At 67.9% G+C, this 57,671-nt stretch carries 46 protein-coding genes and 1 pseudogene (1 of these 47 running past the window's edge); 28 read left to right on the top strand and 19 right to left on the bottom strand.

The features are described 5' to 3' along the window. Positions 1–1,504, top strand: the 3' portion of a protein-coding gene (locus tag KB201_RS14905; RefSeq protein WP_211539576.1) for an HNH endonuclease signature motif containing protein. Its footprint begins 119 nt before the window's first position; 1,504 of the gene's 1,623 nt are visible here — the last part of the coding sequence; its start codon lies off the left edge, out of view; it ends in the stop codon at positions 1,502–1,504. A 24-nt stretch (positions 1,505–1,528) separates the two neighbouring features. Here KB201_RS14905 and KB201_RS14900 read toward each other — a convergent pair whose 3' ends face one another. After that, positions 1,529–2,530, bottom strand: a complete 1,002-nt coding sequence (locus KB201_RS14900) for a zinc-binding alcohol dehydrogenase family protein (RefSeq protein WP_249145637.1) — start codon at positions 2,528–2,530, stop codon at positions 1,529–1,531. Between the two features lie 77 nt (positions 2,531–2,607). On the opposite strand from KB201_RS14900, the gene KB201_RS14895 reads away from it, so the two are divergent. Continuing rightward, complete coding sequence (locus KB201_RS14895) at positions 2,608–2,955, top strand: helix-turn-helix domain-containing protein (RefSeq protein WP_058249796.1); 348 nt, start codon at positions 2,608–2,610, stop codon at positions 2,953–2,955. Positions 2,956–3,021: 66 nt separating this feature from the next. On the opposite strand, the gene clpB is transcribed toward KB201_RS14895, so the two are convergent. Then, on the bottom strand, positions 3,022–5,574 hold the full coding sequence (clpB, locus tag KB201_RS14890; protein WP_078112701.1) for an ATP-dependent chaperone ClpB: 2,553 nt from the start codon (positions 5,572–5,574) through the stop codon (positions 3,022–3,024). Positions 5,575–5,833: 259 nt separating this feature from the next. Here clpB and KB201_RS14885 point away from each other — a divergent pair, with 259 nt between their 5' ends. Together KB201_RS14885 and KB201_RS14880 are read left to right on the top strand one after the other, a co-directional pair. Beyond that, positions 5,834–6,937: a hypothetical protein gene (locus KB201_RS14885; RefSeq protein ID WP_211539573.1), complete on the top strand. Its 1,104-nt coding sequence runs from the start codon at positions 5,834–5,836 to the stop codon at positions 6,935–6,937. Positions 6,938–7,044: 107 nt separating this feature from the next. Then, positions 7,045–8,445, top strand: a complete 1,401-nt coding sequence (locus KB201_RS14880) for a glucose-6-phosphate dehydrogenase (NADP(+)) (protein WP_307848076.1) — start codon at positions 7,045–7,047, stop codon at positions 8,443–8,445. A gap of 16 nt (positions 8,446–8,461) precedes the next feature. Here the strand turns inward: KB201_RS14880 and KB201_RS14875 are convergent, their stop codons facing one another. After that, positions 8,462–10,357, bottom strand: coding sequence for a glycoside hydrolase family 15 protein (locus KB201_RS14875; protein WP_211539572.1), 1,896 nt, complete (start codon positions 10,355–10,357; stop codon positions 8,462–8,464). A gap of 136 nt (positions 10,358–10,493) precedes the next feature. Here KB201_RS14875 and KB201_RS14870 point away from each other — a divergent pair, with 136 nt between their 5' ends. Continuing rightward, positions 10,494–11,732 carry a cytochrome P450 gene (locus tag KB201_RS14870; protein WP_211539571.1) on the top strand — a complete coding sequence of 413 codons (1,239 nt, stop codon included), beginning with the start codon at positions 10,494–10,496 and terminating at the stop codon, positions 11,730–11,732. Positions 11,733–11,756: 24 nt separating this feature from the next. Here the strand turns inward: KB201_RS14870 and KB201_RS14865 are convergent, their stop codons facing one another. After that, complete coding sequence (locus KB201_RS14865; protein ID WP_211539570.1) at positions 11,757–12,533, bottom strand: DUF427 domain-containing protein; 777 nt, start codon at positions 12,531–12,533, stop codon at positions 11,757–11,759. A 359-nt stretch (positions 12,534–12,892) separates the two neighbouring features. Here KB201_RS14865 and KB201_RS14860 point away from each other — a divergent pair. From KB201_RS14860 to KB201_RS14850, 3 genes and pseudogenes are all read left to right on the top strand, one after another. Further along, positions 12,893–13,435: pseudogene (locus KB201_RS14860) on the top strand (DUF6328 family protein); the annotation flags it as partial. 31 nt (positions 13,436–13,466) lie between these two features. Beyond that, positions 13,467–14,363: an MBL fold metallo-hydrolase gene (locus tag KB201_RS14855; protein ID WP_068970182.1), complete on the top strand. Its 897-nt coding sequence runs from the start codon at positions 13,467–13,469 to the stop codon at positions 14,361–14,363. An 89-nt stretch (positions 14,364–14,452) separates the two neighbouring features. Further along, positions 14,453–15,880 (top strand): CHAD domain-containing protein, encoded by a 1,428-nt coding sequence (locus KB201_RS14850; protein WP_065631426.1) that lies wholly within the window; start codon positions 14,453–14,455, stop codon positions 15,878–15,880. A gap of 8 nt (positions 15,881–15,888) precedes the next feature. On the opposite strand, the gene KB201_RS14845 is transcribed toward KB201_RS14850, so the two are convergent. Next, a complete protein-coding gene (locus KB201_RS14845) occupies positions 15,889–16,830 on the bottom strand; it encodes a UDP-N-acetylmuramyl-tripeptide synthetase (protein WP_307848075.1) in 942 nt (313 codons plus the stop codon). Beyond that, positions 16,770–17,255: a Mur ligase domain-containing protein gene (locus KB201_RS25180; protein ID WP_307848074.1), complete on the bottom strand. Its 486-nt coding sequence runs from the start codon at positions 17,253–17,255 to the stop codon at positions 16,770–16,772. The genes KB201_RS14845 and KB201_RS25180 overlap by 61 nt, the downstream gene beginning before the upstream one ends. Before the next feature lie 328 nt (positions 17,256–17,583). On the opposite strand from KB201_RS25180, the gene KB201_RS14840 reads away from it, so the two are divergent. The 5 genes from KB201_RS14840 to KB201_RS14820 all read left to right on the top strand — a co-directional run bounded on the left by KB201_RS14840 (position 17,584) and on the right by KB201_RS14820 (position 22,769). Then, the gene (locus KB201_RS14840) at positions 17,584–18,600 is read left to right on the top strand and encodes a ferritin-like domain-containing protein (protein WP_211539569.1); all 1,017 of its coding nucleotides are present in this window, start codon (positions 17,584–17,586) and stop codon (positions 18,598–18,600) included. 130 nt (positions 18,601–18,730) lie between these two features. Further along, positions 18,731–19,162, top strand: coding sequence for a Fur family transcriptional regulator (locus KB201_RS14835; RefSeq protein WP_176455914.1), 432 nt, complete (start codon positions 18,731–18,733; stop codon positions 19,160–19,162). Between the two features lie 53 nt (positions 19,163–19,215). Further along, a complete protein-coding gene (gene katG / locus KB201_RS14830; protein ID WP_078112708.1) occupies positions 19,216–21,441 on the top strand; it encodes a catalase/peroxidase HPI in 2,226 nt (741 codons plus the stop codon). A gap of 101 nt (positions 21,442–21,542) precedes the next feature. Next, the gene (locus tag KB201_RS14825) at positions 21,543–22,022 is read left to right on the top strand and encodes a DUF2231 domain-containing protein (protein ID WP_211539568.1); all 480 of its coding nucleotides are present in this window, start codon (positions 21,543–21,545) and stop codon (positions 22,020–22,022) included. A gap of 57 nt (positions 22,023–22,079) precedes the next feature. After that, positions 22,080–22,769: a response regulator transcription factor gene (locus KB201_RS14820; RefSeq protein WP_004019147.1), complete on the top strand. Its 690-nt coding sequence runs from the start codon at positions 22,080–22,082 to the stop codon at positions 22,767–22,769. Here the strand turns inward: KB201_RS14820 and KB201_RS14815 are convergent. From KB201_RS14815 to KB201_RS14805, 3 genes are all read right to left on the bottom strand, one after another. Beyond that, the gene (locus KB201_RS14815) at positions 22,730–24,166 is read right to left on the bottom strand and encodes a HAMP domain-containing sensor histidine kinase (protein ID WP_211539567.1); all 1,437 of its coding nucleotides are present in this window, start codon (positions 24,164–24,166) and stop codon (positions 22,730–22,732) included. The genes KB201_RS14820 and KB201_RS14815 overlap by 40 nt on opposite strands. Next, positions 24,148–28,401: an AMP-binding protein gene (locus KB201_RS14810; protein ID WP_211539566.1), complete on the bottom strand. Its 4,254-nt coding sequence runs from the start codon at positions 28,399–28,401 to the stop codon at positions 24,148–24,150. Before KB201_RS14810 ends, KB201_RS14815 begins: the two co-directional genes overlap by 19 nt. Positions 28,402–28,545: 144 nt before the next feature. Beyond that, positions 28,546–29,634, bottom strand: a complete 1,089-nt coding sequence (locus KB201_RS14805) for an alpha/beta hydrolase family protein (protein WP_211539565.1) — start codon at positions 29,632–29,634, stop codon at positions 28,546–28,548. A 164-nt stretch (positions 29,635–29,798) separates the two neighbouring features. Between KB201_RS14805 and KB201_RS14800 the strand changes: the two genes are divergently transcribed. After that, the gene (locus tag KB201_RS14800) at positions 29,799–30,275 is read left to right on the top strand and encodes a cupin domain-containing protein (RefSeq protein WP_058249779.1); all 477 of its coding nucleotides are present in this window, start codon (positions 29,799–29,801) and stop codon (positions 30,273–30,275) included. Positions 30,276–30,480: 205 nt separating this feature from the next. Here KB201_RS14800 and KB201_RS14795 read toward each other — a convergent pair whose 3' ends face one another. The 3 genes from KB201_RS14795 to KB201_RS14785 are packed head-to-tail and all read right to left on the bottom strand — an operon-like array spanning position 30,481 to position 33,442. Next, entirely contained in the window at positions 30,481–31,803 is a 1,323-nt protein-coding gene (locus tag KB201_RS14795; RefSeq protein WP_211539564.1) for an amidohydrolase family protein, read from the bottom strand. Further along, positions 31,800–32,765 (bottom strand): PDR/VanB family oxidoreductase, encoded by a 966-nt coding sequence (locus tag KB201_RS14790; protein WP_211539563.1) that lies wholly within the window; start codon positions 32,763–32,765, stop codon positions 31,800–31,802. The genes KB201_RS14795 and KB201_RS14790 overlap by 4 nt, the downstream gene beginning before the upstream one ends. Positions 32,766–32,782: 17 nt before the next feature. Next, positions 32,783–33,442, bottom strand: coding sequence for a helix-turn-helix domain-containing protein (locus KB201_RS14785; RefSeq protein WP_211539562.1), 660 nt, complete (start codon positions 33,440–33,442; stop codon positions 32,783–32,785). Between the two features lie 212 nt (positions 33,443–33,654). On the opposite strand from KB201_RS14785, the gene KB201_RS14780 reads away from it, so the two are divergent. The 9 genes from KB201_RS14780 to KB201_RS14740 all read left to right on the top strand — a co-directional run bounded on the left by KB201_RS14780 (position 33,655) and on the right by KB201_RS14740 (position 43,996). Continuing rightward, positions 33,655–34,989, top strand: coding sequence for an amidohydrolase family protein (locus KB201_RS14780; protein ID WP_211539561.1), 1,335 nt, complete (start codon positions 33,655–33,657; stop codon positions 34,987–34,989). Beyond that, a complete protein-coding gene (locus tag KB201_RS14775) occupies positions 34,989–35,759 on the top strand; it encodes an ABC transporter ATP-binding protein (protein ID WP_211539560.1) in 771 nt (256 codons plus the stop codon). Before KB201_RS14780 ends, KB201_RS14775 begins: the two co-directional genes overlap by 1 nt. Beyond that, on the top strand, positions 35,756–36,661 hold the full coding sequence (locus tag KB201_RS14770; RefSeq protein WP_078112714.1) for an ABC transporter permease: 906 nt from the start codon (positions 35,756–35,758) through the stop codon (positions 36,659–36,661). Before KB201_RS14775 ends, KB201_RS14770 begins: the two co-directional genes overlap by 4 nt. Positions 36,662–37,028: 367 nt before the next feature. Then, entirely contained in the window at positions 37,029–38,207 is a 1,179-nt protein-coding gene (locus KB201_RS14765; protein WP_078112715.1) for a nitrate ABC transporter substrate-binding protein, read from the top strand. Beyond that, positions 38,204–39,535 (top strand): FAD-binding oxidoreductase, encoded by a 1,332-nt coding sequence (locus KB201_RS14760; protein WP_078112716.1) that lies wholly within the window; start codon positions 38,204–38,206, stop codon positions 39,533–39,535. Before KB201_RS14765 ends, KB201_RS14760 begins: the two co-directional genes overlap by 4 nt. After that, entirely contained in the window at positions 39,532–40,332 is an 801-nt protein-coding gene (locus tag KB201_RS14755; RefSeq protein WP_058249771.1) for a creatininase family protein, read from the top strand. The genes KB201_RS14760 and KB201_RS14755 overlap by 4 nt, the downstream gene beginning before the upstream one ends. Continuing rightward, a complete protein-coding gene (locus KB201_RS14750) occupies positions 40,329–40,940 on the top strand; it encodes a pyridoxal 5'-phosphate synthase (RefSeq protein ID WP_078112717.1) in 612 nt (203 codons plus the stop codon). Before KB201_RS14755 ends, KB201_RS14750 begins: the two co-directional genes overlap by 4 nt. After that, positions 40,937–42,322 (top strand): amidohydrolase family protein, encoded by a 1,386-nt coding sequence (locus KB201_RS14745; RefSeq protein WP_078112718.1) that lies wholly within the window; start codon positions 40,937–40,939, stop codon positions 42,320–42,322. The genes KB201_RS14750 and KB201_RS14745 overlap by 4 nt, the downstream gene beginning before the upstream one ends. A 105-nt stretch (positions 42,323–42,427) precedes the next feature. After that, a complete protein-coding gene (locus KB201_RS14740; RefSeq protein ID WP_078112719.1) occupies positions 42,428–43,996 on the top strand; it encodes an oxygenase MpaB family protein in 1,569 nt (522 codons plus the stop codon). 12 nt (positions 43,997–44,008) lie between these two features. Here the strand turns inward: KB201_RS14740 and KB201_RS14735 are convergent, their stop codons facing one another. Further along, positions 44,009–44,668: a TetR/AcrR family transcriptional regulator gene (locus tag KB201_RS14735; RefSeq protein ID WP_078112720.1), complete on the bottom strand. Its 660-nt coding sequence runs from the start codon at positions 44,666–44,668 to the stop codon at positions 44,009–44,011. 228 nt (positions 44,669–44,896) lie between these two features. Here KB201_RS14735 and KB201_RS14730 point away from each other — a divergent pair, with 228 nt between their 5' ends. Further along, positions 44,897–45,649, top strand: a complete 753-nt coding sequence (locus tag KB201_RS14730) for a hypothetical protein (protein ID WP_078112721.1) — start codon at positions 44,897–44,899, stop codon at positions 45,647–45,649. 40 nt (positions 45,650–45,689) lie between these two features. Here KB201_RS14730 and KB201_RS14725 read toward each other — a convergent pair whose 3' ends face one another. From KB201_RS14725 to KB201_RS14710, 4 genes are all read right to left on the bottom strand, one after another. Continuing rightward, positions 45,690–46,175, bottom strand: a complete 486-nt coding sequence (locus KB201_RS14725) for an NAD(P)H-dependent oxidoreductase (protein WP_078112722.1) — start codon at positions 46,173–46,175, stop codon at positions 45,690–45,692. Between the two features lie 27 nt (positions 46,176–46,202). Continuing rightward, positions 46,203–46,985, bottom strand: coding sequence for an MFS transporter (locus tag KB201_RS14720; protein WP_078112723.1), 783 nt, complete (start codon positions 46,983–46,985; stop codon positions 46,203–46,205). Positions 46,986–47,183: 198 nt separating this feature from the next. Continuing rightward, positions 47,184–48,449, bottom strand: a complete 1,266-nt coding sequence (locus KB201_RS14715; RefSeq protein WP_265966907.1) for an MFS transporter — start codon at positions 48,447–48,449, stop codon at positions 47,184–47,186. A gap of 178 nt (positions 48,450–48,627) precedes the next feature. Then, a complete protein-coding gene (locus tag KB201_RS14710; protein WP_078112725.1) occupies positions 48,628–49,743 on the bottom strand; it encodes an ADP-ribosylglycohydrolase family protein in 1,116 nt (371 codons plus the stop codon). 119 nt (positions 49,744–49,862) lie between these two features. Between KB201_RS14710 and KB201_RS14705 the strand changes: the two genes are divergently transcribed. The 3 genes from KB201_RS14705 (at position 49,863) to KB201_RS14695 (ending at position 53,262) form a co-directional block, all read left to right on the top strand. Further along, complete coding sequence (locus KB201_RS14705) at positions 49,863–50,855, top strand: TIGR00341 family protein (RefSeq protein ID WP_078112726.1); 993 nt, start codon at positions 49,863–49,865, stop codon at positions 50,853–50,855. A 111-nt stretch (positions 50,856–50,966) separates the two neighbouring features. After that, positions 50,967–52,868: an alkyl/aryl-sulfatase gene (locus KB201_RS14700; protein WP_078112727.1), complete on the top strand. Its 1,902-nt coding sequence runs from the start codon at positions 50,967–50,969 to the stop codon at positions 52,866–52,868. A gap of 76 nt (positions 52,869–52,944) precedes the next feature. Then, positions 52,945–53,262: a hypothetical protein gene (locus tag KB201_RS14695; protein ID WP_010842754.1), complete on the top strand. Its 318-nt coding sequence runs from the start codon at positions 52,945–52,947 to the stop codon at positions 53,260–53,262. A gap of 311 nt (positions 53,263–53,573) precedes the next feature. Here KB201_RS14695 and KB201_RS14690 read toward each other — a convergent pair whose 3' ends face one another. Then, positions 53,574–55,727, bottom strand: coding sequence for an acyl-CoA dehydrogenase (locus KB201_RS14690; protein ID WP_211539558.1), 2,154 nt, complete (start codon positions 55,725–55,727; stop codon positions 53,574–53,576). A 337-nt stretch (positions 55,728–56,064) separates the two neighbouring features. Here KB201_RS14690 and KB201_RS14685 point away from each other — a divergent pair, with 337 nt between their 5' ends. Continuing rightward, the gene (locus KB201_RS14685) at positions 56,065–57,048 is read left to right on the top strand and encodes a TauD/TfdA family dioxygenase (RefSeq protein WP_211539557.1); all 984 of its coding nucleotides are present in this window, start codon (positions 56,065–56,067) and stop codon (positions 57,046–57,048) included. A 56-nt stretch (positions 57,049–57,104) separates the two neighbouring features. Here the strand turns inward: KB201_RS14685 and KB201_RS14680 are convergent. After that, on the bottom strand, positions 57,105–57,671 hold a 567-nt coding region (locus tag KB201_RS14680), incomplete at its 5' end, for a transposase (RefSeq protein WP_211539556.1).

Genomic DNA, 57,671 nt, shown 5'->3' with positions numbered 1-57,671 from the left:
TACCGATGCCGAACTCGCTGAAGTGGCCGCGGAGACCGAACGCGCCATCGCACGTCTGACCGTTGCCGGTGACCGGCAGATCGATCAGGTCGAGGCTCGCGACCTGCCCCGAAAAGCCGGCTGCCGCACCCTCATGCAGTACATGACACACCGGCTACGAGTCTCGAACCCGATGCGCCGCCGTAAGCAGATGGACGCCACCGCCCACCGGACCAGCCTCGGCGGCGAGGTCCTCCCACCCGAATACCCCTGCCTCGCCGAAGCTTTCGCACAAGGCGCGGTCGGCACCGCGCACGTGCAGGCCACCCTCGACGTCCTCGACCGCATCCCGGGCACCATCGACCACGACATCAAGGTCGCCGCCGAACGGCAGATGGCCGAGATCGCCGAAGCCCACACCCCCGCCGACATCACCCAACTCGGCTCGCGGCTGCTTGCCCACCTCGACCCCGACGGCACACTGGCCGACGATTCGGAACGCAAGAGGCGCCGCGGCCTGTGGATCGGTCGGCAACGAGCTGACGGGACCGCAAAGATCTCGGGCACGCTGACTCCCGAACTCCACGCCCGGTTGTCGATGATGTTCGCGGTCTGGGGCAAACCCGGACTCAACAACCCCGACGACCCCGCCTCACCGTCCGGGCCGGCCGGCACCGCCGACCCCGACGCCCTGACCGCCGCCGCCGACCGCGACGGTCGCACCCTCGCCCAAACGAATCACGACGCGCTCGACGCCGCCCTGGCCGCAGGCTTCGCCGACGGCACACTGGGAACCTCGCACCGAGGCCTGCCCGTGCAACTGATCGTCAAAGCCGACCTCGGGGACCTCGTCCGCGAAGCCGGACTCGCGACCACCGCCACCGGTACCCTGCTGCCCGTCCGGGACCTGATCGCGATGGCCGGTGACGTCCAGCCGTGGTTGGCGATCTTCAAAGACGCCACCGCTGTGCCGCTGCACTTCGGGCGGGGTAAACGCTTGGCCACCCGCGAACAACGCCTCGTCTCCTTCGCCCGCCCCGATGGGGAAGTGTGTTCGGCTCCCGGCTGCGATCAGCCCGCCACCCAGGTCGAGCTTCATCACGCCCACAAAGATTGGGCCAAGGGCGGACTCACCGACATCGATGACCTCGCACCCGCCTGTCCCCGCCACAACCGCATGGTCGGCGACCAACCCGGCCAATACACCACCCGGATCGTCCGGTCCGGGCCAGACGAAGGCCGCTGCGCCTGGCGATTGAACGCCGAACCCGGCGCCCCGCCCAACCCCGAATACATCAACCGCCGACCCGACATACCCAAGCGGTTGCAGGCCCACCTGGCACAGGTGCGGCGAGAGATCCACGGACGCACCACGTCCGGCGACGAGCCACGCCCACATGACGCGCGCCGTTCATGGCTGAAAACCAGCCACGTCATCGACGTCCGACCACCCCGACCCGGACCACGCACGCCCCGGCCCTCCCTCGTCGAAGCACACCTCATGGAGTTACTCGCCACCTCGTGAAGTTCGCCGGCTCATCCGCGGTGGTCAGCGCGTGAGGACCACCTTGCCGATCGCCCCTCCGGATTCGGAGACCTGGTGCGCTGTACGAAGATTCTCGATCGTGAAACCAGCCAGTTCACGGTTGACAGTGCTGCGGATCTTGCCGGCGTCGACGAGTTCGGCGACCCGGCCGAGGATCTGGTGTTGCGAGTCGTCTTCCGGTGCGAACAACGGCTTGGAGAACATCAACTCCCAATGCCAACTCTGGCTTTTCTGCTTCAGCGGGAGGGTATCGAGGCCTTCCGGCTCGTCGATGGCGACGACCTGACCGTGTACACCCATGATGTCGGCATAGGACTCGACATTTCCGTACGAGTGGGGCGAGAAGATGTAGTCCACACCGCGCGGAGCGTATGCCCGCACGTCCTCGCGCAGGCGTCTCGGGTCGACGACGTGGTGGGCACCGAGTCCTCGCGCCCATTCCTGCGACTCAGGCCGTGACGCGGTTGCGATCACGGTGAGATCAGTCAGGGTCCGGGCCAACTGAATGACCATCGAGCCGACGCCCCCGGCACCCGCCACCACAACGATCGTTCCCGAGTCCGCGGAATCGACCCGCAGCTTCTCGAACAACGACTCCCAGGCAGTGATCGTGGTCAACGGCAGTGCGGCAGCCGCGCCGAAGTCGAGGGACGACGGTTTGCGCCCGACGATCCGCTCATCGACAAGATGGAATTCGGCATTCGTTCCCGGCCGATCGATCGAACCGGCGTAGTAGACCTCGTCCCCGACGGCAAACCTCGACACCTCGTCGCCGATCCCGACGACAATCCCCGCCGCGTCGAATCCCAGAACACGCGGCGGATCGGAGTCACGCAGGCCTGCACGCACTTTGGTGTCCACCGGGTTGACCGAGACCGCGCGGACCTCGACGAGGAGATCGTGCGGACGGGGCGCCGGCACCGGCATTGTCGCCTCGGCGAAGGCGCTCGGGTCCTCGACGGAGTTCGCGGCGACCGCGACCAGTGCTGTCATGTTTCTCGTCATGGCGCTAAGGTATCCCTGCGGCCCCAGTTACCCGCAAGGGCTCCTAGTATCCAGTAGAAAGCACCGAGGTCAGCGCCATGTCACTGCCGTCCCATCGCGGAGACGCCTACTCTGCGTCGTGTCCCTGCCGAGGGATGCTCGACCTCCTCGCCGACAAGTGGAGCGCCCTGGTCATCGGCGCCCTACGCGATCGACCGATGCGGTTCGGAGAGCTCCGCGTGCGGCTGGACGGGATCAGCCCCAAAGTCCTCACGGCGACTCTGCGTCGGTTGGAGACAGCCGGGATGCTGACCCGTACCGTCTATCCGGCGGTCCCGCTGCACGTCGAATACCAACTGACGGAACTCGGGGTGGACGCCGCCGGGCCGCTGGACGCACTGCGCCTGTGGGTAGAGGACAACCTCGACCGCTTCCCACATCCGTAGCCGGCGCAGACAAAGGGACCCATCCCGAAGGATGGGTCCCTTGTCATTCACTTGTCATTCACGAACTCAGCCGAGTACCAACGATTCTCCGTCGGCACTGACATTGACCGGCACCACGTCGCCGTCCCGGATGTCCCCGGCGAGCAGCTGCTTGGCGAGCTGGTCACCGATGGCTTGCTGCACCAGGCGGCGCAGCGGGCGGGCACCGTACAGCGGGTCGAATCCGCGAGCGCCCAGCCATTCCTTGGCCTTGAGCGACACCTCGAGGTCGAGGCGACGCTGTGCGAGGCGCTTCTTGAGCTGGCCGAGCTGGATGTCGACGATCGACACCAGTTCCTCCGGGCTCAGGGCGTCGAAGATCACCACGTCGTCGAGACGGTTGATGAACTCCGGCTTGAACGCCGACCGCACCGCCATCATGACGTGATCCTTGTCGCCACCCGCACCGAGGTTCGAGGTGAGGATCAGGATGGTGTTGCGGAAGTCCACCGTCCGGCCCTGGCCGTCGGTCAGGCGACCTTCGTCCAGCACCTGCAGCAGCACGTCGAACACGTCCGGGTGGGCCTTCTCGATCTCGTCGAACAGGACCACCGTGTACGGACGACGCCGCACCGCCTCGGTCAGCTGACCGCCGGCCTCGTACCCGACGTAGCCGGGCGGAGCACCGACGAGCCGTGCCACGCTGTGCTTCTCGCCGTACTCGCTCATGTCGATGCGGACCATTGCCCGCTCGTCGTCGAACAGGAACTCGGCGAGCGCCTTGGCCAGCTCGGTCTTACCGACACCGGTGGGGCCGAGGAACATGAACGAGCCGAGCGGCCGGTTCGGGTCCGCGACACCGGCGCGGGCACGACGCACCGCGTCGGACACCGCCTGCACCGCATCCTTCTGACCGATGACCCGGTGTCCCAGTTCCTCTTCCATGCGCAGCAGCTTGGCGGTCTCGCCTTCGAGCATGCGTCCGGCCGGGATTCCGGTCCACGCCGACACGACCTGGGCCACGTCGTCGGGTCCGACCTCCTCCTGCAGCATCACGTCCTGAGAAGGATCCGTGCCGGTCTTCTCGATCGCGGCCTCGAGCTCCTTCTCCAGTCCGGGGACGCGACCGTACCGCAGCTCGGCGGCGCGTCCGAGATCACCGTCGCGCTCCGCGCGATCAGCCTCGCCGCGAAGCCTTTCCAGCTCCTCTTTGAGGTCTCGGACCGCGTCGATCGCGGTCTTCTCCGACTGCCACCGGGCGGAGAGCTCGTTGAGCTTCTCCTTCTGGTCGGCCAGTTCGGCGCGGAGCTTCTCGAGCCGCTCCTTCGACGCCGCGTCGGTCTCCTTCTGCAAGGCGACCTCCTCGACTTCGAGACGGCGGACGATCCGCTCGACCTCGTCGATCTCGACGGGGCGCGAGTCGATCTCCATCCGCAACCGCGACGCGGCCTCGTCGACGAGGTCGATGGCCTTGTCGGGCAGGAACCGCGAGGTGATGTAGCGATCGGAAAGCGATGCGGCAGCGACCAATGCGGAGTCGGTGATGCGCACGCCGTGGTGCACCTCGTACCGGTCCTTCAGGCCGCGGAGGATGCCGATGGCGTCTTCGACCGACGGCTCGCCGACGTACACCTGCTGGAAGCGACGCTCTAGTGCGGCGTCCTTCTCGATGTACTTGCGGTACTCCTCGAGGGTGGTGGCACCGACCAGCCGCAGCTCACCACGGGCGAGCATCGGCTTGATCATGTTGCCGGCGTCCATCGCGGAATCGCCTGTCGCACCGGCTCCGACGATCGTGTGCAGCTCGTCGATGAAGGTGATGACCTGTCCGGCCGAACCCTTGATCTCGTCGAGCACGGCCTTGAGCCGCTCCTCGAACTCGCCACGGTACTTCGCGCCGGCGACCATCGAACCCATGTCGAGGGAGATGACGGTCTTGTTGCGCAACGACTCCGGCACGTCGCCGGCGACGATGCGTTGCGCGAGACCTTCGACGATGGCGGTCTTGCCGACGCCGGGCTCACCGATGAGGACCGGGTTGTTCTTGGTCCGCCGGCTGAGCACCTGCACGACGCGCCGGATCTCGGTGTCGCGGCCGATGACCGGGTCGAGCTTGCCCTCGCGGGCGGCCGCGGTCAGGTCGGTCGAGTACTTCTCGAGAGCCTGGTAGGTCGATTCGGGATCCTCGGAGGTGACCCGTGCGCTGCCGCGCACGGCGACGAACGCCTCGCGCAGAGCCTGCGGTGTCGCACCGAGGTTGTGCAGCAGTTTGGCGACGTCGGAGTCACCGGTCGCCAGGCCGACGACGACGTGCTCGGTCGAGACATACTCGTCGTCGAGTTCACCGGCCAGCTGCTGAGCTGCGGTGACGGCCGCGATCGATTCGCGGGATAGTTGAGGCGTCGAGCTGGCGCCGGACACCGTTGGCATGCGATCGACCAGAGCCTGGGCCTGCGCACGAACGCTCGACGGGTCCACGCCCACCGCTTTGAGCAGCGGCGACGCGATGCCGTCGGACTGATCGAGCAGTGCCACGAGGATGTGGGCCGGTCGCACGTCGGGGTTGCCAGCACTGGCCGCCGCCTGCACAGCAGAACTCAATGCTTGCTGCGTCTTGGTGGTGGGGGTGAAGCTGTCCACTCGCGTGCACCTTTCTCTTAAGTCCAACAGGCTCAAGTATGAGCCATACGCGGTCTACAACGCCAACAGAGTTGAGTGCATTCCGCTCAAGCCTGAAGTTTCTGTGACATAGACCACTTGCTCCAGGATGTCGGGCTGGCGATTCGCCGCCCTCACAGCCGTCCAGGCTCGGGACCCGACGCCACAGACTCTCCGGAACGCGACAAACCGATCCGCAGTATTGAACGACGCACAAGTCGGGCGCCTATTCTTGAGCCTGATGTCACAGCTTTCACGCGACAAGAAGAAGCGCCGCGCCCAACGTAAGCGCAAACACGACTCCGGCAGTGGCAACCACTCCAACGTGGTACCGCTTTTCGGCACAGCAAGGCGACACGTTGCTCCCGAAGCATTCAAGTCGTGGCTCCGCGATGAGGTCTTCCCCGGCGACGAGGAAGCTGTCACCCACATCGGGGCGTACGCGTTCATCGTGCTCGACGCCGTCGGGCAGACGAACCCCGGTTTCGATCCGCTCTCCTGGACTACCGACGACGTCGACACCATGGTGTCGATGCTCAACCACATCGAGTCGAACCAGCAGCAGGACGCCAAACCGCTCGCCATCGCGATCGAGACGCTGCGCCGCTACCTGGTCGAGACCGGCATGTGGCTCAGCACCGAATCCGTATCGGCCTATGCCGCCGAGCAGTTTGCCCTTGCCTCCGGGCTCGAGTTACGGACCACGACAATCGAGGAAGTCGACGAGGCCACCGAACGCGCTGCCCTCCTGGACACACAGCCCGTCCGGCGGGTCACCGAGCTGTTGGACTGGCTGGGTCCGCACCGCCCCACCACGCAGAGTCGGTGGCTCAAACCGGCCGAGGCCCGCGACCTCGCCCGCCGACTCGACATCGACTTCCCCGCTCACGTCAAGAGCATGAGCGACGTCGCGTCGTTACATCACCTGTGGGGCTTTGCCCAGGCCCTCGATATCGTCGAAGCCAATACCTCGAGCGCACGTCCCGGGCGCGCCGCCCATCTGTGGCGGGAGGAGCCCCGGATCGACGTGCTGCGGGTGGGTCTCACCGCATGGGTTCGGTCCGGCTTTCCTCGGGAATACAACCCCGACATCGACTTCTCGTCGTCCTTGATCGGCGTGGTCATTAGCGGACTCGGCGATTCACCGCTGAGTATCGCCGAGATCAACGCCTGGGTCCCCAAACTCGGACTCAGCGAGTTCCTCGTCGAGGCAATCCATCGTCGGCTCGAGTTGTACATCGAAGAAGGCTGGCTGACGCTCGAGGGCGACAGGTACGTCGTTCCCGTCGCGTTACGCCCTGCCGTGGTATCTGCGCTCCCCCTGCCAGGACCTCCGCAGGACTAGACTTGGTCGGCGGCGCAGGGATCCGCTGACGTCCACAGTGCGCGATCGGTAACGGAATCCAGCACACATCCCGCACTCTGCACATCTGTTCGCGCAATATGGATTGAGTGACCACAGACAACTCCACCGGGCCGGTGATCTTCATCCTCTTCGGGTCGACGGGCGACCTCGCCAAGCGGATGGTCCTGCCGTCGCTGTACGAACTCCACCGGCGAGACCTGCTCCCCGACGGATGGCAGCTGATCGGCAACGGACGCGGCGACCGGACCGACGACGAGTTCCGGCAGCACGTGAAGGACGCCATCGAGGAGTTCGGTCCGGACGGGTCGGTGTCATCGGACGAATGGGAAGCGTTCGCCGAGACCCTCCGCTTCGCCGGCGGCGGGTTCACCGTCGACAACCCCGGCCGTCTGCCGGAGGTGATCGACGCGGCCCGTGACGCCGTCGGCGACGGTGCTCAACTGGTCCACTATCTGGCCCTCCCACCGACCACCTTCGTCGACTACACGAAAGCCATTGCCGCGCACGATCTTGCGAAGGGATCCCGAGTCGTCTACGAGAAGCCGTTCGGAACGTCCCCCGACGGCTTCCGGACTCTCGACAAGGCAGTCCACGAATCCCTGGACGAGAAGCAGATCTACCGGATCGACCACTTCCTGGGGAAGGAGAGCACCCAGAACCTGCACGTCCTCCGTTTTGCCAACGGGTTGTTCTCGGGGGTGTGGAACCGCGAACACGTGGCAGAAGTCCAGATCGACGTCCCGGAGATTCTCGACATCGCCGACCGCGCCGCCTTCTACGACGCCACCGGCGCATTCCTGGACATGATCGTCACCCACCTGTTCCAGGTGGCGGCCGAAGTCGCGATGGAACCCCCGGTCTCGCTCGGCGCCGACGACCTGCTCGACGCGCGGGAGTCGGTCATCGCGGCGTTCCGGCCGCTGGACCCCGCCGAGGTGGTCTTCGGCCAGTACGAGGGGTACCGCGGCACCGAGGGCATCCCCGCGGACTCCACCACCGAGACATTCGCGGCCGTGCGTCTGTGGGTCGACACCGACCGCTGGCACGGCGTCCCGTTCCTGCTGCGGACCGGCAAGATGCTCGACCACAGCTCCCAGCGACTCAGCCTCGTGTTCCGCTCCCCCGCCGACGGTCCGCTGACCGATAACCCGAAGGACGGCACCGTGCTGACCTTCGATCTGGCCGGCGACGGTGCCATCGATCTGGCTGTCACCGTCAAGGAACCGGGTTCGGGCACCGACCTCTCCGTCGCCCACATGACCGAACAGCTCGACCAGGTGGCCGACGGCCTCCCGCCCTACGCCCGACTCATCGTCGACGTGCTGCGCGGCGATCGGTCGCTGTTCACCCGACCCGACGGCCTCGCGCATGTGTGGGAGGTGGCCGCACCGGTGCTGGCGAATCCGCCTGCGCCGCAACCGTATGCGGCTGGATCGACCGGCCCCGCGGCCGCCGACGACCTGTGCGGCGGGTCCGGCTGGATCTGAGCGCGGCGCTTCGCGCCTAGTCGCCAAGGCGCCGGTCGAGGTTGATGGCCGCGCTGATGAGGGCGAGGTGAGTGAACGCCTGCGGCGTGTTGCCGAGCTGTTCACCGGTCAGGCCGACCTGCTCGGCGTACAGACCGAGGTGATTGGCGTGGGTGAACATCTTCTCCAGCGCCAGACGGGCGTCGGCCAGGCGGCCGACCCGGGTGAGCGCCTCGACGTACCAGAACGAGCACAGCGAGAACGTTCCCTCGGCTCCGTCGAGGCCGTCGTGGCCACCGTCGGTGTCGTACCGGAACACCAGGGAGTCGCTCACGAGTTCCTCCTCGATCCGCTCGAGGGTGCGGACGAATCGGTCGTCGGTGGGCGACAGCAACTTCACGGCGGGGATGAGCAACAGCGCGGCGTCGAGCCGATCGGAGTCGAGCGTCTGGACGAAGGCCCCCACGTCGTCGTTCCAGCCCCGCTCCATGATCTGCAGGAAGATGTCGTCGCGGGCCTTCATCCACCCGGCGACGTCGCCCGGTAGACCGCGCTGCCGACTCATCCGGATCATCCGCTCGAGGGCCACCCACGACATCACTCGCGAGTAGACGTAGTCCTGCGGCTTGCTCCGCACCTCCCAGATGCTCTGGTCCGGACGATCCCAGTTGTCGACGAGCCATCCCGCCACCGTGCACAGATGCGTCCAGGACCCGTAGGAGATCCCCGGTCCGTACTTGTTGTACAGGTACACCGAGTCGATGAGCTCGCCGTAGATGTCCAGCTGGAGCTGGTCGGCGGCGGCGTTTCCGACCAACACCGGCGAGGTCTGCCGGTAACCCTCCCAGTGGTCGAGTTCGGTCTCCTTCGGCGGCGGATCCCCATCGACGGTGTACATCAACCGCAGCGGTCCCAGATCTCCCGCTTCATCGGCGCCGTCGTCGAACCGGCAGGTCAGCCAGTCCATGAACGCGCCCGCCTCGTCGGTGAAACCCAGCCGCAGTAGCGCGTAGAGCGTGAAGGCGGCATCGCGGATCCACACGTAGCGGTAATCCCAGTTCCGTTCGCCGCCGATCTCTTCGGGAAGCGCGGCGGTCACCGCGGACACCACCGCCCCCGACGGTTCGTGCGTGAGCAGTTTGAGCGTGAGCGCCGACCGGTGCACCATCTCCCGCCACCGGCCCGTGTAGGAGGATCGCGAGACCCAGTCCTGCCAGAATGCGACCGTCGCGGCGACGACCGCGGGAGAACTGTCGTGGTCGAGCACTTCCGACCCGATGGCGTCGGGGGCGAGGACGAACGTCACGCACTGACCGGTCTCGACGGTGAAGTGGGCCTGTGCATCCCGGTCGTCGACGGTGTCGAGATCGACCGTCGACGCGAGATGCAGCACCAGATCGTCGGTCTCGAAACGGAGTCGGCGTTGGTCCTCGACGACGACGGTGTGCGCCTGGCGCCCGTAATCGAACCGCGGCGCAACCGTCACGCGGAACTCCACGGAGCCGCGCACGCAGGAGACCCGACGGATGATCCGCGTGCGATGGTCGGGATCGTGCGGGCGCGCGATCGGCATGAGGTCCTGGACCTCGGCGACGCCGTCCTCGCTCAGGAAGCGGGTGACGAGCACGTTGGAGTCGGGGAGGTAGAACTGCCGCGTGGTGACCTCTCCGTCGATGGGTTCCACGGTCCAGGCACCGCCGCGGCGGGCGTCGAGCAACGAACCGAACACACTCGGCGAGTCGAACCGCGGACAGCAGAACCAGTCGATCCGCCCGTCGACTCCCACGACGGCCGCGGTACGCAGGTCCCCGATGACACCGTGGTCGGCGATCGGCAGATAGTCACCGGTGGCGTCGGCCGTCGTCGCGCCGTCGCATCGAGCCGTCGCAGCCGCGTCCTCGCCTGATTCGGAAGGGGTGCTCATGCCGGCCATTCGGTGCCTGCCTCATCTCGGATGGGCGACCGGGTTCCCCAATACGCCGGTCTGAAACCCGCCGATACCGGACACTCGACAGCGATCGACCCTCGACGGAAGGACAACGGTGCCGACAAGCAGCGTGGACACGAGCATGACCGACGACGCCGCCAACGTCTTCGCCGACGCCAAGGCCTACGCCGACGAGCCGCGACTGCACGCCGCGATGGCCCACCTGCGGGCACACAATCCGGTACCGCGTGTCGACCACGGCCCCTACCGGCCGTTCTTCGCGATCACCAAGCACGCCGACATCATGGACATCGAGCGCGACAACAACCTGTGGCTGAGCGAACCGCGTCCGGTGTTGACCACCGCCGCCGCCGACGATGTGGCACGTGCTCAGCTGGAGTCCGGTGCCGGACTGCGCACCCTGATCCACATGGACGACCCGCACCACCGCAAGGTCCGCGCCATCGGCGCCGACTGGTTTCGTCCGAAAGCCCTGCGCGACCTACAGACCCGCGTCGATGAGCTCGCGAAGCGCTACGTCGACAAGATGCGCGACATCGGACCCGAGTGCGACTTCGTCGAGGAGATCGCGGTCGGCTTCCCGCTGTATGTGATCCTGTCGCTGTTGGGCCTCCCCGAGGAGGACTTCCCGCGGATGCACCAGCTCACACAGGAACTGTTCGGCGCCGACGACGTCGAATACCGGCGCGGCGCAACGCTCGAGGAGCGGATGACGACGCTGCTCGACTTCTTCGCGTACTTCAGCGAACTCACCGCATCACGACGCGCCCACCCCACAGACGACCTGGCGTCCGCCATCGCCAACGGCCTCATCGACGGCGAGCCCCTGTCCGACGTCGACACCGCGTCGTACTACGTGATCGTGGCCAGCGCCGGGCACGACACCACCAAGGACGCCATCTCCGGCGGCCTGCGGGCGCTCATCGAGAACCCCGGTGAACTCGAACGACTTCGGCGCGAGCCCGAACTCGTGGGGACCGCGGTCGAGGAGATGATCCGGTGGACCACACCGGTCAAGGAGTTCATGCGCACCGCTGCCGAGGACACCTCGGTGCGAGGTGTGCCCATCGCCAAGGGCGAATCCGTCTATCTCGCCTACACGTCGGGCAATCGGGACGAGGAGGTCTTCGACGACCCGTTCACCTTCGACATCGGCCGGTTCCCCAACAAGCATCTGTCGTTCGGCTACGGCGTCCACTTCTGTCTCGGCGCCGCTCTGGCCCGGATGGAGATGCGGAGCTTCTTCGCCGAACTGATCCCGCGGCTCGACTCCATCGAACTGGCCGGGACGCCAGAACTGGCCGCAACAGTGTTCGTCGGCGGTCTCAAACACCTGCCGATCCGGTATTCACTGCGCTGACGCCGCTCTAGTTCGAGGACCCCGTCAGGTCTCGACGCTCAGGCCTACCCGCTCGTCGTAGAAGCAGATGAGGTCCCGGACGGGCTCGGCGTCGGTGAGCGGATCGGTGTAGGTCCATGCCACATCAGGGATGACCTCGTCGCCGACGACCGCCGACCAGTAGGTTGCCTCGCCCTTGTACGCGCAGACCGTGACCGTGTCCGACGGCACGAGCAGATCCGTACGGACGTCCTCGCGCGGCAGATAGTGTCGGGGCGGCAGGTGGGTTTCGAGCAGCAGGGTCGGGCGTCGGCTGTCCGCCAGGACCGATCCTCCCACCGTCACCACCACATGTCTGCCGGTGTCGAGGCAGTCGATGCGCTGGAACGGATCGTGCGGATGACCGACCGCCGTCTGTTCCTCTTCGCGCCACTCGTCGAAGCCCGACCAGTCCAGCAGGACGTGGCCGGCGAGATCGGCATCGTCCGGACGGAACGCGGCGCCGGCCAGCGTCCGTCCGCCGGCCACGAGGTCGAAGGTCGTACCGGGCGTAGTGTGCACTGCGAAGGGGTCGACCGGTGTCAGGATCGGTCCGTGGTCGTCGGCGGCGTCGACTGTCTGTGCATCGCTCAGCGGCGCAACGACATCGGAGACGGGCACCGCATAGCATCCGACGACCCGGTAGGGCTCCCAGACCTGGATGGCCCTCGTCGAGTCGACGACGACTTCTCCGTCGACCAGCGCGCGCACCCGTCGCCGCATGTCCGCCCAGCGCAGTGATCCCAGCTGGGACATCGTGAACTCATCCATCGACGTGGCCATGTGACCGATGGTCCTCCGGTCACGCCGCGCGCGCCAGGCCAGATCGGGCTTTCCGCAGTTCGCCGGTGGTGCTCGGTCAACCGTTCGGTGGGTAGCGGAGATTCGTCCACCTCAGCTCCGTGGAAGGGCAATATGCCCTTCGGCCATCGTCAGCTGGACGAGAATCTCGGAGCCGACGCCCCCCGGTAGGGACCGACGTCATGGGCGGGGACAGACCGCGCACGATCGACGTGCCCGACCGTCCGTCGTGGGCGGACATCTGGTGACGACGCCGTAAACACGCCCTAGCAGTAACCGCGTCGAGACTCCGCCGCACGGCTCGGCGAGACCAACCGGTGCGACGATGAGCAGATGACCAGCCGTCGGACACCCACCGCACCGGACCCGGCGCCGACGACGCCGCGTGGAATCACGCCCAACGCGACGAGACGGAAACCCAACGGCTGGATCGCAATTGGAATTCGCTCCTGCAGGAGCTCCGGGTCGTCCAGACCGGCGTGCAGATCCTGACCGGGTTCCTGCTGACCCTGCCCTTCCATGACGGTTTCGAAGAGCTCGGCGGCACGTTGCGAGTGATCTACCTGATCACGGTGTCGTGTGCCGTGGGCGCCGCGATCTCCCTGGCGGCGCCCGTGGCGCTGCACCGGGCCATGTTCCGTCAGCACCAGCTCGCACTGATCGTCACCTACGCGCACTACCTGTCTTTCGCCGGCCTCACCCTGCTCGGCCTGGCGCTGTCCGGTGCGATCACCGTCGTCTACGGAGCGACCGCCGGGCCGATTCCGTCGGCGGTCGCGCGCATCGTCACCCTCATGGCGTTCTCCCTTGCGTGGCTGATCGTGCCGCTGTGGATCCGCGCGGTGACCGGCGCACGGGAGTCCGTCGACGAACCCTGCCGTTGACAGCATTCCCCCGCCGCGGTACGCAGACGACGTGACCCTCGCGCCGAGTTTCATCGAAGAACACTTCGACCAGGTGACCGTGCTCGCGTCGGCGCATGGCGGTGCGTTTCCTTACGGCAACACGGTCGTGGTCCGCGGCTCCGCCGGGACCCTGGTGGTCGATCCCTCCCTCGAGGTCGACCACGACCCGGTGCAACCCGACGCGGTGATGATCAGTCACGCACACGAGGACCACATCGCTGGCCTCCGGTACTTCTCCGCGGACAAGTTCGCCCATCACGCCGACGTCGATGGCGTGCGATCCCTGCAGGTCCTTCTCGACAACTACGGACTGACCGACGAGGAGAGGGCCGGCGTCGACGCCCAGATCGGCGACACCTTCCGGTTGACGTCCGGCTTCCCCGAGGCCGCCGGGGTCGAGGACGGACACGCCTTCGAACTCGGCGGGGTCACCGCGACCGTCGTCCACCTGCCCGGGCACACCGCCGGGCATTCCGGCATCCTCGTCGAACCCACGGGCTTTCTCTATCTCGCCGACATCGACCTCACCTCGTTCGGACCGATGTACGGCGACCTGGGGAGCAGCGTAGACGACTATCTCGCGTCGATTGCGCGAGTACGCGACATCGATGCCCGCTGGTACGGCACCTTCCATCAGAAGGGCGTGGTCACCGGCGCCGACGAATTCCGATCACGTCTCGCCGACTACGAGGCCGTCATCCATCGACGCGAGGAACGCCTGCTGGAGTTGCTGCGCCGCCCACTCACGGTCGAGGGGATCGCCACCGAGCGGCTGGTGTATCGCCCGCATGTCCAGCTGCCCTTCGTCGACGCGGTGGAGAAACGGACAGCCGAACTCCACCTCGAACGGCTCGTGCGCCACGGCCAGGTCACGCGTTCCGAGGACGGCGTCTACCACCGCTCGTAGGGCGGTCGTCCCGCTCCGCGACGTTTACCGAATGTCCGGTTCGGACACCCTCGGTGTGTCAGCGACACAGCGAGAGTGAGGAGCGAGTAGTGCACACCGACACCACCCGCGCAGACACCTGGGATTTCGGTCTGGACAGCGCCATCCCCGACCTCGGAGACCCCGGCGACGTCGAGATCACGTCGACGGATTTCAGCGACACGTACTACGACACCGAGGACCGGGACCTCCTCGCGCACGGCACCACGGTCGTCTACGTCGACGGGGACGAGCGTCCGGCCGGCTGGCGGGTCGTCACCCCCTCCCCCGCTGAGGCCATCACCGAACGAATCGACGCCCCCTCGACGGCCGTCCCGCCGACGATTGCCGATGCCCTCTGGGGGCTGAGCGGCGGCAAACCGCTTCGCGTCGCGGCGATCGTCCACACGCACCGAACCCGCCACCGCCATCTCGACGCGAACGGTGAGACCGACTACGAGGTGATCGACGACACCGTCTCCGCCACCGCCACCGGCCCGGTCGCCACCGCCACGTCCTGGCGCGAGGTCGCGGTGCGCTCCGCGTCGAAGGATGCGGTGCCCAAGGGTGTACGCAAACGGATGGTCGGGGCCGGCGCGCGTCCGGCGTCGGCGTCGTCGACGTACGAGCGCGCCATCGGTCACGAGGCACCGCACCGAGCCGGATCGGCGTCGCCGGCCGCTGCCGCCGCACTGGACTACGTCCACGAGCAGATCGCGACCATCTTCGCCGGCGATGTCGCGCTGCGTCGCGGTGAGAACCCGGTGCACGGCGTTCGCGTCGCCATCCGCCGTCTCCGGAGCACGCTGCGGACCGCGGCACCGCTGTTCGAGCCGAGCGGCCTCGTGAGACTCGACGACGAACTGCGGTGGTTCGCAGGGGTTCTCGGCGAGGTGCGCGACCGGGAGGTCCTGCGCGCACGATTCGCCACCGCCCTCGCCGAACTGCCCGACGAGCTCGTGCTCGGACCGGTTGCGGCGCGGATCGAGGAGGAACTCTCCGCTCAGCAGCACCACCATCGCGAGAACGTCGCCGCCGAGATGACATCGGACCGGTATCGCCGGCTGCTGTCGACCCTCACGACCTGGAACGAGGCAGTCCCGCTCGTCGATGACCAGATCTCGAAGAAGCAGGTCCGTCAGATCGCCACCCGCGCGGCGCGCAAGGCGGACAAGCGGTTGAAGCAAGCCCTCGCCTCCGGGCACGAGGAGGATCTGCATCGGGCGCGCAAGGCGGCCAAGCGCGCCCGTTACGCCGGTGAGCTGGCCACGCCCGTCGTCGGGTCGATCGGTCGTGCGCAGGCCAAGCGCTACAAGAAGATCCAGACCGTCCTGGGGGAACACCAGGATGCCGCCGTTGCCGCCCGCGCCCTGCGGGAACTGGGCGCCGCCGCGGGAATCCGCAAGGGAGAGAACGGTTTCACCTACGGCATCCTGTATCAGCGCGAGCTCCACGCGGCCGCCGCGGCCCGCGACGCCGTTCTGTCCGGAAAGAAGTGATCGCCCGTTCAGCTCGACGTGTCGAGGATCGCGCGCCGTAACTCGGTGTGATCGTCGAAGAACGACGTCTCGGTCCCGTACCTGCGGAAGGTGTCGCTGCCCCGGCCGGTGACCACGACCACGTCGCGGTCACCGGCCATGGACGTGGCCGTCGAGAATGCGCTCCGCCGGTCGGGTTCCTCGATGACGACCGCCGACGCCTCCCGGTGCGCGCCGCGCAGCACACTGGCCCTGATCTCGCCGGAGTCCTCGTCCTCGGGGCTCTCGTCGGTGACGATCACGACGTCCGCGTAACGCGCCGCGACCTGTCCCAGTGGTTCTCGTTTCCCTGGATCGCGTCCGCCGGTTGCCCCGACCACGGCGATGAGCCGACCGTCCTCCGTCAACGACCTCAGGTAGGGGAACATCGCGTGTTGTCCCGCCGTGTTGTGCATGTAGTCCACGATCGCGCGATACGGCTGTCCGGCATGCACGGGTTCGCACCGTCCGGCGATGCCGGTCACCGAGGAGACGCCCTCGGCCGCAGCGGCGAGGTCGACGCCGTCTGCCACCACGGCGGTGAGCGCCAGTAGAGCGTTGCCGACCTGGTGAGGCCCCAACACCTGCAGCCCGACCCGGGATCGCCCGTGTGGCGTGTGGACGGTGAACTCGGCGCCGAGACGCCCGGCCCGGATATCGGTGGCGACGACGTCGGCGTCCGTGCGTCGAGTCGAGCACGTCCAGGTCTCCGTCGTGGTCCCGGCAGCCAGACGCACACCCCAGTGGTCGTCGATGTCGACCACCGCGATCTGCGTCCGCTCCGGTGTGAACATCGCGGCCTTGGTCGCGAAGTAGCCCTCCATCGACTCGTGATAGTCGAGATGGTCGTCGGACAGGTTGGTGAACGCCATCACGCGGAATGCGGTGCCGTCGACCCTTCCCTGATCGATCGCATGCGAGGAGACCTCCATCGCGCAGCAGGTGACGCCGTGGCGTCGGAAGGTCGCCAGGGTCCGCTCGCCGCGAGGGCCGCATCGACGAAGTGGGTCGTGCTGGTCTTGCCGTTCGTGCCGGTGACACCGAAGATCCGCAGATCACGTGACGGTTCACCGTGGAACCACGAGGTCAGCGGCCCCATGATGCGGCGAGGTTCGTCGACGACCAGAGAAGGCAGGACCGACGACGGGCGGTCGCTGATCACGAGGACGGCACCGGCCGCGGCCACGTCCCGCTCGCAGTCGAGTCCGTGCCAGCGGCGGCCCGGGATGGCCAGGTACGCGTCTCCGGGACGGATCGTCCGGGAATCGTCGTCGATGTCGCGGACCACCGTCGACCCGGCTGTGAGGTCGCCGAGGATGGCGGTGTCGAGGTGGTCGGCGATCTGCGCGACCGTCACTCCGGATCCCAGGTCGGGGTCCGCCTGGCGAACACTCCGCTCCGGGTGCATCGCCGCGAGGTACCCGTGACGAGGGCGAAACCAAACCTCGACGTACGGTCTGGCCGGCCCGACGCAGGCCCGCTACCACACAAATCTCGGCAAACGGTCATAGCGCACGCCCTCGTTGACCGTTGTGACGCGCCTCACAATTCGTAGAACCCGCTGTGGCTCAACGTGTTCGAGTCGGCGCGCCGGGTTGATTCACACCGGGGTGTTACATCTGCCCTCGTCGTGGCAACACTCGGGTGTAACCGATCCAACCCGTTCAAGAGGGGAGCAAGATCCGATGACCGTTTCCACCACCACCGTTCACCAGCAACTTCGCGCGATCCTCGCGTTGACGCACACCGAGATCCAGATCGCCGAGACCCGGCAGGCCCAGGCCCGAACCGATGCGATCCGCAAGGAACTGGCCCGGAACGCCGAGAACGCCCGCGAGCGCGCACTCACCATCGAGACCGCCCTGCGTGACCGCGGCGGACTCGTCGATGTCGTCCGGCCGGTACTCGGCCGTGTCGGTGCCGTCGCCAAGACGTTGGCCGAGCAGACCCAACCGCTCGACGAGGCCCTGCTCGACGACCTCGCACTCGAGCAGCGGCTCGTGGCACGCGCCACGTACCTGAAGGCACTGGCCACCGGTCAGGATGACCAATCACTCGTCGGCCTGGCCGACAAGCTCATCGACGCCCACACGGCGACCGTCCACTGGCTCACGACGGTTCTCGCCGAAGAGGCTCTCGGCGGCCCGGCCGCCCTGCGTCGCGGCCCGTCGCAGTGGGCGAGCGGCCTCGCCGCGCGCGCCTTGACCGCCCCGGCGCTCGGCGCATCGTGGGCGATCGACCGCACCGCCGAGTTCGCCCGCCAGCTCCCCGACCCCGTGGAGACCTTGCGCAGCCGGTTCGGACGAGCAGTCGACGACGCGACCGAGACCGCCTCGCGAGCCGGTGACGCCGTCAGCAACGCCGGTGCCGCGGTCTCGAAGACCGTGGCTGCCGGCCGTGACGCCGCCCTCGAGGCAGTCGAGGACAGTGCCCGCGACAGCGGTGCCGAGGGTGCCGCCGACGCGCTCCACCAGCTCCGCGAGATCACCGGAACCGTTGAGGCAGAAGACCTCCCGATCGAGGGCTACGTCGATCTCAACGTCACCGACGCGGTGGCCGCGGTCAAGGAGTTGACCAAGCCGGCCGACCTGCGGGTCACCCTCGCCTACGAGGAAGCACACAAGAACCGCCAACGCGTGGTCTCGGCGATCGAGATCCGATTCGCCGAACTCGCGAAGGACCTGGTCGGCATCGACAGCTGATCGCTCCGCACCGACCCGACGGCCGCCATCCATCTGATGGCGGCCGTCGTCGCGTGCGGACCGGAAAGGAATTTGGATCAGATCCAGAAAAACCGTGCGCGGTCGCGACGACGCCCCTATGGTGGGTCACGTGGCATCGACATCGGACTATGCCCAGCAACTCCGGGCCGCAGATCTTCGTGTCACCCAGCCGCGGGTGACGGTGATGCATGCCGTCGACGATCACCCACACGCCGACACGGACACGATCTACCACGCGGTGCGCGAGACCCTCCCCAAGGTCTCGCGTCAGGCCGTCTACGATGTGCTGCACGCCCTGACCGAGCGCGGTCTCATCCGCCGAATCCAACCGTCGGGTTCGGTGTCGCGCTACGAGTTTCGTACCGGAGACAATCACCATCACGTCGTCTGCCGCGCCTGTGGCGCGATCGCCGACGTGGATTGCGCAGTCGGGGAAGCCCCATGCCTGACCCCATCCGAGGACCACGGTTTCACGCTCGACGAGGCCGAGGTCATCTTCTGGGGACTTTGCCCCGAGTGCGTCAGCACGGCCCCGACCTGATCGCACCCTGTGATCAGTCAGCCCATCAGCAGTTCCCCCTCGAAAGGAATGTCGTGACCTCCGACAGCCGCCCGCCCAATTCCGACGAGCAGACCCGTAGCAACAGCGAGAGCGAGAACCCGGTCATCTCGTCGCCGGAGCCGAAAGCTCATGCGCCGCTGACCAACAAGGACTGGTGGCCCGAGCAGATCGATCTCTCGATCCTGCACGCACACTCCTCGCTCTCCAACCCGCTCGGTGAGGACTTCGACTACGCAACGGAATTCGAGAAGCTCGACGTCGAGGCCCTGAAGGCCGACCTGGTCTCGCTGATGACGACGTCGCAGGACTGGTGGCCCGCCGACTACGGCCACTACGGTGGCCTGTTCATCCGTATGAGCTGGCACGCCGCCGGTACCTACCGCATCTTCGACGGCCGCGGTGGCGGCGGTCAGGGCGCTCAGCGGTTCGCCCCGCTGAACAGCTGGCCGGACAACGCCAACCTGGACAAGGCCCGTCGTCTGCTCTGGCCCATCAAGCAGAAGTACGGCACCAAGCTGTCCTGGGCCGACCTGCTGGTGTTCGCGGGCAACGTCGCACTGGAGTCCATGGGCTTCAAGACCTTCGGCTTCGGCTTCGGCCGCGAGGACATCTGGGAGCCCGAGGAGGTGTTCTGGGGCCCGGAGGATGCCTGGCTCGGCACCGACAAGCGCTACTCCGGCGAACGTGAGCTCGCCCAGCCCCTCGGCGCCACCACGATGGGTCTCATCTACGTCAATCCCGAAGGCCCCGAGGGCAAGCCGGACCCGATCGCCGCCGCCGAGGACATCCGCGAGACCTTCGGTCGCATGGCGATGAACGACGAGGAGACGGCCGCACTCATCATCGGCGGCCACAGCTTCGGCAAGACCCACGGCGCCGGCGACGCCGACCTGATCGGGCCCGAGCCCGAGGGCGCCCCGATCGAGCAGCAGGGGCTGGGCTGGAAGTCGGGTTACGGCAAGGGCAAGGCCGAGGACACGATCACCAGTGGTCTCGAGGTCGTCTGGACGTCCACCCCGACCCAGTGGGGCAACGGGTTCCTCCAGAACCTCTACGGTTACGAGTGGGAGCTCACCAAGAGCCCTGCCGGCGCCTGGCAGTACGTCGCGAAAGACGGTGCGGGAGCGGGCACGATCCCCGATCCGTTCGGCGGTCCCGGTCGCGCCCCCACGATGCTGGTGACCGACGTCGCGCTGCGTGAGTCGCCGATCTACGCCGACATCACCCGTCGGTGGCTCGACCATCCCGAGGAGCTCGCCGAGGCCTTCGCCAAGGCGTGGTACAAGCTGCTGCACCGCGACATGGGTCCGGTCAGCCGCTACCTCGGCCCGTGGGTTCCCGAGCCGCAGATCTGGCAGGACCCGGTGCCCGCGGTCGATCACGAACTGATCGACGCCGACGACATTGCCTCTCTCAAGGGCACGTTGCTCGACGCGCTGTCCCCGACGCAGCTCATCAAGACCGCGTGGGCGTCGGCGGCCAGCTTCCGCAGCACCGACAAGCGGGGCGGTGCCAATGGCGCGCGCATCCGTCTCGAGCCGCAGAAGAACTGGGAGATCAACGAGCCCGGTGAACTCGCCAAGGTGCTGCCGGTACTCGAGCAGGTCCAGAAGGACTTCAACGACTCGGCATCGGGCGGCAAGAAGGTCTCGCTCGCCGACATCATCATCCTCGGCGGTGCGGCGGCGATCGAGAAGGCCGCCGAGGCAGCCGGTTTCCCGGTCACCGTGCCGTTCACCCCCGGCCGTACGGACGCCTCGCAGGAGAGCACCGACGTCGACTCGTTCGAGGTCCTCGAACCGCGCGCCGACGGGTTCCGCAACTTCAGCAAGGACGGCGAGAAGACTCCGCTGGAGTCGCTGCTCCTCGACCGTGCCTACATGCTGGACCTCACCGCGCCGGAGCTGACCGTCCTCGTCGGTGGTCTCCGCGTGCTCGACACCAATTACGGTGGCAGCAAGCACGGCGTGTTCACCGACCGGCCCGGCGTCCTGTCGACGGACTTCTTCCGCAACATCATCGACATGAACACCGAGTGGAAGAGCGGTTCCGACGAGAACGTCTACGAGGGAACCGACCGCGCCACCGGCGAGAAGAAGTGGACGGCAACGGCTGCCGACCTCGTGTTCGGCTCGCACTCGCAGCTGCGCGCACTCTCCGAGGTCTACGCGCAGGACGACTCGGCGGAGCGCTTCGTCAACGACTTCGTCAAGGCGTGGGTGAAGGTCTCGAACAACGATCGGTTCGATCTGGCCTGATCAGCCACGGCCGTCACGACACAGAACACCCCGCGGGCCCGTTGCCCGCGGGGTGTTCCGCATTCAGCAGCCCTTCAACTCGGCCGAGCTAGGTTCACGGTGTGGACACCATCAACGGGCTCCCCCTTCACCCACTCCTCGTGCACCTGGTCGTGGTCCTCGTTCCCCTGACCGCACTGATAGCGATCGCAGGTGTGGTGTGGCCGGCCGCGCGTCGTCGGCTCGGCATCCTCACCCCGCTCGTCGCGCTGGGCACCCTCGTCGCGGTCCCGCTGACCACCTCCGCGGGCGAATCGCTGGAGGAACAGGTGCCCGCGAGTGCGGCGGTCGAACGTCATGCAGGCCTCGGTGACCAGCTGATCTACTGGGTCGGACCTCTCTTCGCCCTGACCGTGCTGTGGTGGGCTGTGCACGACGACCGGTTGCTCACCGCCGTCCGCACGAGGGTGTCCAGAACGACGATCCCGACGAGCCGACCCGTCGCCATCGCTCTCGGCGCGCTGCTCGTCGTCGTGGGCGTGGTGTCGGTGATCATGGTGTACCGCATCGGCGAGAGCGGGGCACGCGCCGTCTGGACATGAGACGCGCGGGGTCGACGGGTCCGCGGGCTGCGACCCCAGCCGGTGATACTGGGACGCATGCGCGTGCTGGTGATCGAGGACGACCCGCGGGCCGCCGAGACCCTCCGCCGCACCCTGGCGGCCGAGGGCTGGACGGTCGACACAGCCGACAACGGGGTCGACGGCGTCGAGTGCGCCTGCACTCGGACCTACGACGTGATCGTCAGCGACATCATGATGCCGCGCCTCAACGGGTACGAGGTCGTCCGCGAGCTCCGCAGGCGCGCCGTGTGGACGCCGGTTCTGATGCTCACCGCGAAGGACGGCGAATACGACGAGGCGGACGCCTTCGACCTCGGTGCCGACGACTATCTCGTCAAACCGTTCTCCTTCGTCGTGCTGTCGGCCCGCCTCCGGGCGCTGGTGAGACGCGGTGCGCCCGAGCGTCCCGCCGTGCTCCGTGCTGGTTCGCTCACCCTCGACCCCGCAACGCGGGAGGTCCGGCGCGGCGACACCCCGATCCGCCTCACCGCCCGTGAGTTCGCCGTGCTCGAGTTCCTGATGCGGCACAAGGGAACAGTCGTCAGCAAGACCGAGATCCTGCAATCGGTGTGGGACGCGCACTACCGGGGCGACGACAACATCGTCGAGGTGTACGTCGGCTATCTGCGCCGGCGCATCGACACCCCGTTCGGTTGTCGAACCATCGAAACCGTCCGGGGCGCAGGCTATCTCCTCGCCGGTGACGGCGGGGGCCCGCTGTCATGAGGTGTCGTGCGCGGTAGCGACAGCTCGATGGCGAACCCGTCGCCCCCGGTGTCGGCGACCGCGACCGTCCCGCCGTGCGCGTGCACGATCTCGGCCACTATCGACAGGCCGAGACCCGTCCCGCCGCCGCGTTCACGAGCTGTGTCCAGGCGGACGAACCGGTCGAAGATCCGATCCCGGTCCTTGTCAGGAACGCCGACACCGTCGTCGGCGACGGTCACCGCCACCCGCTCCGGTCCGACTGCCATCGTGACACTGACCGCGCCGTGGGCGTGCCGGGTCGCGTTGTCGCCGAGGTTCCGCAACGCTCGCGCGAGTTGTCGCCGGTCGCCGGTCACCCGCACCGGGAGAACCGTGGCGTCGACGTCGAGTTCGGTCGTCAGGTCGAGCCGGGTCACCTCGTCGTTGACGATGTCGTCGAGATCCACGTCCTCGAACTCGGGGCGCAGCCCGTACTCATCGGCGCGCGCGAGCAGCAGCAGGTCGTCGATCAGGTCTCGAAGGCGGTATGCCTCGGGGAGCAGAAGCGTCGACACCGAATCGTCGTCGATGGGCTCGCCGGTCCGGTCGGCCAGTTCGAGCAGTCCGATGATGGTGACGAGCGGGCTCCGCAGCTCGTGCGACGAATCACCGACGAAACGGAGCTGCTGGTCACGAGCGAATGCGAGCCGGTCCAGCATCTCGTTCATCGTCTCGGCGAGGGTCGCGATCTCATCTCCGGTGTCGGGGACGGGCACCCGACGGGCGACGCCCGCACGGGAGATGTCGGCGACTTCGGCGCGGATGGACTCGACCGGACGCAGCGCTCGCCGTAGCAGCTGATCGGTCGCGAAGACGGCCGCCGCGAGAATGATCGGGAACACCACGCACAGCACGGCGAACACCGTCCACACAGTGGCGTGGATGCTGCCCTCCCCGGCTCCGACCACCACCGTGACGAGGTCACCGGACACCTCGGCACCCTGGACGGTCGCGCGATACTCGGTGTCGCTCCCGGGGAATGCGGCGTCGATCACGTGGCTCACACCGGCCCGGCCCGCGGGCGGGACGAGCGCCCGGTCCTGCTCGACACCGGGCGTGGCGGCGAGCACGTCGCCGTTGCGACCGACGATCTGGACGATGTCGACGGCCTCAGTCCGTTCCAGCAGCGACGGATCGAGTCCGGCGACGCCCGACCGCGACATCGCGTCGACGATCTCTCCGCTGCGTGCGGCGGTCGCGCCGTCGGCGGCGGTGTTCAACGAGTGGTACAGGACGAACAGCACGATCGCGCCGGCGATCAGCAGTGCGGTGAACAGCATCGCCGCGCCGACGACCGTCAGTCGCATGCGAACGCTGGCCGCCCGGAATCGCCGTCGGCGGTCGGGCACCGCGAGTGTCACACCCGGCGCACGCACGCGACGACCTCGGCGAGGACCTGCTCGACCCGGGATTGCGCGAGGGCGGAGGCCGCACCGGTCACCAGGATCTGCAGCTCCCCCTGCGCGGTCGGCGAGCCCTCGATCTGCAGCATCCATCGCGTGATCCGGGGTGGGAACACGTACAGATGACCACCCGCGCTCGGCCGGGTGACCGTCGGGGTCCAGCCGAGCAGCACCGGCACCGGGAACAGGCGCCCGTCGACGACCGGCCGGCCCAGTACGTCCAGCACGTCCTCCATCGGCCCGGTCGCCGCGGCGATGCACCGACGGGTGCGCTCGACCCAGCCGCGGACATCCTCGCGGGCGTCGAGCGGCGTGACCGCAGCGACGACGAAGTCGCCCACGGTGTCCTCGGCACCCGTCGGTCGCGTCGACGCCGCGGTGGCCGCCATCACCCGGTCTTGTCCGGTCAGTCGCGCGAGCGCCTCCGACACCGATCTTCCGAATGCCTCGAACGGGGTCATGCCCTGCTCGGACGCGCCGGCACGGAACCGTGCGTAGACGTCGGCGTCGACGAGAGCCCGGCGACGAACCGCCGTGGACTGCGCGTAGGAGACGGGGTCCAGCCCGTCTAGGGTGAAGGAGTCCGCGGACGGTTCGCCGAGCAGTCGGTGCCACGACCGGTCGTCCATGTCGTCGTCAGTGTGTGGTGCGGGCGGCGAGATCGGTTGCACCGCCGAAACATCTACCCCACGGGCGATCAGGTCCGCCTCTCGGGCCAGTGTTCCGAGCGAGTGACCGTCGACCGCGATGTGATGGAACACCGCGACCGCGGCCATCACACCGCCGCCGGCATCCGCCAGGATCCGCACGCAGAACGGCGGCGCGGTCCGGACATCGAGCGACGCCGACATCTGTTCGGCGTGTGCGCGTAGGCTCTCGCGTCCCGGGTTCGGGTCTGGGTCCGAAACCACCTGCACGGCAACATCGACCGCTGCGTCAGCGCCGCCGGCCAGCGCCCGCTGGACCGGCCCGGCGGGGGTGTCCGGATAGCTCGACCGCAGGGCGGGGTGCCGATCGGCCAACGCGCGGAGCAAGTCTCGCAATTCGGGAGCGGTGGGCCGCCCGGTCTCGGGTGGAACCCATCCGACGCGGACCAGCTGCCCGTACGGGTGTCCCGGTGCGCGTTCGACCGTCCGTTCTGCGGACGTGAGCGGACGATCGTCGGCCGGTGCGGCCGGTCGCCGTACGATGACGTCCGGGCGCACCGGCTCGACCATCCGCTCGGCCAGCGTCTCCAGGTCGGGCGCGGTGAGCACGTCGTCGGGCCCGATCTCGGAATGTCCTGCCGCGATCAGCGATCCGACGACCCGCATGACCGCCAGGGAGTCGCCGCCCTGCTCGAGGAAGCCGGCGAACAGATCGACTTCATCAGTACCCAGCGCCTCGCCCACGACCCGAACCAGCAGGGTCTCGTGCGAGCCGACGGGTCCGCGCGCCGACCGGCGACCGGGGAGCGGGTGGTCCGCCAGCTTTCCGACGTCGAGCTTGCCGTTGCCGGTACGGGGTAGCGCGTCGATGCCGATGACGAGCGCGGGCACCATGTACGACGGCAAGACACCGGCGACCGCGCGACGCAGCCCGGGTGCGTCGACATCCGTTCCGGTGCCCTGCGGCACGACGAATGACACCAGCGCGGTACGGCCCGATGGCAACTCGCGCAGAATCGTCGCGGAACTCCGCACGTCGGTGCATCGTCCGAGCGCAGCGTCGATCTCAGCGAGTTCGATTCGCAAGCCCCGCAGGGTGATCTGTCCGTCGCGGCGTCCGAGCAGTCGGATCTCACCGGCCTCGGTCCACTGGGCCAGGTCGCCGGTCCGGTACATCCCCTCCTCGGCCGAGAACGTGCTCTGCACGAAGGCCTCCGCAGTGGACGCCGAATCGTCGAGATAGCCGTCGGCCAATTGCGGTCCCGCACAGTGGAGCGTGCCGATCGCCCCGGGAGGTTGTGGCCGGCCGAGGCGATCCAGGACCGCCTCGTCGACTCCGACCATCGGCGGGCCCACAGTGATCGCCTCGCCCGGCAGCAGCGGAGCGGAGATGTTGATGCTGCACCGGGCTTCGGTGGGTCCGTACGCATTCCGCAGCCGGACGCGACCCGACCAGCGGTCGACCACCCGCGGCGACGGCGGTTCGCCACCGATGATCACCTGCACCAGATCGTCGGCCAGATCCAGGGGCAGGGTGTCGAGGACCGACGGCGTGACGATGAGGTGACTGACGCGATGCCGTCGGATCAGCTGTGCCAGTGCATCACCGCCGGGTGCCGACCTGGGCGCGACGACAACGGTCGCCCCACAGACGACCCCGCACAGCATCTCGACGATCCCGGTGTCGAAGGTCGGGGACGACGCGTGCAGGATGCGTGACCCGGGTGTCAGAGCGTACGTCTGTCGGATCTCCGCGATCAGGGCGGGCAGGCCGCGGTGGGGCATGATCACGCCCTTGGGTGTTCCGGTGGAACCCGACGTGAACAGCAGGTAGGCGGCATCGTCGGGCCCGCGTTCCAAACCCGGCCACCGATCGGCCACCGGCGAATCAGGGTCGCTGTGCTCGAGATCCAGCCACCGGATCGAGCCCGGGCGTGGGGCGCCCGGCACGCACAACCCGACCTTGGCGCCCGAGCGATCGAGCAGATCACGCGTTCGCGCCTCCGGTGCGAACGGGTCGCCGATCGGCACCCATACGCCGCCCGCACACAGCACCGACCAGAACGCGACGACGGAGGCCGCCGACCTCTCGATGGACACCGCCACCCGGTCGCCCGCACCGACCCCGGCCTCCACGAGCAACCGGGTCCCGCGATCCACCCGGCGGGCGAACTCGCGCCGGGACACCGAGACCTCTCCGTCGATGATCGCGATGGCCTCGGGGTCCGACGTCCAGTGGTTCTCGAGGTGGCTCACGATCGGCGTGAAGGGCGGCGTCGGCGGCCCGCTCACGCACCGGAACCGCTCCCATTCGCCGTCGACGAACACCGAGTCGTCGGGAATCGTCGGGCCGCCATCCAGTTCAAGGAGGGTGGCAGTGAGATGTCGGTCGAAGCGTCGGGCAAGGGTGGCCAGCGCGTCGCTGTCGAAAACGGCATCCGCGGCTTCCCAGGTCACCGCCTGACGCCCGTCCTGGTCCGCGGGGTGCAGGGTCACCGCGACGTCGGAGATCGGACCGGTCCGCATCACCTCCAGTCCCCAGTGCAGACCGTCGACGGCGGGCGGATCGAAGCCCGGCAGGAGGTTGACCACCGCACCGAACCCGCTGAGCCCGTGCTGCTTTCGCAGCATGTCCTCGCGATGGTGGCGCTGGTGACGCAGTGCCTCGATCAGTGCCGACGACACGTCGACGAGGGCCTGCCCGGCGTCGCGGTCCCCGATTCCGTCGAGGCGCAACGGCACGACGTTGGAGACGGGCTGCACCGCCCTAAGACGTGCCGCCGAGGTACGTGCGGCGACCGGGAGACTCAGCCCCACGTCGGGGGTGTCGAGGAGCCGGGCGCACAGGCCCGCGAACGCGGTGACGAACTCGGCCGACGATGCGGTCCGCGGACTTCTCAGGGTTTCGGTGACGCGCACGATCGACGACGTGAAATGCGGGACGGAACCGGCCAGCAGGGACGGCGCGAGGCCGTCGAGCCGTCGGTCCCAGTGTTGTTCGTCGGCCTGTCGGCGTCGCGAGTCGCGGTACCGCTCCTCTTCGGCCTCGAGTTCGAGGTCGTCGGCGAGGCGCAACTCGTCCGGCCGCGCCGTACCCGCGTAGACAGCGGCGATGTGCGCCATCACCCGCAGGACGCCGGCGCCGTCGGTGAGCACGTGATGCACCCGCACGACCCACCGGTGGGAGTCGGGGGCGAGAACGTGCAGTTCGCTGCGGAACAACGGCAGTCCGAGGTCGGCACCGGCGGGGTCATCGAGGAAATCCTGCGCTCGCGAGTCGCTCGCAGCCGCCGGATCGGCACACGTGGACAGGTCGACGCATTCCACCGGGTCCAGTCCGGAACCGGCTGAGTGCAGGGGGTGCGGATGACCGTCGGCCGGCGAGCGATCCGGGCTCAGACGTACGTCGTACCAGCCGACGTGGTCGAGCACGGCACCGGCCGTGCGATGCAGTCGTTCGGCGTCGAGCCGGCCGCTCAGGGTCAGGCCGAACGCGACGACATGCGAGACCTCGGGATGCAGCAGTTGCGAGAGCCACAGGCCGCGCCGGGTCACGGTCATCGCGGATCGCCCCCTGGGCCTCGTCGGGTGGAGCCGTGCCCGGAGATCACGCCCCGACCGTAGGTGCGCCGAGTTGAACGGACGCTGAAATGCGAGGTCCGGCGGTCGACGACGACCGCCGTCCGCGGTGCATCTCCCGCGGCGTCACGCGCCGAGCGCGCGGGCGAACATCGGCCAGGACTCATGCATCTGGTCCTCCCAGTACCCCCAGGAATGCGTACCGGTCGCCGGGAGCCGGACGACGGCCGGGATGCGCAGCGCGGCGAGGCGGTTTGCCATCGTCACCGTGCACGATCGTGCGGTCGCTTCGGCAAATCCGCCGGCCGCGACCTGTTCGGCGAGCTCCCCCACGTTGCCGGCGATCCGCCGGTCGGACAGATTGTCGTGCGCACCGGGCAATCCGGTCGCCGCACTGATCCACAGGGCAGGGGTGCGACGCCCGAACTTGTAGGCGTTGATCACCGGATCCTGGGCTGCCCACTGCGGGTCCCCGGGCGGGCCGTACATGTTGCTGGCGTCGGCGAGTCCGGGGACGAACACCACGTTGCGCAACAGCAACTGCCCGGTGGGCGACGCGGTGTCGGCGCATCCCGAATAGGAGCCCACCGCCCGGTAGAACCCCGGGTGGTTCTCGGCGATCCGCAGCACCGCCGTACCCGCCATCGAGATCCCCGCGACACCGCGCGAGCGTCCCGGGACGGATCGTCCCCCGTGGGCATTCTCGAAGGCGGCGGGCAGCTCCGAGGTCAGAAAGGTCTCCCACCGCAGGGGCCGCGACGTCTTCACGCCGAACCGGAAGTTCGCGGCCGGGTCGACGCGGCGCCAGTCGGCGTAGTAGCTCGCGGCACCGCCGATCGGGGTCACGGTCCACACGTTCTTGTTGGCATAGAACGCGTTGGCGTCGGTGGCGTGCGTCCAGTCGTCGTTGTCCTCGCCACCGGACGATCCGCTGAGCAGGTACATCACCGGTGCGGCCTGGTTCCGGTTCGCGGGCGTCTGGACCAGCGACGGGACCTGGGTCTGCATCGACCGTGACCACACCGACACCACGAGATTGCGGGGCGACACCCAGGTCTCCCGGTATGGCGCGCCGGCCGTCGCCTTGGCGTATCGGACACCGGTGAGGGTGTCCGCCGCCGCGGTTCCCGCCGAGGGCACGAGCACACCCGCCACGCCCATCACCATGGACAGGACGGCGACGCCGACGACCACGACATTCGGCAAGCGAGACATCCGCGGCTCCTCGAGTTCGTACCGAATCATCAACGACTCGGTCCCGTCATCGTATGCACACCGCTCTGTACCCAGGACCGTTCGGGTCAATCGTCCAGGACTGTTGCACAACGGAATCGGACGAATCGGGTATGAGGTGGGTCGGCCCGACGTACGGTCGGACGATGACACCACTCCTGCGCACCGCCGTCGCGACGCTCGCCGCCGCGGCCGCTCTCCTGACGCCGCTCGCGATGTCGTCGGGGACGGCGAATTCCACGCCCTCGTCCGGAATCTCGGCGGTCAGCCTGGCCAAGGCGGACATCCCGGCCGACCTCCTACCCTTCGTGCCCGACGGCGTACACGTGGAGGTCCGGGAGATCACCATCGCCCCCGGCGGCACCACCGGGTGGCACTATCACGACGGCCCGCTCTACGGACTGGTCCGGCAGGGCACCCTTACCCACCCCGGCTCCGACTGCAAGCCGGTGGTGTACCGGACCGGCGAGATCATCGCCGAACCCGGGGGCAAGGCGAACACCCACGAGGGAACCAATCTCGGGACCACCCCGGTCGTACTTGTCGTCCTGTACCTGATGCCCCTGAACAAGCCGCTGTCCGAGGACGCACCCGCACCGCCGTGTGCGACGGCCACTTCCTGACGGCGGGCGAGCCAGCCCCTGCTTGCTGATCCGAAAGAAGCGACCCCATTGCTCCCTGAGGAGTGAGGAGCGATAGCGACGAGCCACGAAGGGCCTGGTGAGACACGTTGCGAAGCCCTTCGTGGCTCGCTTCGCTCGCACCTCAGGGAGCAGAGGGAGGCCGTCGCTGCACCCAATGGACCAGCGGTTCTGTGGTTCTCTCGGATCAGGGAGCAGAACGCTGCCGCCGGTCCAGCAGTGTCGTGAGTTCGGCTGCGAGCGAACGTGAATCAGCGGTCACGAGTTCTCCGTCGCGTACCACCCACCGGCCGGCGACCATGACGTCGCGGGGTCGCCGGCCCGGGCCGGCCCACAGCAGGCCGTCGACCGGGTCGGTGACCCCGGCGTCGAAGACGTCCGAGCAGTCCCACACGCAGAGGTCGGCGGCGGCACCGGGTCGGAGGTGCCCCAGCTCGCTGCGGCCGAGACCTGCCGCCGAACCCTCGGACGCCATCGCGAGAACCTTTCGGGCCGTGACGGGTTCGCCGATCAATCCCGAGACCTGAACGGCCAGGCGGGCATCGGCGAGCAGGTGCCCGGCGTCGTTGCTCCCGCCGCCGCTGGTGCCGAGTCCCACCCGCACACCCGCGGACGTAAGCGCCGCGACCCGCGCGACACCCCATCCCATCGGCACGTCGCACCCGGGCGCGTGGGTCGCAGACGCTCCCGATCGCGCGACCAGAGCCACTTCGTCGTCGGTGATCTCGCACAGATGCGCCAGCGTGACGTCGTCGGCGAGCCAACCCCACTCGTGGAGCAACTCGAGGGGACGCCGCCCATATCGTTCCGCGGCGACCTGCACATCGACCTGCTCATTCGCCTGCGTACGACGACGTAGGCCGAGTCGGGATGCGACCTCGCCGAGCGTCGCGAAGGTCTCCGGCCCGTCGCTGTGCACGCCGGACGGGCCGACGGCCAGCTGAAGCATCCCGTCCGCGCTCGTGCCGGTTGCCCCCGCACCCAGATGGGTTCGGTGGATGTCCTCGACCGATGCGGCTGCGGCTTGCGGATCGTCGCGAGCAGTGCCCCGGACGAAGACCAATCGCGCACCGACCCGTGCGGCGGCATCTATGGTCCCTCCGGCCAACGCGACCGGGTCCTGACCACCGGGCCAGGTCAGGTGATGGTCGGCGACCGCGGTCACACCGCACAGCAGGGACTCCGCGAGCCCGGCAGCCGCTGCCGCGGCGACGAGCTCGGGGTCGACACCGACCGATGAATAGCGTTGCGCCATCAGGCCGAGCCACTGCGGCATCGGTACCGACCGACTCTCCGGACGCGACCGGAACGCGGTCTGCAGCAGATGGTGGTGCGCGTTCACGAGACCGGGTGTGACGACGCACCCCGAGACGTCGACGATCTCGTCCGCAGCGGCCCGGCCGCCGACCACAGCCCCGATCTGTCTGTCGTCGACCACGACCGGATCGCGCGTGACCGTCGACGCGTCACGCAGGACCGCCACGGCGCCGATGAGCACCGTGACGGTCACAGCTCGAGCACCAGACGACCGCTCATACACCGCGACACGCAGATCATCATGGATTCGTTCTCGGACCGCTCCTCCGGCGACAGGATCGAGTCGCGGTGGTCCACCTCGCCGCTGACCACCCCCGTCTCACAGGTTCCGCAGACACCTTCGCGGCACGACGACGGCGCCACCACCCCACGTCCGTCCAGGACGTCGAGGATGGTGCGATCCTGCGGCACCGTCACCGTCACACCCGAGAAGGCGAGGGAGAGTTCGAACTCCGCGTCAGCCGCGGACTGCGTTGTCGTGGCCGTGAACTTCTCGGCGAACGAGTCCACGGCCGGTTGCGGCTCACACACTTGCGCAACGGCTTCCAGCATCGATGGCGGCCCGCAGGTGTACACGGCGGTGCCGCGGGAGAGCCCGGCCAGGACGCCACCGAGATCCAGGCGGCCCGAAAGGGCCGACTCGTGAATCGTGACCAGCCCGGGGTACCTGGATTCGATCTCGTCGACGAACGCCATCTCCGCCCGGGACCGTCCGACGTAGACGAGCCGCCACGGCCGCCCGGTACGGCGGGCCTCGTCGACGAGGGCGAGGACGGGGGTGATGCCGATACCACCGGCCACGAACACATAACCGAGTGCACGTGTCAGCGCGAAGTGATTGCGCGGCGGGCTGATCCACACCTCGCCGCCCACCTTGATGTCGTCGTGCACGGAGGCCGAACCGCCCCGGCTGTCGATCCGCCGTTCGACGGCGATCCGGTACGTACTCGTGTCGTCAGGTGAGGAACACAACGAGTACTGCCTGACCGGGCCGCCCGGTGTGTGCAGATCGACGTGCGATCCAGCGGTCCAGGGCGGCAGCGCGGCGACACCGACCGGCGCGAGGACGAATTCGTCCACCCGACGGGCGAGCCGGCGCCGTGACACCACGCGGACACGCAGTCCATCTCGAAGGTCGTTCGCTGACAAAGACATCGGAGATCTCCTAGGTACTACGACCTCCGCCGGGATTCCCAGCCACGGGAACCACCCCCACCGTCGCGGATCTCCGACACCTGCGTTGACGCCTGGACAACGACGAGCCGAGCGGCCTCGGAACCGGTGAGCCGCCACCGGTGGGGAATGCCGCCAGCGTAGTAAAGGCTGTCGCCCCTTCGCAATTCGAGGAGACTTCCGTCGCCGAGGTCGACCTCGACCTCGCCGTCGACGACATGCAACCACTCGTCCTGCTCGTGCTGGAAGTACTCGCCGTAATCCCGCCGGTTCAACAACTGCTCCTGGGGGAAGAACGCGGCGTCTCCTCGAACGAGCAACCGGGCGTATCCGGCGTTGTCGCCGGCCTGCGGCAGGATCGCGCCCTCGCCGGCACGCACCAGTTGCGTCCCGACGGGTGCCGGAGACGGTGCCCCCGCCACGTGCGCAGGGTCCGCGGCCAGCATCAGACTGACCTGGGTGGTGTCCAGCGCCCTGGCGATCCGTTCCAGGGTCGTCATGCTCGGACGCGCGTATCCGCGCTCGAGCTGCGACAAGAACGGATGCGAGATACCGGCCTGCGCAGCCAGATTCGTCAACGTGAGGCCGTGCCGCTTACGTCGTCGGCGGATCTCGGCACCCAGCGACACCTGCGCGACGTCCGGCTCGTCGAGCGCCATGTGGCTCACACCCTTCCTGCAGAACCGATGGTTACACGCCCGCAGCGCTGGTTAACGTCGTGGCAACAGCGCATTCCTATATTCGGACGTGTTGACGTGATCAACAAGTATCACGAACCGCCCCAACCCCGCCGACCCCAGCCACAGCGGGACCACCGACCCAGTCGTGCACCGTCGCACGCCATTTCGATGTTCTCGAGGAAGTGTCATCAATGCCGACTCAGCAGACAGCGCCCGTGCCGGGCATCACCGGATCACTGGCCGACGGGTCAGTGGTCGATGTCGAGCTGTCCGCCGAAGCCGACGGTATCCACCGCGTCCGCGCCGTCACACCGTTTTCTCCCGATGTCCCACATCCCGCCGACTGGCTGGATCTCCGCGACCACCTGCTGCTCCCACCCGCCGCCGAACCCCACGCCCACCTGGACAAGGCCCTGTCGTGGCCGGAGTTGTCACCGCCGAGCGGCGACCTCGACGCCGCGATCGCCTCCTGGCGGGCCGGCAGCGTCTCCCTCGACGAGCAGTCGTTCCGGACGCGCGCCCTCCGGGCGACCTCGTCCATGCTGCGCAACGGCATCACCGCGGTGCGCACCCACGCCGACGTGCTCTCGCACGACGACCCACTGCGAGCCGTCCGCGTGCTCACCGAGGTCCGGGAGCACCTGCGCGGACTGATGGACATCCAGGTCGCGGTCCTGGCGAGCCCACTCACGCCCACCGCGCACATCGAGGCCGCGCTCGACGCCGGCGTCGACCTCGTCGGCGGGGCCCCGCACATCGCCGATGACCCCATCGCCGAGCTCACGAGACTGCTCGACCTCGCCGAAGCGCGCGGTATCGGCGCCGACCTGCACGTCGATGAATTCCTCGACGGTGACCACCTGACCATCGAGGCCTTCGCCGACCGCGTCGCCGAGTGGCCCGACGACCGGATCCGCACGGCCGGCCACTGTTGCCGCCTCGACACCCTGGCCGCCGCCGACCTGCAACGGGTCGCACGGGCGCTCGCACGGGCCCGTGTCTCGGTCGTCGCCTTGCCGGTGACGAACCTGTACCTCCAGGGCCGATCCGGACCGTCCGCGGGGCGACGAGGCATCACGCCGATCGACGTGCTGCGCGATCACGGCGTCCGCGTCGCCGGTGGTGCGGACAACATCCGCGACCCGTTCAACCCCGTGGGCCGGGCCGACCCGCTCGAGACCGCCGCCCTGCTGATCACCGCCGCACATCAGAACCCCCACACCGCAACGGAACTGGTCACCTCCGAGGCGCGTGCCGTGCTCGGACTGGAGCCCGCGGGCCCCGTCGTCGGAGCCCGCGCCGACCTCGTCGCCATCCGCGGCGCCGATCTCACCGAGGTCATCGCCACCGCGCCGGCCGACCGGGTCGTGATCGTGAACGGAACGGCGGTCGCACGCACCGAGTCCACCACCTGGACGGCGTTCCCGTCGTTCCCGGTTCCGTCCCCGGCAGGAGCATCACAGGCCGGAATGTCCTCAGCCGCAGCATCACCGCTGGGCCTGTCCCCCGTCGGCATGGAGAGATGATGAGTTCACCAGCAACGACCCCCAGACCGGCACTCGGTCACCCGCTCGTCGGCTTCGAACACGTGGAGCTCACCTATCCGGACGGCACTCACGCCCTCCGCGACGTGAACCTGACCGTGCGGGAGGGCGAGTTCGTCAGCGTCGTGGGCCCATCGGGTTGCGGCAAGTCGACCCTCCTGCGGTTGTCGTCGGGCCTGGAGACGATCACCGACGGTTACCTGCAGAGCGGTGCCGAACGGATCGGTTACGTGTTCCAGGACGCCACCCTGCTCCCGTGGCGGACCGTGGCCGACAACGTCGCACTGCTCGGTGAACTCGACGGTGCACCGAAAGCCGAACGGCGCGAACGCGTCCGCGCCGCGCTGGAGACGGTCGGGCTGACCGGGTTCGACAAGCACCTGCCGCACATGCTGTCCGGCGGCATGCGGATGCGGGTGTCGCTGGCCCGCTCGCTGACGCTCGATCCCGATCTGTTCCTGTTCGACGAACCGTTCGCCGCACTCGACGAATTGACCCGCGAACGGCTCGGTACCGACCTGACCGAGCTGTTCGCCGTCAAACGCTTTGCCGGCCTGTTCATCACCCACTCGGTCGCCGAGGCGGCGTTCCTGTCCACGCGTGTCCTGGTGATGTCGGGACGGCCGGGATCCATCGTCGACGAGATCGAGGTCCCCTTCGACTATCCCCGGTCGCCCGACCTGCGTTTCGAGCCGGAGTTCGGCGCGATCGCCGGCCGGATCTCCCGCGCACTCCGAGAGGCACATTCATGAGCGCCCCCGACACCGGCACCGAGACCGCCCCGGGCGTGCGAACCCCGAAAACCGGCAAGGCCGGTACACCCGACCCCGGCTCCACCACCGAACTCGCCGTGGCCGCACGCACGGGCCGACGCGGCCGCTCCCGATCGAAGATGGTCGGGATCGCCGCGCCGCTCGTCGTCCTGGGCCTGGTCATCGGCGCGTGGTACCTCGTCAGCTACGCGGTGCTCGATCCCGGCCGTCGATTCCTGATGCCGCCCCCGCACCAGGTCGTCACCGACGGACTGCTGGGCGACTCCGCCCAGGCGATGTGGGAGGCTCTGAGCCGCACGGCCACCGTCGCGTTGACCGGCCTGACGATCGCCGCGATCATCGGCATCACGTGGGCGGTGATCATGTCGCAGTCACGGCTGATGGAGAACGCCCTCTTCCCGTATGCCGTGGTGCTGCAGTGCGTCCCGATCCTGGCGCTCGTCCCCCTGGTCGGATTCTGGTTCGGATTCGGCTTCAGTGCACGGGTTTTCGTCTGTGTACTGATCTCACTGTTCCCGATCGTCTCCAACACCCTGTTCGGCCTTCGATCGGTCGACCGGCAGATGCGGGATCTCTTCGCCCTGCACCGTCCGAGCCGCGTCACCATCCTGCGCAAGCTGGAGTTCCCCGCCGCCATGCCGGCCATCTTCGCCGGTCTCCGCATCTCGGCGGGCCTGTCGGTGGTCGGCGCCATCGTGGGCGACTTCTTCTTCAAGCAGGGCAATCCCGGCATCGGCATCCTGATCGACAACTACCGGTCGCGACTGCAAGCCGAGGAACTGTTCGCCTCGATCGTGCTCGCCTCACTTCTCGGCGTGGCCGTCTTCTGGTTCTTCGGCTGGCTGGGCAACCGCATCGTCGGACGCTGGTACCAGCGCTGACCTGATCTTCTCTCGCCGGGTGGTTTCGACTCGGCTCCTCGCTTCGCTCGGTGCCGGCTCAACCAGCGGGGGTACCGGCTCCTCGCTTCGCTCGGTGCCGGCTCAACCAGCGGGGGTACCGGCTCCTCGCTTCGCTCGGTGCCGGCTCAACCAGCGAGGGTATCGGCTCCTCGCTTCGCTCGGTGCCGGCTCAACCAGCGGGGGTACCGGCTCCTCGCTTCGCTCGGTGCCGGCTCAACCAGCGGGGGTACCGGCTCCTCGCTTCGCTCGGTGCCGGCTCAACCAGCGAGTGGGTCTCCTGTCGTCGACACCCCTTGATCCTCCATTCAACTTCCGGAATCTCTCAGCCCGAAAAGGAACTCATCTCATGAACACACCCGTCTGGCGTCGCCTGTCCAAGACCACCGGTGTCGCCGTCGTCGCCGCCGCCCTCGCCTTCACCGCCGCGTGCAGTTCCGGGGAGAGCACCGAATCCTCCGGTTACACGGGGGCGGTCGGCCCTGTCGACCTGAGCGCCAACTGTCCCGACAAGGTCGTCATCCAGACCGACTGGAACCCTGAGGCCGAACACGGCCACCTCTACCAACTCCTCGGCCCCGACCCCACGATCAATGCCGGCAACAAGCGCGTCGTCGGTCCGCTCTTCGACCGCGGCGAATACACCGGCGTCGACATCGAGATCCGGGCCGGCGGACCCGCCATCGGCTTCCAGTCGGTGACCTCGCAGATGTACTCCGACCCGGAGATCCTCCTCGGCTACGTCGACACCGATCAGGCCATCCAGAACTCGAAGGACAACCCGACGACGGCGGTCATGGCACCGCTCGACATCAGTCCGCAGATGATCATGTGGGATCCCGCCACCTACCCGCAGGTCCAGGGGATCGCCGACCTCAAGGCGGCGAACGCGCGCGTCCTGTACTTCGAGGGGGCCACCTACATGGACTACCTGACCGGGTCGGGCGTCCTCTCCCCCGCGCAGGTCGACGGCAGCTACGACGGGTCGCCGGCCAACTTCGTCTCCGACGGCGGCAAGACCGCCCAGCAGGGGTTCGCCAGCTCCGAGCCGCAGGTCTACCAGGAAGAGGTCGAGGGCTGGCAGAAGCCGGTGAAGTACCAGCTGATCCACGACGTCGGCTTCCCGTCCTACAAGTCGTCGGTGGCGGTTCGCTCGGACGCACTGGAAGAGAACGCCGCCTGCCTCGAGCAGCTGGTGCCGGTGTTGCAGCGCGGTTCGGTCGATTATCTGGCGTCGCCGCAGGCGGCCGACGCGGTCATCCTCGACGCCGTCGAGCAGTACGACACGGGGTGGGTGTACTCCCAGCGGAACGCCGACTACGCACGGGAGACGATGGCCGACCTCAACCTGGTGAGCAACGGCACCGACACGACGATCGGCAACTTCGACACCGCGCGCGTCGCCCGGGTGATGGAGGTGACCGGGCCGATCTTCACCGAGCAGGGCACGCCCGCAGCCGACGGCCTGACGCCCGAGGCGATCGCGACCAACCGCTTCATCGACACCTCGGTGGGCCTGCCGTCATGACCGCTCCGGTGGTCGCGGTCGGTACCGACGAGGGACGCCCCGACTTCGGCCCCGAGGACGTCGATGCGCTGGCCGACGACCTGCTCGCGATCGTCGGCCCGCGCGGCATCAGCTCACTTCCCCGCGCGCTCGAACGCGCGGCCCGCGACGGCTCGGGGATGAGTCCGATCCTGTCGGCGCAGGATCTCGGCCGACCCGATCTCGTGTGCTACCCACGCACGGCCGACGCGGTGCCCCACATCGTCCGCGCGGCGGTCGCCCGCGGCGTACCGATCACCACGCGCGGCAAGGGAACCGGGAACTACGGCCAGGTCATCCCGCGCTTCGGCGGACTCGTCCTCGACATGACGTCGCTGACCGCGATCGGGGACGTCACCGACCGTTCGGTCACCGCCCAGGCGGGCGCGCGGATGATCAACCTGGAACAGACCGCATGGTCGCACGGCAGCCAGCTGTGGATGTACCCGTCGACCGTCCAGTCGACGCTCGGCGGGTTCCTGGCGGGAGGTTCGGCTGGTACCGGCACGATCGCGCACGGCCGCAACCATCAGGGGTTCGTCGACGCACTGGATGTCGTCCATGCGACCGGCGAGGCCGAGGTGGTCCATCTCGAGGGCGACGACGCAACCCCGTTCGTGCACACCTACGGGGTCGCCGGCATCATTGTCGGCGCCACCATCCGGGTGGAACCGCTGCAGGAATGGCGCTGCGTGTACGCGAGTTTCGGCTCCACACGCGAGGCGTTCGACGCGGCGCTCCGACTGGCGGCGGTCGAACCGAAGCCGCGTCTGCTGTCCGCGGACGGCCCCGTCATCACGGGCGCGCTGCCCGACGACCCCGCGCTCGTCCGCGGTCGCGCCAGCGTGCGCGGGATCATCGACGCCCGGGCATTGGCGGAGACCACCGACCTGGTCGTCGCCGCCGGCGGCCGCGTCGAAGCGGTCCGCGAGGGCATCGCCGAGACGGTCAAGCTGTCGACGCTGTCCTACAACCACCCGACGTGGTGGTTACAGAAGTCGCAGCCGGACAGGTGGTTCCACATGGAGGTACGCGGGGACGCACTCGTCACCCGGCTCGAGGAGGTGGAGAAGGTGTACGAGGGCGGCATGCTGCATCTCGAGGTCGGCCACGAGATGATGTTCGGGATGCTCAACGGGATCTACCGCAGTCCGCAGCAGGTCATCGACGGCGTCGCCGCACTCGAGGATCTCGGGGTCGGCGTCCACTCCCCGCACCAGTGGTACGTCGATCTCGATGCCGAGCGCGTCCGCGCGCTGGCGCACCAGACCGACCCGAAGGGTCTGCTCAATCCCGGAAGGTGGATGTGAACACGGTGACCACCAGGACGACGCGCCCGGCCGCGCACCGGCGTTATGCCGAGCTGACCACCGAACAGATCGGCACCACCCTGTCGCGGGACTCGATTCTCGTACTACCCACGGGCGCAATCGAACCGCACGGCCCGCACCTGCCGTTGGCCACCGATCTCATCGTCGCGGAGTCGGTCGCCGAGGCCGTCGTGGACCGCGGTGCCGCCGCGGGGCACGATGTCTGGCTCCTGCCGGCGCTGGGTTACACCAAATCCGACGAGCACTCGCGGCTCCCGGGCACGATCTGGCTGCGGGCGAGCACCCTGTTCGAGACGATCGTCGACATCGGGGCGTCGCTCGCACAGACCCCGGCGCGTCGTGTGCTGTTCCTCAACGCGCACGGCGGCAACTCCGCACTGATCGAGGTCGCCGCGCGCGAACTCCGACGACGGTTCGACCTGCAGACCTTCTTCTCCTCCGGCCCGGGTCACCCCGGTCCCACCGAGCGCGGACTCGGTATCCACGCGGGCTGGGCGGAGACCTCGATGATGCTGCACCTCCGGCCGGATCTCGTGCACATGGACAAGGCGGTCGCGACGGTGGCGGACGCGGTCGCCGACGCCGGGCACGTCGGTTTCGCCGGCACCGTCCGATTCGGTTGGCTGTCCACCGATTTCGCCGAGTCTGGGGTGATCGGCGACCCCACTGGAGCCGACGCCTCGATCGGCGCGAAGCTTTTCGACGAGCGCGTCGAGGACCTCGTCGCCGCGCTGCCGGAGATCGCCACCTTCGACCCGGGCCGGGTGGGGCGTTGATCACCAGCGGTACCGGATTCGGAACCGATTGCGCGACCGCGGATCAGCTCTCGGTCCACCCGATGACGCTGCTGCGGAGCTGGCTTCCCCCGTCGGACGAGCCACGGCCGTTGATGGCACTGGCGACGTGCGGCCCCGACGGTTATCCCCGGGTCCGACACGTGCTGATCACCGAGGCCGACGACACCGCGGTCTACTTCCACACCGACAGCCGGTCGGCCAAGGTGGCCGAACTCGCCGACAACCCCCGGGCCTCGATCGCGATCGCCTGGCCCGCCGTCGGCCGGCAGGTCGTCGCGCACGGTGACGTCCGGCGAGCGTCGGACGACGAACTGTCCGAGGCCTACTCGCGCCGTTCCCGGTACCTGCAACTCCTGGCGTGGTTGAACGACGACGACCTCGCCGCAATGCCACCCGAGGAGCGGCGTCGGCGATGGTCCGACTACGACTCGGCCCACCCGCGACTGACCGCACCGCCCACCTGGACCGGGTACGCCGTCGACTTGCGGGAGATCACCTTCTGGCGCGGCGACCCGGACGGGCCGTCGCAGCGAGTACGGTTCACCGACAACGGAAATCATTGGAATTCGGAGGTTCTACCGGGATGACCGGCACTTACCACAACGCCCTCGTACTGCCGGTCAGCGGCGATAGGCCCTGGTTCTGGGGATGGCTGTCGGTGGGCGAGGACGGCCGGATCTCCGGGATGGGCGAGGGCTCACCGCCGGCCGACGCACCGCTCCCCCGCCACGATCTCGACGGCGCCTTCCTCGCACCCGGTTTCGTCTCGGCACACAGTCACATCTACACCGGCGGGATGCGCGGGGTGGCGCCCAACAGCCCACTCTATGAATGGGTCACGCTGAACAGCACGATGCTGCTCGGCGCCGAAGCGCAGGACCTGTACTGGATGACGCTGGCCGGCGGGCTCGATCACCTGTCCTCGGGAATCACCTCCGTGTACAACTTCACCCAGTCCCGCGTCCTGGCACTCTTCGACTACGAGGAGTCCGTCCTCAAGGCGGCTCGGGTGCATTCTCCGGAGTTCGTCACCGCCCAGGTGGACGGCTTGGCGGCCACCGGGATCCGATTCGTCACCAGTGTGCGACTCGACGACGAGCAACTCGGCGAGGACGCCGCGTTCGCCGGTTTCGACGAGGTGATGACCCACCTGACGACCGTCGACCGCGACCTCGATCTGGGTGGTTCGGTCTACGGCTCGGTGCAGTGGTCGTCGTCGCAGGCGACCGCCGAACGCGAACGGGCACTGATGGACCGGTACGGGATCACCAATCAGGCGCACTTCGTCGAGACTGCCGAGCAGATCGAGATCCAGCAGTCGAAATTCGACTGGTACGACGCCGCAGGCGTTCTGGGCCCCGGCTTCGCCTTCGGACACTTCGTGCACCCGACCGAGAACATGGTCGCGCGTGTGCGCGACACGGGGTCGGCGGTGGTGTGGCAGCCGATGTCGAACGGTCGGCTCGGTTCCGGCATCGCCGACATCCCCCGTCTGCTCCGGGATTCGGTGACCGTCGGCGTCGGTGTGGACGACCAGTCGTGCACCGACGTGTCGGACCCGTTCGAGAACATGCGCACCGGTATGTTCCTGCAGCGCGGAAAGCACAGCGACGCCGCTGTTCTCACCCCCGTCGACATGCTCACCCTGCACACGCTCGGGTCGGCATCGGCGATGGGCGTGGCCGACAAGGTCGGTTCGCTGGAGGTCGGGAAGTTCGCGGACCTGCTCGTCGTCGATCCCCGTTCCCCCCACCTCGGCCCCATCTGGGACCCCGTCGCCACCTACGTGCTCGGTTGCGGACTGCGCAACCTACGCGAGGTCGTGGTGGGTGGCCGCACGGTATGGGACCGCGACGTCGCCGATCCGCTGCGCGCACAGGCCGATTCCGAACTCACCGAGCGGATGATCGCGTCAGCGGCGCAGTCGGGGATCCATGCGGTCCGCCCACCCTTCGACGTGTCCCACTGACGCTGCCGTTGACAACGGCGCCATGCAGGTGACACCATCCCACGGTCATAGGAATCACCCGATTCCTGTAACGTGCGATGTCAGACGTCGAGACGAGGTACAGCCATGTCGGAACCCGACCGATCAGAGTTGCTGGAGCGGTCCGCCGACGGAGACGTAGGCTATTTCGGCCCCGATTCGTGGTCGTGGAAAGTCTTCCTACACCCTGCGACGCAGGTCATGATCGCCCAGATCACCAACGCACTGGAATCCCCACACATCGTCTTCCAGCACGTTCTCGCCGAGCACGATCCCGTGTTCGGCGCCCCGTCGCGCACAGCCCGAGTCCCCGACGGACCCCAGGTCACCTTCTTCGAGCGGGTACAGCGGACGGTCAGCGTTCCCGCTCCGATCCTCTTCGGATCGAAGAGCCAGGCCGACCTGGCCGCTCGCAAACTGTTCAACTACCACCGACCGATGCGCGGGACGATTGCCGGTAGCAGCGAGAAGTATGCCGCCACCGACGAGTCGAGCATGCTCTTCGCCGCGGTCACGATCGTCCACGCAGCAATTCTCGCGTACGAGAACTTCGCTTACCGGGATGGACGACGCGTTCCGCGTCTCACGGAAGAGGAGATGTGCGAATACCTTTCCGAGGGAGCCCAGATCGCTGTTCTCATGGGTGTACCCCGCGACACCTTCCCGACCAGCCCGGGCCAACTCGATGACTACTACGACTCGGTCGCAGACCAGTTCCGGACCAAGCAGGGCTGGTCTGCAGACCGGTTGCGTGCCATCCGACTGCTGACAACACTCGGCAACGGTCGTCGTCCGCGGCACGTCGCGGTCGATCTGATGCTGGGACTCTCCGAACTCATGAGCCTGGCGGTCGTCCCCGAGGTGTTCCGGCGCGGCAACGGCTTACCGACGATCGCCGATCCGCTTCTCCGGCTCATGTACGTTGCCGTGCAACCCCTTTTCCGACGTCTCGGCAGCAGCGCATCGCTCACCACGAAGGTGCGTGATCTGTATCGTCGCGACGACCCGCTGACCTCCCAGCTCCTTGACAACGCTCTGCGACTCACTGCGTCGCACACGGAGCCGCAATCGTTCCCGTTCGCATCGACGCAGCTCACCCGGCACGCCGACGGCCGCACCTCCGGTGAACACTCCGCGGTACAACAAGTCTTCGACGAGCTACCCTCCGTCGAAGCCGGCGAGTTGCGGGGACGGTGGCGCGGTACCGAGATCCTCACGAAGCACCGGCTGGATGGGTCCCTGGAGCGGATCGGTTGGTATGGAAAGCACTTCGACGGCGAGGGCAATGCCCTGCCGATCCTGATCCAGACCCGGTCCGGGCGAATTCACCCCTTGAACCCGGCCCTGATACCCACCCCGCTGTTCCTTCGACCACCGAAATTTCCGCAGGGGGTCGACCGGATCCTGCGTCGGATTCTGGATGCCACGATCCCGATCATGCCCTCCGACCGCCCAGCCGCGTCCGTGCGCATGATGGACTACCGTGGAGAGCAAACCGCCGCCATGATCTACGACAAGCAACCGGTCATCGACCTGTTCAAGTCAGCCGGGCCGAACGTGGTGCTGGGCGCCATGCAGTCGCGTGCAGAGGACCGCCCACACTTCTTCCTACTCGAAAAGGACGACGACGCACGGAGCTCGATCTCCGTGCACTGACCGTCGACTCACTCAGGCGCCGCGCAATCCCGCCGATTCAGCGAGGGCACAGACGATATCGACCGCGGCGTCCGCGAGTTCGTCGCGATCGACAGCCAGTCGACCGTCGGCGAAGTCGAGGTAGAGCGCGACAAGTGCACCCGACAGGCCGGTTGCGATGATCGGCAAACGGCCCGGACTCGGAACGAGCTCGTCGTCGACCCCCAACAGTCCCATGATCGTCTCGACGAACAACCGCGATCGTTTCGCACTGTGCTCACGCAGGACGTCGTCGCTCAGCGGCTCACGCAGCAGGATGCGAGCACGGCGCGGATCCTCCTCGAAGAAGTCACCGCACGCGCGGCACACCGCGTGGACCGACGTCCGGAAGTCGCCGCCGGTCTCGATCCCGGCCACCCGCTCGAGGACTCGAGATTCGACCCTGTCGTATATCGACACAAGGAAATCGTCTCGGCCGGAGAAGGTCTCGTAGAAGTAGCGTGGACTGAGGCCCGCCTCTCGCACGACCGCCCGCATCGTCACCGCACCGGCACCAGAGGTTCCGAGCAACCTCTCACCGACGTCCAAGAGTTGGTCGCGCCGCTTCAGGGAACGATCCTGGAGCGTCTGACCTCGCCACCGCTTCTGCGACGAATCACCCACCGTCCGACCCCTCTCCACACTTTCGACCATCGTCCTTGACAGTACTCAACGCAAGAGGAATCATATGATTCACGTTGGTTCGAGAATCGACGCGCCGCCTTCACCGGGCCTGCGAGTCCACCCCTCCACCGTTCGACTCGAGGACACCGAACGCCGAGTTGGGCTCTCGCACAACGGCGACGAGCTCGACAACCTCACCACCAGCGCCGCTACACGCCGATCATCGCCGCCACCGCGGCACAATCGAAAGGACCGAAGATGACTTTCAGCGAAGAGATGTTCCAGGAGGCGTTGCGGAAACCCCGCCTCGCACGACCCGCACCCGAGTACCTCGATTCGAACCGTGGCGAACGGGTTCGTGTTTTCTCGGAAGAGGAACTCCAGGCCACGACTCGCGAGTGGTTCACGATGTGGGAAGCAAAACTTGATCTGTACAGCAGGGCCTTCGATCGCGACTTCTCGTGGCTGATGACGTGGGCCAAGAAATACTGGTGGAGTTTCCTCGTCCGCGACATGAGTGTGAACGACGAACTGTACGCGGCCGACATGACATACACCGATGTGACGACGTTCGGCCGGACGATCGTCGGCATCGACGACTTCGTCACGTACAACTTCGCATTCTTCGATGCGATCCCCGACTGGCGCTATGACCCGATTCCCGACCAGGTGTACGTCGACGTCACACCGGAGGGAACCGTCCGCACCATGATCCGGTACATGGGGAGTGGACATTTCGACGGATCGCTACGCCTTTACCCCTACGACGACACGGCGGCGGTCGTCCACGGCAACGGCCGGTTCCTCCAGTGCCCCGCCGTGGATCGCTATCACTTCAACAAGGACGGCCTTCTCCAAGAGGGAGAGACGCTCTACGACTCGCTCGATGCGCTCCAGCGTTCGAGAATCCTGCCACGCGACGACAGTTGGCAGTTCCGCACCCTGTTCGCGGCATCGAAGGTCCCAGCGGTCCTACGGCAAGCACAGGTGAAGCTGGGCCGCGCGTCCTGAGGCGCACTGTGCCGGCGCGACATCGCCACGGTGGGCGGTCTCAGGACCCGAGGAGCGTCGACGACCAGCGGTCGGTGTAGTCGGCGATCCGTGAATCGGTGGTGTAGGTCGAGTCGATCAGGTACAGACCGGGTGCCGGGCACACCGCTCCGAGCTCCACCAGGACCGGTTTGAGCAGCAGATCGGGTGCCATCGCGTGTGCGGGGCCCGCCCCGAGCATCAGCGGGACGGCGACAACATCGCGCAGGCCGTCGGCCGCGGCGAACTGGTCGAGGAACAGTTTGAGGATGCCGGTATAGGTCGCTTTGAAAGTCGGGCTCGCCACCACGACGAGATCCGACGAGGCGACTACGTCGACCGCGGCCTGGACCGCGGCGTCACCCCATCCGAGCAGACCCGGCCCGAGTTCGATCACGTCGACGACGTGGTCGGGATCGGTCCCGGTCAGTGCCCGCGCCAACTGCCGGGCGGCGTCGAGCGTGCGCGAACCGGGCTTCGGGTTCCCGGCGACAACAGTGGTGGTCATGGTCCGCCTCTCGAGTATCGGTCCCGCCTATCGTGCCGCAGCAGGAGCGGGCACACCCGCCCGATGCCGCAGTATCGTCGATGCCGCGGTGGTCACGACCAGCGCGACAATCGTCCCGATTGCGACGCCGACGACCGCCGTTGTCTCGCCCTTGGCGGCCACGATGATCCCGACGAGCGCCCAGATCAGCGTGAGCGGGTACGCGACGAGCACCGACCCGACGGCTGCGGTCACGGCGAGGCCGAGCAGGGCGCATGCGAGCAGGATGGTCAGCTGCCATCCCAGGGACTGCGGGTCGGCGACGTCGGCACCGATCGCGGCGGCCCAGTTCTGGAAGACCGCCGCGGTGGCCCAGGCCGCATAGACACCGACGAGGATGCGGGTCAGGACGATGAGCCACCGGGGCGCCGCGTCGTCGGCCGGTCTCGCGGCGATGCGGGCGGCGTCGAGCAGGACCACCGTCATGACCGTCAGCACGATCGGTGTCACCCACGTCCACTCCGCGGCCGACACCAGAATCCACAGCGCAGCGCCGGCGAACGCGACTTCGAGGTCGATGAGCAGACGCCGCGGGTCGTCGGTCCCGGTGGCACCTTTCCGCACCACGGCAATGGCGAAGACGATCGACAGCAGGTAGATGAGACTCCAGATCGAGAACGTGTAGCCCGCCGGGGTGATCAACAGATCTGTGGTCGACTCGTTGGGCGAGGCGCCGAAACCGGAGAACGGGACCACGGGCGCGACCACCTGCGCGACCGCCAGGAACACGGCAAGCCAGGTGATCGGACCGGAGATGCGTGTGGGTGTCATGTGATCCAAGGTAGGCACAGGTGTCCGGTTTGCGCCGCGAATGTGCTTGGGGTGGGAGCGAAGCACCCCGATCACCCCCGGCTCCCCGAGGTGCGCGTGGAGCTTGCGGACCGCCAGACTTCAACTCGACTCCTAGACCTCGATCGAAGTCTGCCGGTCGAGTTGAAGTCTGCCGGTCGCCGGCGCGTATCGGCCCAGTCATCGATTCCGGGGAGCCGCCATCACACCTGCGGTACTGCGGACTTTCGGATCGGGGAGCGGAGAAGCTCGTCGAACGACCAGACCGATGGCGACGGCCGCGACCGCGGCGTAGACGACGCCGGTGACGATGGCGCCACCGAGGGTCCCGACTGCCTGGCCGGCGACACCGTCGAGCACCACCATCACACCCGCACCGCTGTAGGCGAAGGCGGAGAACCGCGACGCCACACGACCTTGCTCGACGGCGCCGAGACCGCGGGTGACAGCGGCGAGCGCCACTCGGCACCCGCCGGCCTGACCGATCCCGCCGACGACCGTACCCAGGACGATCACGTCGAGCCGGCCGAGGACGAGACCCACCACCGCCGTCGACCATCCGACGACCAGGAGCACCCCGACCGCCGGTAGCGTCGTCACGAGCCGCACCCCCACGCCGGCGAGACTCGCGACCATCGAGACCAACAGACATGCGCCACCGACACATTGGGCCACGAGGAGCGAGTCGCTCGCTCCGGTGGCGAGGATCGCGGCGGGCATCGCGCCCACCGCGAGCGCACCGATCGCCCACGCCAGCGTGCCGACCAGATAGGCACCGGGATCTCGACGACGCGTACCCGCAACGTCGAGGTCGCCGTTGTGGACGTCGAGGTCGCCGGTGTGAGCGTGTGTCGACTGCGGCGCTGAGCCATCGTCCGTCGACGAATCATTGCCATACGCAAGCAAACCGGGAGCCAGACGCAGACCGACGAGCAAGACGATCAGGCATACCGCGGTCGCCGCGGCGTGGATCGCGTACACCGTGACCAGCTGCCAGGGCAGGAACACGGCTATCGCGATGGCCGCGACCAGCCCGCTTCCGGCGCCGATGAGCGAACCGGAGGCGATGAACGCACGACCCCGTTCGCCGCGGGCGGCCACCATGATCGCCGCGGCGGCGCCCGTGCTCAGGCCCGCCGACGCCCCGGTGAGGAACCGTCCCGGGAACAGCAGCACCTCGACCGACGCGCCGACGATCTGCAGGAGGTCGCCGACGATCGCCGCGAGGAGAGCGAGCGGTAACACCGTGCGGCTGTGCCGGATGAGCGGGCCGCGAGCCGAGATCAACAGGATGATGATCAGGGCGATGAAGTAGGCGGCGAACAGCACCGACGCCGCGGCGGGCCCGAACTCATGGGTGTCCATGTATCCCGGGAGCAGTGGCGTCATCGCATTCGAGCCGCAGATGGCGAGAATGAACCCGACCCCGGAAGCGCCTGTGAGCACACGGATTCCACGGTCGGATCTCAGAGCGACTGCCATGGGGAGAACTCAAACCGACGTCTGTGACCATCGGGCAACCCCGTCGTGGCCGTCGTGTTGCGCACCTCGTCGCCCCGACGCCGAGGCGCTGACCTGCCACGTTCTGGCGGGTGACGACGATGGCGCCGGTCGCGCCGGAAACTCAGCCCACGGGGCGAAGGTCCGGAGTCGCCCCCGGACGGGGTCCCCAATACCTCTCGACCCAACTGCCCGACCCGGCCGGTTCATCGGTCTCGGTGATGTCCCAGTCCACGAACTCGTGTAGATCGCCCGCCATCTCGGCGATGACGTCGCGCAGTTCGAGGGGCTCCAGCCAGCGCGGCGGGATGGCCTCGACCCCGTCGCGCGCACCCAGCAGGTTGCCTGCGATCGCGCCGGTGGAGTCCGAGTCGCCGTCGTGATTGACCGCGATGATCACCGCGTCCTCGAGGTCGTCGGCCACCAGCGCGGAGTAGACGGCGATCGCGAGCGCCTCCTCTCCGACCCAGCCCTCGCCGAGGCGCGTGATCGCCGCCTCGTGGGACAGGCCCGAACCGGCAAGGCTTTCCGCGGCATCGAGGGCGGTGAGGGTCTCCTCGTGACCGGAACGATTCCGGAGGATGCCTTTCGCCGTCGCCAGCGCCTCCGGCAGGCCGGCCCCGACGATCAGCTCGCGAACCGCGACCGCGAGAACGCCGGCGGGAAGCGAACCGGAGGGATGGCCGTGGGTGAGCGCCGCGAGTGTGGTCGCGAGGTCGAAAGTGCCTGCGGCAGACCAGTCCACGCGGGCCGCGAACAAACCGACCGGCGCCACCCGCATGACACCTCCGCAGCCCTTGCTGTCGTTGTCGGCCGGGACGCCCGGACGAGTGGTCACCCGGAGCGCCTCGAGACAGGTGGTGCCGGGTGCCCGTCGGCTGTGCAACTGCTGGTGCCCTGCCAGCCAGCTGGACCGTTCGGTCGTCGCCAGCACGCCGTGCCGCGGATGGCCGCCCTGCGTGATGAACCACCGCAGGTATGCGCGGGCCGTCGTGGCCGCGTAGCAGGAGATGCCTCCCGCGCAGTCGCGGGCCCAGGCGCGCAGCAGACCCTCCGCAGTGAACAGCGTCATCTGGGTGTCGTCGGTGATGGTGCCGAGGCCGCCGTACGCCTCGGAGTAGGAGGTGATGCCCGCGGGTCCGAACCTCTCCAGGATCGCGTCCCGAGTCGAGAACTCGACTGCCCCGCCCAGCGCGTCGCCGGCAGCACCGGCGAGCAGACATCCGGTGAACCGATCCATGTTCGCCCCCTGTGCTTTCCCCGGCGTTCATCCATGGTCACACGGTTGCGCCGACTCTGCTGGACAGCGGACCGCGAACGGGTACTTTCAGAGGACCTCGAGACGAAGGGGCTCCGATCGTGCTCTCCCTCATCCCCGGTTCACAGCGTCGCAGCCTGGACGAGATCGTCGAACGCCTCGACTTCTCCGTCGGGGACCGCACCGCCAAACGCAGCGCCTTCTGGTTGATGCTCACGCTGTCCGGCATCATCGCGGTCTCGGGAGTCGTCGCCGACAGCACGGCGACCGTCATCGGGGCGATGATCGTCGCGCCGCTGTCGACACCGATCCTCGGCATCGGACTCGGGATCGCCACCGGCCGTGGTCGACTCGTGCTCGCGAGTGTCGGTTACGTGCTCGCCGGGGTCATCCTGGTGACGATCCTGGGCGTCGTGTTCGCCCAGTTGCTACCCAACCCGACGAACGTGCTCTCCAACTCACAGGTGCTGGGCCGGACGTCACCGACGCTCGTCGACCTCCTGGCCGCCCTCGCCACCGGCCTCGTCGGCGCGATCGCCATCACCCGTCGCGACGTCGGTGATGTGCTGCCCGGCGTGGCCATCGCCATCTCCCTGGTGCCGCCACTCGGGGTCGTCGGCGTCTGCCTCGGGTCGGGAGCCCCGTCGCTCGCACTGGGCGCCTTCGTGCTGTTCGCGTCGAACGTGGTCGCGATGATCATCACGAGCCTCGTCGTGTTGACGATCGCAGGCTATGGCCGAGAGGCCGCCGATCTCGCCGGTGCGGAACATCCGAGGGCCCCTCGACGCCGGGCCTACGCGGCACTGGCCGTAGCTCTCGTCGTCGTCACCGTCCCGATGGTCGCGAACTCGCTCTCGTCACTGTGGTCCCGGCAGATCGCGACCGCGGCGGAGTCGTGGCTCGGATCGGGCGGGAACGACTCGTCCGAGGTGACCGGCGTCAGCTGGACCGGCAGCACGGTCACCGTCGGTGTGCTGGCCCCGCAGGACCTGCCGCCGATCGACGAGCTCCAGACGACGGTCGACGAGTTGGTCCCCTGGGACCCCGAGGTCGTCGTCGTCCACACGGTCGGCGAGCGGTCGGGTGTCAACTGAGCGTGCCGAACCCCGGCGAGGCATCCGCGCTTCTGACAGAGTGGTACGTACGCATCGCTCACCGAGAACGTCACCGTACGCACTCAACCGAGAATCGACGAGGTCAAGCACATGGCTCTCTCTCGAGACGCATCCCCTGCTGTGGCACAGGCGAATTCGTCCGCCCACGATCACCTCCCGTTCCAGGACACCCGCGACCTGGACGCCGCCACGCGCGGACTCGTCGCCGAACTCGATCCCCCCGCCATCGCCGGCCAGGACGGGAAGTCGGTGTGGGATTGCGATGAATTCTCCTTCCTCGCCGACGAGGCGCCTGCCACCGCCCACCCCAGCTTGTGGCGGCAGTCGGGTCTCGTTGCCCGACAAGGCCTCTTCGAGGTGACCGATCGGATCTACCAGATCCGCGGCCTGGACCTGTCGAACATGACCGTCGTCGAGGGCGACACCGGCGTCATCGTCATCGACCCACTGATCTCACAGGAAACCGCGGCCGCCGGCCTCCGCCTCTATCGGGAGCATCGTGGCGATCGTCCGGTCACCGCCGTCATCTACACGCACTCGCACATCGATCATTTCGGCGGCGTCAAAGGAGTCACCACCCAGGAGGCCGTCGACGCCGGCGAGTGCCAGATCATCGCGCCCGCAGGCATGGTCGAGCACGCGGTCGCCGAGAACGTCTACGCGGGAACGGCGATGGGCAGGCGCGCGGCGTACATGTACGGGGCCGCGCTGCCGAGGGGCCCGCGCGGTGCGATCGGCGCGGGCCTCGGCCAGTCCACGTCCACCGGCACGGCGACCCTGATCGCCCCGACCCTCGACATCACCACCACCGGACAGGTCGAGACCATCGACGGGGTCACCATCGAATTCCAGCTGACGCCCGGCACCGAGGCACCGGCCGAGATGAACTTCTACTTTCCGCAGATGCGCGCGCTCTGTATGGCCGAGAACGCCACCCACACCCTGCACAATCTGCTCACGTTGCGGGGTGCCCTGGTCCGTGATCCGCACGTGTGGTCGCGCTACCTGACCGAGGCGATCAACGATTTCGCGGCGCGCTCCGACGTGCTCTTCGCGTCGCATCACTGGCCGACATGGGGCACCGCGGAGCTCACGGAGTTCCTGTCCCTCCAGCGCGACCTCTACGGATACCTCCACGATCAGACCCTTCGGCAGCTCAACAAGGGCCGGACCGGTCTCGAGATCGCCGAGGACATCCGATTGCCCCCGGCACTCGAGAACGCCTGGCACACACATGGCTACTACGGCTCGGTGAGCCACAACGTCAAGGCCATCTACCAGCGTTACATGGGATGGTTCGACGGGAATCCGGCGCACCTCTGGGAACACCCGCCGGTGGAATCCGCGACGCGGCACGTCGAGTTCATGGGCGGCGCGGACGAGGTGGTACGGAAGGCCCGCCGGTCGTTCGAGGCGGGCGACTTCCGCTGGGTCGCACAGGTCCTGAACTACGTCGTCTTCGCCGACCCGGCGCACGAGGAGGCGCGGAGTCTCCAAGCGGACACGCTCGAACAGCTCGGCTATGGCTCGGAGAACGGCACGTGGCGCAACTTCTACCTCATGGGGGCGTACGAGTTGCGCCACGGACCCGTCGGGACGCCGACCACGACGGCGGCCACGGACATCGTCGCCGCCCTGTCGGTCGATCAGCTCTTCGACGCCGTCGCCCTACGAGTCGACGGGCCAGCGGCCTGGGACGCCCACATCGTCCTCGACTGGCACATCACCGATGTCGACCGACGCCACCGATCGGAGCTGCGCAACGGCCTCCTGGTTCATTTCGACGTGGATCAGGCAAGCGCTGGCGACCCCGTCGCAGCCACGTTCACCCTGACGAAGCAGACCCTGCTGACGCTGCTCCTCGAGCTCGTGGATCTCGGCACGGCCGTCGAAGCGGGCGACGTCGGCGTCGACGGTGATCCGAGTGCGTTCGGCGAACTCGCCGGCTACCTGGACGACCCCGATCCCGATTTCGCGATCGGGACACCCTAGTTCCCGCCGGGCGGCCCGGCCGACCCGACCGAGGGTGACACCGCTCGAACACACGTGCGAAACTGTCCGGGTGGGCATGAAGTGGATTGGCGGGGACAACGGCCAACCACACCGGCCCGCCTTCGTGCGGGTCGGCCACAAGGCGGTGCTCATCGACCTGGGCGCGCTCTACCCCAATGCGCCGCATTTCAGCGGCGAGTACCACCCCGACGGTTTGCAGATCCGGTCGGTGCACCTCGGCGTCCTCACCGAGTGGGGGCGCGACGAATGGGGTGCCTGGTACGGCAAGGTCACCTACACGATCACCTCGAAGGACCGACAGGAGAAGGTCACGCACTGGGTGCCGTCGTGGGCGTTGCGCCCGGCCGGTGACCGGCCGCCCGGGCGACGGTGACCGCCCCCGAGGAGCGAGCTTGCGAGCGTCACCCCCTGCTCCCTGAGGAGCGAGCTTGCGAGCGTCACCCCCTGCTCCCTGAGGAGCGAGCTTGCGAGCGTCACGAAGGGTCCTGGTGAGGCGGGTTGCGAGACCCTTCGTGACGCGCCTTCCGCAAGCTCCGGGCGCTCCTCAGGGAGCAGAAGGGTGACCCTCCGCAGGTGAGCAGAAGGGTGACCCTCCTCAGGGAGCAGAGGGGTGACCCTCCGTCGGGAGCAGAAGGTGGGCCCTGCGCAGGGAGCAGAGGGGTGGCCTCCGCAAGCTCTGGGCGCTCAGCGGATGAGCGGGTCGCGCGGCAAGCCGAGGATGCGTTCGGCGATCTGGTTGCGGGTGATCTCCGACGTCCCGCCGGCGATCGACATCCCGCGGGCCCCGAGGATCAGCAGGCCGGCCAGCTTGCCGGGACCGGACGAGAACGCGACGTCGGGTCCGAGCAATTCCGCGGCCAGGTGCGCGCGGTCGCTGAGATGCTCGGCGAGAAGCAGTTTCGTCACGTTTCCCTCGGGTCCGGGAGCGGCGCCGACGACCGATCGGGCGGCGCGACGCAGATTCAGCAGTCGCAGCGCATCCTCGACGGCGAGGAACTCACCGACCTTCGTCGCCGCCCCCTCGACCCGGTCCCCGTAGCCCTGGACGAGTGCCACCATCTGTTGGACCGCACCCTCGCTACCCGGCGCACCGCCGCCGATGCTGACCCGCTCGTTGCCGAGGGTCGCGCGGGCCACGGCCCAGCCGTCGTTCGGTGTGCCCACCACGTCTTCGTCAGGGACGAAGACGTCGGTGAAGAACACCTCGTTGAACTCGGAGCCGCCGGTGATCTGCCGCAGCGGACGTACCTCGACACCGGGCGCCGACATGTCGATCAACACCGCGGTGATGCCCTTGTGCTTGGGGGCTTCCGGGTCGGTCCGCACCGTTGCCAGCCCTCGCCGGCACAGGTGGGCGCCGCTGGTCCAGACCTTCTGGCCGTTGATGCGCCATCCGCCGTCGACGCGCGTGGCCCTCGTGCTGACCGCCGCCGCGTCCGACCCGGCGCCGGGCTCGGAGAACAACTGACACCACACCTCGTCCCCGAGCAGCGCCGGCCGGACGAACCGGTCGATCTGGTCCTGCGTGCCCTGCTGGATGAGGGTGAGGATGACCCACCCGGTGATGCTGTAATCGGGCCGCTTCACACCCGCGGCCGCCATCTCCTCCTCGATGACGAGTTGTTCGACGGAATCCGCGGCGCGTCCCCACGGCCTGGGCCAATGCGGCATGACGTAACCGGTGTCGATGAGCTTCTCGCGCAGCGCGGACTCGTCGACGCCGGCGATCTCGGCGATGTCGGCTCGAACGCGCGCACGCAGTTCCTCGGCCTCGGGTGGGAGGTCGAGGCTGTTGGCACGGGTGACGCCGCCTGCGGAGAACTCGTACACGTCACGAGCCGGCTGTTGTCCGCCGAACAGCGCCTGCAGCACGGTGGCGCGGCGCAGATGCAGGTGCGCGTCGTGTTCCCAGGTGAAGCCGATCCCACCGTGCACCTGGATGTTCAGCTCGGCGTTCGTCGTGTACGTGGGCAGTGCCAGCGCGGCCGCCGATGCCGCGACCAGCCCGAGCGCGTCGGCGTTCTCGTCGGCCGCTCGCGCCGCGTCCCACACCACCGCGGTGGCGGCCTCCGCGCCGACGAGCATGTTCGCGCAGTGGTGCTTGACGGCCTGGAACGCACCGATGGTCCGGCCGAACTGTTCGCGGACCTTCGCGTAGGCCACCGCGGCGTCCAGCGCGTCCCGCGCCCCGCCGACGGCTTCGGCCGCGACCAGCGTCCGGGTGAGCGCCAGCGCGGTGGCCGCCAGTCTCGGCAGACGGACGGCGGCAGCACTCGACAGCGACACCCTCGCCGACAATCGGGTCGGGTCCAGATCGGCGTGCGCGCCCACCTCGACACCGGAGTCCGACGACTCCACCACCAGCACATCGTCGTCGCCGATGAGTACCAGCAGATCCGCGAGCGGTGCGCCGAGTACCGCGTCGACCTGACCGGAGACCGTCCCACCGGCCTCGGTCAGTCCCGGCACCACCGCGACACCCGCGGTGACCGTGCCGTCGACGAGCGGCCGCAGCCAGCGGGCAGGCGTCTCGTCGTCGGCATGAGTCAGGATCGCCGAGGCGATCACGGTGGGCAGGAACGGACCCGGCGCCACCGCGCGGCCCAATTCCTCTGTCACGACGACCAACTCGGCGATCCCGAAACCGGAACCGCCGTACTCCTCGGCGACGTGCAGACCCAGCCAACCGAGTTCGGCGATCTCCGCCCAGAACGTGGGTCTGGCCTCCTCGGGCGCGTCGAGTCGGTCGCGCGCCTGCGCCCGCACCTTTCGGTCGACGGCGAATTCGCGCACCACCGAGGCGAGTTCGACGTGGTCATCGGTCAGGGCAATACTCATGGCGACTCCCGGGATCGTCGGTCACCCGATCACACCATCTACCCCCGGTCCGGGGTGGACGCTTGAGACAAACTCATCGAATCCGTTCCCGACGCGCCCGTTGCACGACCGGGTCCGGGAACGGCACGGCATCGACGAGGTCCCTGGTGTACCGGTCCTCGGGCGGTGAGGACGGTGCGCGTTCCGGCCGATGTCCGTCGCGAGATCGACGACGCGGCGGAGGCCTCGGCGGACTGAAGCGTTCCGATCACCGTGAGCGTTTCCCTCGATCGCACCACCGTCGCGGTGGTCTGATGAATTCGATTGCCATCAAACGATATTCAGAAGAGGACGAGAGATGACCCTGGCGCACATCGAGGACCGGACCGAGCGCGAGCAGGCAGCTCAGCAGATCTACCGCGACGCGGGGATCACCGTCGACAAGCTCGGCGAGCACATCGGGGCACGCATCGGCCAGGTGCGGCTCGGCGGCGACCTCGCCCCGGAGCAGGTGGAGGCGATCCGCCTGGCGCTGGCGATCAACAAGACGATCGTCTTCGAGGGCCAGGACCAGCTCGACGACGACAGCCAGTACGCGTTCGCCGAACTCCTGGGCGATCCCACCGCACCTCATCCGACGGTGACCTCACGCGGCGAACAGCTGCTGACCATCGAAGGCGCCGCGAACAGCTGGCACTCCGATGTGACGTTCGTCGATCGCATCCCGAAGGCGTCCATCCTCCGGGCGGTGACGCTGCCGAGCTACGGCGGCGCGACGACCTGGGCGTCGACGGTGGCCGCCTACGAGCAGCTGCCGAAACCGCTGCGCGCGTTGACCGAAGAGCTGTGGGCCACCCACACCAATCTGTACGACTATGTCGGCCAGAAGGAGCCCTCGGGTGGTGTCGACGTCAGCCGCAAGGCCGAGCACTACAAGGAGTTCACCAGCTCGGAGTACCAGACGCTGCACCCCGTCGTCCGCGTCCATCCCGAGACCGGCGAACGCAGCCTGCTGCTCGGACACTTCGCCAAGGAGTTCCGCGGCCTCAAGAGTTCCGAGTTCGCCGACCTCTACCAGCTCCTCCAGGCACGTATCACCAAGCTGGAGAACACCTTCCGGTGGAACTGGAAACTGGGCGACGTGGCGATCTGGGACAATCGCGCCACGCAGCACTACGGCATCGCCGACTTCGGCAACCAGCAGCGTGAACTGCACCGCATCACCCTCGCCGGCGATGTGCCCGTCGACGTCCACGGTCAGGCGAGCCAGGTTCTCCAGGGCGACGCGACGCACTACTCGGTCGTCGAAGAACCCGCCCGACTGTCGGTGTTCGCGGCCTGAACCGTGCGCGCGTCACCGCCCGCTCCCTAATCCGAAGAGTGTGGTGAGGTGGCTGCTCAGGCCGCTCCGTGGGGTGTGATGGTGACTTCGTATCCGAGTTTGTGTAGGTCGTAGATAGCGCGGTTCTTGGTGCGTTCGGGATGGCGGTGCTGGTAGTAATCGGCGCCGGGTTCGTCGTAGACGACGTTGTCGGTCAGCATGATCCAGACCACAGTGAGCAGGGTGTGCTCGAGGGCGACGATCGCTTTGGGTTTGCCGCGGGAGCGGACCAGGCGCCGGTATTTGGCGTTGAGAAAAGTGCCTTTGTGGCTGGCGATCGACAACGCCGCGGCCCCGAGAGCACCTTTAAGGTGACGGTTACCGGGGCGGGTTTTGACGTTCTTGACCCGTCCGGCGGACTGGTGCTGGCCGGGACAGACCCCCGCCCACGAGGCCAAATGGCCTGGGGTGGGGAACTGGGCCATCTGGCCGCCGGTCTCGGCGATGATCACATCGGCGGTGCTGGTGGAGATACCCGGGATGGTGCAGATCAGGTCCCGCTTGGCTTGAAACGGCGCCATCACCTTCTCGATGCGCTCGGTCAACGCGTCGATCCGGGTGGTGTGTTCGGTGATGAAATCCAG

The organism is Gordonia sp. SCSIO 19800 (assembly GCF_018132775.1).
Taxonomy (GTDB): Bacteria; Actinomycetota; Actinomycetes; order Mycobacteriales; family Mycobacteriaceae; genus Gordonia; species Gordonia hongkongensis.
The sequence above is the reverse complement of the archived record's forward strand: the minus strand, read 5'-3'. Positions and strand labels throughout refer to the sequence as shown.

What these genes read in the sequence shown, in the direction of transcription:
- KB201_RS14740 (WP_078112719.1), top strand. Translation starts at nt 42,428, where the DNA reads ATGTCGGAACCCGACCGATCAGAGTTGCTGGAGCGGTCCGCCGACGGA.
- KB201_RS14820 (WP_004019147.1), top strand. Translation starts at nt 22,080, where the DNA reads ATGCGCGTGCTGGTGATCGAGGACGACCCGCGGGCCGCCGAGACCCTC.
- KB201_RS14875 (WP_211539572.1), bottom strand. Translation starts at nt 10,357, where the DNA reads ATGGCCGGCATGAGCACCCCTTCCGAATCAGGCGAGGACGCGGCTGCG.
- KB201_RS14870 (WP_211539571.1), top strand. Translation starts at nt 10,494, where the DNA reads ATGACCGACGACGCCGCCAACGTCTTCGCCGACGCCAAGGCCTACGCC.
- KB201_RS14710 (WP_078112725.1), bottom strand. Translation starts at nt 49,743, where the DNA reads ATGGATCGGTTCACCGGATGTCTGCTCGCCGGTGCTGCCGGCGACGCG.
- KB201_RS14865 (WP_211539570.1), bottom strand. Translation starts at nt 12,533, where the DNA reads ATGGCCACGTCGATGGATGAGTTCACGATGTCCCAGCTGGGATCACTG.
- KB201_RS14745 (WP_078112718.1), top strand. Translation starts at nt 40,937, where the DNA reads ATGACCGGCACTTACCACAACGCCCTCGTACTGCCGGTCAGCGGCGAT.
- KB201_RS14785 (WP_211539562.1), bottom strand. Translation starts at nt 33,442, where the DNA reads ATGGCGCTCGACGAGCCGGACGTCGCGCAGGTGTCGCTGGGTGCCGAG.
- KB201_RS14845 (WP_307848075.1), bottom strand. Translation starts at nt 16,830, where the DNA reads ATGGAGGTCTCCTCGCATGCGATCGATCAGGGAAGGGTCGACGGCACC.
- KB201_RS14735 (WP_078112720.1), bottom strand. Translation starts at nt 44,668, where the DNA reads ATGGTCGAAAGTGTGGAGAGGGGTCGGACGGTGGGTGATTCGTCGCAG.
- KB201_RS14885 (WP_211539573.1), top strand. Translation starts at nt 5,834, where the DNA reads ATGTCACAGCTTTCACGCGACAAGAAGAAGCGCCGCGCCCAACGTAAG.
- KB201_RS14725 (WP_078112722.1), bottom strand. Translation starts at nt 46,175, where the DNA reads ATGACCACCACTGTTGTCGCCGGGAACCCGAAGCCCGGTTCGCGCACG.
- KB201_RS14765 (WP_078112715.1), top strand. Translation starts at nt 37,029, where the DNA reads ATGAACACACCCGTCTGGCGTCGCCTGTCCAAGACCACCGGTGTCGCC.
- KB201_RS14840 (WP_211539569.1), top strand. Translation starts at nt 17,584, where the DNA reads ATGACCGTTTCCACCACCACCGTTCACCAGCAACTTCGCGCGATCCTC.
- KB201_RS14720 (WP_078112723.1), bottom strand. Translation starts at nt 46,985, where the DNA reads ATGACACCCACACGCATCTCCGGTCCGATCACCTGGCTTGCCGTGTTC.
- KB201_RS14700 (WP_078112727.1), top strand. Translation starts at nt 50,967, where the DNA reads ATGGCTCTCTCTCGAGACGCATCCCCTGCTGTGGCACAGGCGAATTCG.
- KB201_RS14810 (WP_211539566.1), bottom strand. Translation starts at nt 28,401, where the DNA reads ATGACCGTGACCCGGCGCGGCCTGTGGCTCTCGCAACTGCTGCATCCC.
- KB201_RS14895 (WP_058249796.1), top strand. Translation starts at nt 2,608, where the DNA reads ATGTCACTGCCGTCCCATCGCGGAGACGCCTACTCTGCGTCGTGTCCC.
- KB201_RS14900 (WP_249145637.1), bottom strand. Translation starts at nt 2,530, where the DNA reads ATGACGAGAAACATGACAGCACTGGTCGCGGTCGCCGCGAACTCCGTC.
- KB201_RS14805 (WP_211539565.1), bottom strand. Translation starts at nt 29,634, where the DNA reads ATGTCTCGCTTGCCGAATGTCGTGGTCGTCGGCGTCGCCGTCCTGTCC.
- KB201_RS14770 (WP_078112714.1), top strand. Translation starts at nt 35,756, where the DNA reads ATGAGCGCCCCCGACACCGGCACCGAGACCGCCCCGGGCGTGCGAACC.
- KB201_RS14685 (WP_211539557.1), top strand. Translation starts at nt 56,065, where the DNA reads ATGACCCTGGCGCACATCGAGGACCGGACCGAGCGCGAGCAGGCAGCT.
- KB201_RS14730 (WP_078112721.1), top strand. Translation starts at nt 44,897, where the DNA reads ATGACTTTCAGCGAAGAGATGTTCCAGGAGGCGTTGCGGAAACCCCGC.
- KB201_RS14800 (WP_058249779.1), top strand. Translation starts at nt 29,799, where the DNA reads ATGACACCACTCCTGCGCACCGCCGTCGCGACGCTCGCCGCCGCGGCC.
- KB201_RS14780 (WP_211539561.1), top strand. Translation starts at nt 33,655, where the DNA reads ATGCCGACTCAGCAGACAGCGCCCGTGCCGGGCATCACCGGATCACTG.
- KB201_RS14760 (WP_078112716.1), top strand. Translation starts at nt 38,204, where the DNA reads ATGACCGCTCCGGTGGTCGCGGTCGGTACCGACGAGGGACGCCCCGAC.
- KB201_RS14790 (WP_211539563.1), bottom strand. Translation starts at nt 32,765, where the DNA reads ATGTCTTTGTCAGCGAACGACCTTCGAGATGGACTGCGTGTCCGCGTG.
- KB201_RS14775 (WP_211539560.1), top strand. Translation starts at nt 34,989, where the DNA reads ATGAGTTCACCAGCAACGACCCCCAGACCGGCACTCGGTCACCCGCTC.
- KB201_RS14695 (WP_010842754.1), top strand. Translation starts at nt 52,945, where the DNA reads ATGAAGTGGATTGGCGGGGACAACGGCCAACCACACCGGCCCGCCTTC.
- KB201_RS14690 (WP_211539558.1), bottom strand. Translation starts at nt 55,727, where the DNA reads ATGAGTATTGCCCTGACCGATGACCACGTCGAACTCGCCTCGGTGGTG.